General features: G+C 38.4%; 46 protein-coding genes and 2 tRNA genes (1 of these 48 only partly in view). 35 read left to right on the top strand and 13 right to left on the bottom strand.

Going from position 1 to position 54,853, the window contains the following annotated elements; all coding sequences use genetic code 11:
• Nucleotides 1-115: 115 nt before the first annotated feature.
• Nucleotides 116-191: transfer RNA gene (locus KO529_RS22660), tRNA-His, on the bottom strand.
• 237 nt (nucleotides 192-428) lie between these two features.
• On the opposite strand from KO529_RS22660, the gene KO529_RS22655 reads away from it, so the two are divergent.
• Nucleotides 429-2,513, top strand: coding sequence for a tetratricopeptide repeat-containing sensor histidine kinase (locus KO529_RS22655; RefSeq protein ID WP_215950132.1), 2,085 nt, complete (start codon nucleotides 429-431; stop codon nucleotides 2,511-2,513).
• Here KO529_RS22655 and bshB1 read toward each other — a convergent pair.
• The 4 genes from bshB1 to ccsA form a co-directional block, all read right to left on the bottom strand.
• Nucleotides 2,510-3,232, bottom strand: coding sequence for a bacillithiol biosynthesis deacetylase BshB1 (bshB1, locus tag KO529_RS22650; RefSeq protein ID WP_215950131.1), 723 nt, complete (start codon nucleotides 3,230-3,232; stop codon nucleotides 2,510-2,512). The two genes, KO529_RS22655 and bshB1, sit on opposite strands and share 4 nt — an antisense overlap.
• 104 nt (nucleotides 3,233-3,336) lie before the next feature.
• A complete protein-coding gene (locus tag KO529_RS22645; RefSeq protein WP_215950130.1) occupies nucleotides 3,337-4,509 on the bottom strand; it encodes a trans-sulfuration enzyme family protein in 1,173 nt (390 codons plus the stop codon).
• Between the two features lie 53 nt (nucleotides 4,510-4,562).
• Complete coding sequence (locus tag KO529_RS22640; protein WP_215950129.1) at nucleotides 4,563-5,972, bottom strand: MATE family efflux transporter; 1,410 nt, start codon at nucleotides 5,970-5,972, stop codon at nucleotides 4,563-4,565.
• A gap of 157 nt (nucleotides 5,973-6,129) precedes the next feature.
• Nucleotides 6,130-9,306, bottom strand: a complete 3,177-nt coding sequence (gene ccsA / locus KO529_RS22635; RefSeq protein WP_215950139.1) for a cytochrome c biogenesis protein CcsA — start codon at nucleotides 9,304-9,306, stop codon at nucleotides 6,130-6,132.
• 485 nt (nucleotides 9,307-9,791) lie between these two features.
• Between ccsA and KO529_RS22630 the strand changes: the two genes are divergently transcribed.
• From KO529_RS22630 to KO529_RS22575, 12 genes are all read left to right on the top strand, one after another.
• The gene (locus KO529_RS22630; protein WP_215950128.1) at nucleotides 9,792-10,556 is read left to right on the top strand and encodes a Rossmann-like and DUF2520 domain-containing protein; all 765 of its coding nucleotides are present in this window, start codon (nucleotides 9,792-9,794) and stop codon (nucleotides 10,554-10,556) included.
• Complete coding sequence (locus KO529_RS22625) at nucleotides 10,540-11,067, top strand: KdsC family phosphatase (protein ID WP_215950127.1); 528 nt, start codon at nucleotides 10,540-10,542, stop codon at nucleotides 11,065-11,067. The genes KO529_RS22630 and KO529_RS22625 overlap by 17 nt, the downstream gene beginning before the upstream one ends.
• A gap of 4 nt (nucleotides 11,068-11,071) precedes the next feature.
• On the top strand, nucleotides 11,072-11,659 hold the full coding sequence (locus tag KO529_RS22620; protein WP_215950126.1) for a Maf family protein: 588 nt from the start codon (nucleotides 11,072-11,074) through the stop codon (nucleotides 11,657-11,659).
• Nucleotides 11,660-11,694: 35 nt separating this feature from the next.
• Complete coding sequence (locus tag KO529_RS22615; RefSeq protein WP_215950125.1) at nucleotides 11,695-12,645, top strand: septum formation inhibitor Maf; 951 nt, start codon at nucleotides 11,695-11,697, stop codon at nucleotides 12,643-12,645.
• A 4-nt stretch (nucleotides 12,646-12,649) separates the two neighbouring features.
• Nucleotides 12,650-13,198 carry a mechanosensitive ion channel domain-containing protein gene (locus KO529_RS22610; protein ID WP_215950124.1) on the top strand — a complete coding sequence of 183 codons (549 nt, stop codon included), beginning with the start codon at nucleotides 12,650-12,652 and terminating at the stop codon, nucleotides 13,196-13,198.
• 78 nt (nucleotides 13,199-13,276) lie between these two features.
• The gene (locus tag KO529_RS22605; protein ID WP_215950123.1) at nucleotides 13,277-15,787 is read left to right on the top strand and encodes a PIG-L family deacetylase; all 2,511 of its coding nucleotides are present in this window, start codon (nucleotides 13,277-13,279) and stop codon (nucleotides 15,785-15,787) included.
• A 125-nt stretch (nucleotides 15,788-15,912) separates the two neighbouring features.
• Nucleotides 15,913-17,619: a sodium:solute symporter gene (locus KO529_RS22600; RefSeq protein ID WP_215950122.1), complete on the top strand. Its 1,707-nt coding sequence runs from the start codon at nucleotides 15,913-15,915 to the stop codon at nucleotides 17,617-17,619.
• A gap of 237 nt (nucleotides 17,620-17,856) precedes the next feature.
• Nucleotides 17,857-18,897, top strand: coding sequence for a LacI family DNA-binding transcriptional regulator (locus KO529_RS22595; protein WP_215950121.1), 1,041 nt, complete (start codon nucleotides 17,857-17,859; stop codon nucleotides 18,895-18,897).
• Nucleotides 18,898-19,072: 175 nt separating this feature from the next.
• Nucleotides 19,073-22,090, top strand: coding sequence for a SusC/RagA family TonB-linked outer membrane protein (locus tag KO529_RS22590; RefSeq protein ID WP_215950120.1), 3,018 nt, complete (start codon nucleotides 19,073-19,075; stop codon nucleotides 22,088-22,090).
• Between the two features lie 10 nt (nucleotides 22,091-22,100).
• Nucleotides 22,101-23,678: a SusD/RagB family nutrient-binding outer membrane lipoprotein gene (locus tag KO529_RS22585; protein ID WP_215950119.1), complete on the top strand. Its 1,578-nt coding sequence runs from the start codon at nucleotides 22,101-22,103 to the stop codon at nucleotides 23,676-23,678.
• 358 nt (nucleotides 23,679-24,036) lie between these two features.
• Nucleotides 24,037-27,267 (top strand): VCBS repeat-containing protein, encoded by a 3,231-nt coding sequence (locus tag KO529_RS22580; RefSeq protein ID WP_215950118.1) that lies wholly within the window; start codon nucleotides 24,037-24,039, stop codon nucleotides 27,265-27,267.
• A 4-nt stretch (nucleotides 27,268-27,271) separates the two neighbouring features.
• Entirely contained in the window at nucleotides 27,272-30,406 is a 3,135-nt protein-coding gene (locus KO529_RS22575; protein WP_215950117.1) for a DUF5107 domain-containing protein, read from the top strand.
• Nucleotides 30,407-30,551: 145 nt separating this feature from the next.
• Here KO529_RS22575 and KO529_RS22570 read toward each other — a convergent pair whose 3' ends face one another.
• Nucleotides 30,552-31,397: a DUF2911 domain-containing protein gene (locus KO529_RS22570; RefSeq protein ID WP_215950116.1), complete on the bottom strand. Its 846-nt coding sequence runs from the start codon at nucleotides 31,395-31,397 to the stop codon at nucleotides 30,552-30,554.
• Nucleotides 31,398-31,571: 174 nt separating this feature from the next.
• On the opposite strand from KO529_RS22570, the gene KO529_RS22565 reads away from it, so the two are divergent.
• From KO529_RS22565 to KO529_RS22515, 11 genes are all read left to right on the top strand, one after another.
• Nucleotides 31,572-31,991: a DUF1801 domain-containing protein gene (locus tag KO529_RS22565; protein WP_215950115.1), complete on the top strand. Its 420-nt coding sequence runs from the start codon at nucleotides 31,572-31,574 to the stop codon at nucleotides 31,989-31,991.
• 8 nt (nucleotides 31,992-31,999) lie between these two features.
• Nucleotides 32,000-32,590, top strand: coding sequence for a Crp/Fnr family transcriptional regulator (locus KO529_RS22560; protein WP_215950114.1), 591 nt, complete (start codon nucleotides 32,000-32,002; stop codon nucleotides 32,588-32,590).
• Between the two features lie 81 nt (nucleotides 32,591-32,671).
• Nucleotides 32,672-33,550, top strand: coding sequence for a pirin family protein (locus tag KO529_RS22555; RefSeq protein ID WP_215950113.1), 879 nt, complete (start codon nucleotides 32,672-32,674; stop codon nucleotides 33,548-33,550).
• 48 nt (nucleotides 33,551-33,598) lie between these two features.
• The gene (locus tag KO529_RS22550; protein ID WP_247095265.1) at nucleotides 33,599-33,892 is read left to right on the top strand and encodes a GNAT family N-acetyltransferase; all 294 of its coding nucleotides are present in this window, start codon (nucleotides 33,599-33,601) and stop codon (nucleotides 33,890-33,892) included.
• Nucleotides 33,893-33,894: 2 nt separating this feature from the next.
• Complete coding sequence (locus KO529_RS22545) at nucleotides 33,895-34,125, top strand: (4Fe-4S)-binding protein (protein WP_215950112.1); 231 nt, start codon at nucleotides 33,895-33,897, stop codon at nucleotides 34,123-34,125.
• Nucleotides 34,126-34,260: 135 nt separating this feature from the next.
• Nucleotides 34,261-34,803, top strand: a complete 543-nt coding sequence (locus KO529_RS22540) for a DUF3124 domain-containing protein (RefSeq protein WP_215950111.1) — start codon at nucleotides 34,261-34,263, stop codon at nucleotides 34,801-34,803.
• A 145-nt stretch (nucleotides 34,804-34,948) separates the two neighbouring features.
• Entirely contained in the window at nucleotides 34,949-35,608 is a 660-nt protein-coding gene (locus KO529_RS22535) for a hydrolase (RefSeq protein ID WP_215950110.1), read from the top strand.
• Nucleotides 35,609-35,656: 48 nt separating this feature from the next.
• Nucleotides 35,657-35,947: a hypothetical protein gene (locus KO529_RS22530; RefSeq protein WP_215950109.1), complete on the top strand. Its 291-nt coding sequence runs from the start codon at nucleotides 35,657-35,659 to the stop codon at nucleotides 35,945-35,947.
• 33 nt (nucleotides 35,948-35,980) lie between these two features.
• Nucleotides 35,981-36,652, top strand: a complete 672-nt coding sequence (locus KO529_RS22525) for a lysoplasmalogenase (protein ID WP_215950108.1) — start codon at nucleotides 35,981-35,983, stop codon at nucleotides 36,650-36,652.
• A gap of 179 nt (nucleotides 36,653-36,831) precedes the next feature.
• Nucleotides 36,832-37,278 carry a VOC family protein gene (locus KO529_RS22520; protein WP_215950107.1) on the top strand — a complete coding sequence of 149 codons (447 nt, stop codon included), beginning with the start codon at nucleotides 36,832-36,834 and terminating at the stop codon, nucleotides 37,276-37,278.
• A 69-nt stretch (nucleotides 37,279-37,347) separates the two neighbouring features.
• The gene (locus tag KO529_RS22515) at nucleotides 37,348-37,824 is read left to right on the top strand and encodes a GAF domain-containing protein (protein WP_215950106.1); all 477 of its coding nucleotides are present in this window, start codon (nucleotides 37,348-37,350) and stop codon (nucleotides 37,822-37,824) included.
• Between the two features lie 120 nt (nucleotides 37,825-37,944).
• On the opposite strand, the gene murA is transcribed toward KO529_RS22515, so the two are convergent.
• From murA to KO529_RS22500, 3 genes are all read right to left on the bottom strand, one after another.
• Entirely contained in the window at nucleotides 37,945-39,252 is a 1,308-nt protein-coding gene (gene murA / locus KO529_RS22510; RefSeq protein WP_215950105.1) for a UDP-N-acetylglucosamine 1-carboxyvinyltransferase, read from the bottom strand.
• A gap of 15 nt (nucleotides 39,253-39,267) precedes the next feature.
• The gene (locus KO529_RS22505) at nucleotides 39,268-39,921 is read right to left on the bottom strand and encodes a DUF4290 domain-containing protein (RefSeq protein ID WP_215950104.1); all 654 of its coding nucleotides are present in this window, start codon (nucleotides 39,919-39,921) and stop codon (nucleotides 39,268-39,270) included.
• Between the two features lie 87 nt (nucleotides 39,922-40,008).
• On the bottom strand, nucleotides 40,009-40,296 hold the full coding sequence (locus KO529_RS22500) for a DUF493 family protein (protein ID WP_215950103.1): 288 nt from the start codon (nucleotides 40,294-40,296) through the stop codon (nucleotides 40,009-40,011).
• 115 nt (nucleotides 40,297-40,411) lie between these two features.
• Here KO529_RS22500 and KO529_RS22495 point away from each other — a divergent pair, with 115 nt between their 5' ends.
• The 5 genes from KO529_RS22495 (at nucleotide 40,412) to KO529_RS22475 (ending at nucleotide 44,928) form a co-directional block, all read left to right on the top strand.
• Nucleotides 40,412-40,954 carry an AAA family ATPase gene (locus KO529_RS22495; RefSeq protein WP_215950102.1) on the top strand — a complete coding sequence of 181 codons (543 nt, stop codon included), beginning with the start codon at nucleotides 40,412-40,414 and terminating at the stop codon, nucleotides 40,952-40,954.
• A complete protein-coding gene (locus KO529_RS22490) occupies nucleotides 40,954-42,858 on the top strand; it encodes a RecQ family ATP-dependent DNA helicase (RefSeq protein ID WP_215950101.1) in 1,905 nt (634 codons plus the stop codon). The genes KO529_RS22495 and KO529_RS22490 overlap by 1 nt, the downstream gene beginning before the upstream one ends.
• Nucleotides 42,855-43,802, top strand: coding sequence for a methionyl-tRNA formyltransferase (gene fmt, locus KO529_RS22485; RefSeq protein WP_215950100.1), 948 nt, complete (start codon nucleotides 42,855-42,857; stop codon nucleotides 43,800-43,802). Before KO529_RS22490 ends, fmt begins: the two co-directional genes overlap by 4 nt.
• Nucleotides 43,803-43,980: 178 nt before the next feature.
• A complete protein-coding gene (locus tag KO529_RS22480; protein WP_031443811.1) occupies nucleotides 43,981-44,253 on the top strand; it encodes an HU family DNA-binding protein in 273 nt (90 codons plus the stop codon).
• A 114-nt stretch (nucleotides 44,254-44,367) separates the two neighbouring features.
• Nucleotides 44,368-44,928: a YqgE/AlgH family protein gene (locus KO529_RS22475; RefSeq protein ID WP_215950099.1), complete on the top strand. Its 561-nt coding sequence runs from the start codon at nucleotides 44,368-44,370 to the stop codon at nucleotides 44,926-44,928.
• A 10-nt stretch (nucleotides 44,929-44,938) separates the two neighbouring features.
• On the opposite strand, the gene KO529_RS22470 is transcribed toward KO529_RS22475, so the two are convergent.
• Both KO529_RS22470 and KO529_RS22465 read right to left on the bottom strand, forming a co-directional pair.
• The gene (locus KO529_RS22470) at nucleotides 44,939-45,784 is read right to left on the bottom strand and encodes an aminotransferase class IV (protein ID WP_215950098.1); all 846 of its coding nucleotides are present in this window, start codon (nucleotides 45,782-45,784) and stop codon (nucleotides 44,939-44,941) included.
• A 54-nt stretch (nucleotides 45,785-45,838) separates the two neighbouring features.
• On the bottom strand, nucleotides 45,839-46,222 hold the full coding sequence (locus KO529_RS22465) for an START-like domain-containing protein (protein ID WP_215950097.1): 384 nt from the start codon (nucleotides 46,220-46,222) through the stop codon (nucleotides 45,839-45,841).
• A gap of 135 nt (nucleotides 46,223-46,357) precedes the next feature.
• Here KO529_RS22465 and KO529_RS22460 point away from each other — a divergent pair.
• Nucleotides 46,358-46,434: transfer RNA gene (locus KO529_RS22460), tRNA-Met, on the top strand.
• Nucleotides 46,435-46,985: 551 nt separating this feature from the next.
• On the opposite strand, the gene KO529_RS22455 is transcribed toward KO529_RS22460, so the two are convergent.
• Entirely contained in the window at nucleotides 46,986-47,825 is an 840-nt protein-coding gene (locus KO529_RS22455) for a M23 family metallopeptidase (protein ID WP_215950096.1), read from the bottom strand.
• Nucleotides 47,826-47,886: 61 nt separating this feature from the next.
• Between KO529_RS22455 and KO529_RS22450 the strand changes: the two genes are divergently transcribed.
• The 5 genes from KO529_RS22450 (at nucleotide 47,887) to KO529_RS22430 (ending at nucleotide 54,713) form a co-directional block, all read left to right on the top strand.
• Nucleotides 47,887-49,110, top strand: a complete 1,224-nt coding sequence (locus KO529_RS22450; RefSeq protein ID WP_215950095.1) for a hypothetical protein — start codon at nucleotides 47,887-47,889, stop codon at nucleotides 49,108-49,110.
• 123 nt (nucleotides 49,111-49,233) lie between these two features.
• Nucleotides 49,234-50,076: a hypothetical protein gene (locus KO529_RS22445; RefSeq protein WP_215950094.1), complete on the top strand. Its 843-nt coding sequence runs from the start codon at nucleotides 49,234-49,236 to the stop codon at nucleotides 50,074-50,076.
• Between the two features lie 67 nt (nucleotides 50,077-50,143).
• A complete protein-coding gene (locus KO529_RS22440; RefSeq protein ID WP_215950093.1) occupies nucleotides 50,144-51,700 on the top strand; it encodes a toprim domain-containing protein in 1,557 nt (518 codons plus the stop codon).
• Between the two features lie 76 nt (nucleotides 51,701-51,776).
• Nucleotides 51,777-54,293 carry a type IV secretory system conjugative DNA transfer family protein gene (locus KO529_RS22435; RefSeq protein WP_215950092.1) on the top strand — a complete coding sequence of 839 codons (2,517 nt, stop codon included), beginning with the start codon at nucleotides 51,777-51,779 and terminating at the stop codon, nucleotides 54,291-54,293.
• Nucleotides 54,294-54,314: 21 nt separating this feature from the next.
• On the top strand, nucleotides 54,315-54,713 hold the full coding sequence (locus tag KO529_RS22430) for a hypothetical protein (protein WP_215950091.1): 399 nt from the start codon (nucleotides 54,315-54,317) through the stop codon (nucleotides 54,711-54,713).
• Between the two features lie 87 nt (nucleotides 54,714-54,800).
• On the opposite strand, the gene gapS4b is transcribed toward KO529_RS22430, so the two are convergent.
• Nucleotides 54,801-54,853, bottom strand: the final stretch of a protein-coding gene (gene gapS4b, locus KO529_RS22425) for a GapS4b family protein (protein WP_215950090.1). The gene runs 1,069 nt beyond the window's last position; only the last 53 of its 1,122 coding nucleotides appear in the window; its start codon lies off the right edge, out of view; the stop codon is at nucleotides 54,801-54,803.

Below are 54,853 nucleotides of genomic sequence, written 5' to 3'. Positions count from 1 at the left end.
ACAATAATTGTTCTTGATCCATAATTGTTCTTGATCCTTGTTATTAAGGGTTCCCATAAAAATGAAACTGTATGCCACAAAAAAACCCTGTCATTTCTGACAGGGTTATATTTCTGGGTGGAAGACCGGGTTCGAACCGGCGACCCTCGGTACCACAAACCGATGCTCTAACCAGCTGAGCTACAACCACCATTTGTAAGCGGTGGCAAAGATAAATCTTTAGTGCTATCGTTCAAAATAAATTTCAGATTATTTTATATCATTTTATAAAATGCTCATACCCCGAATTATACCATATTTTTCTACGCTATATATCGACCAAATACTCAAAATACTGGACGAAACACACAAAAAACCGCACTTTCACAACATAAATTAGCCTATTTTTTAAAGGAAAGATATTTTTATCAACAGATAAATTAGGATAAATGTCTTTTAAAGCATTAAATATAAGCTCACGGGAGATTAAATTAAAAATAACCGTGTTCTGGATTTTCCTTTTCTTTTGTGGGGTCAACACCGCCCAGGAACCCTCTGTTGGAGAATTGAGGCAAAAAATCACCACTTTACGAAGTCAGAAGAAACGGGTTAATAAGGATACCATATACATCGGATTATTAATGGATCTTGGCGCCAAGCTTAGATACTTGAATCCGGATAGTCTCTTATTGCTTTCAAGCGAAGCCCAGAAATTAAGTAGCAACATAGATTATAAAAAAGGAGTAAGTGAGGCTTTATTCCACCTTGGGACTTATTATTCCGATATAGGTGAACACAGCATTGCAATAGATAATTATGAAATGGCATTGATCAATGCCAAAAAGGATAATAATTATGATTTAACCTTACGAATTGGCAATGAATTAGCGAATGAAAACGTCTATAGTGGCAATTATTCCACTGCCCTACTCGGTTATTTGGAGAATATTAAACTGGCACAGTCCTCTGGCAACAAAAAAATGGAGTCGATCCTATATGAAAATGTAGCCGATTTATACGCTGCCCAAAAAGATTATGATCAGGCCCTATATTTTTATAACAAGGTTGAAAAAATAAATATCAAGATAGGAAATGATATAAACTCAGCACAGACCATGAGCAATGTGGCTTCCATCTATGCTGAAACAGGGGATTTTCAAAATGCCCTGTTTAAGATAAACCGCAGTATCAAAATTTTCGAAGAAGGTAAGGCATGGGATTGGTTGGCCTATGCTTATGAAGTTAAGGGCAAAGTATACCTAAAACAAAAGCAATATACCAGGGCATTATATTGGTATGACAAAAGTGTGGAACTACATGAAAGCCTTCAGGATGACCGAGGGATAATAGATTTGTACAACGGGATGGCCGAAGCTAATTTTGGACTGGAAAAAGACAGTATTTCACATAATTATGCCATGATGGCCTATGAAATCTCCTCCACTATTAAATCTATGGAGGGAATGAAAAAATGCTCCAATACCCTTTACAAAGTTTATAAAAATCAGGAAAACTACGCTGCAGCCCTTAAATATCATGAAATTTTTAGGCAAATATCCGATACCCTGTCCAGGGATGAGAACAAGATGAGTATGACGATGCTGAAAACAGAAATCAGTCATAAGAATCAGCAAGAAGCATTGGTACTAAAAAACGAAAAAGCCTTGGCTAAACAGCGCCTCTATATTTATGTAGCCATACTATTTATTATAATTATGGGCGCAATAGCATTTTTAGTGGTAAGGGGTCAAAAAATCCTGAAAAAACTGAACAGGGAACTCGAAAGCCAAAAGGAGGACCTAGAACAGAGAGAGGCCGAATTATGGGAAACCAATAACACCAAAAACAAACTTTTTTCTATTATTGCCCATGATCTTCGCGGTCCTATTGGAGCTCTGGAGGGATTATTAAAATTACTGAACAGCGGTGATATTAAAGAATCAGAGTTCAAAGAGTTTATTCCCAAATTAAAGAACGACGTAAATAGTATTTCCTTTACCTTGAACAACCTTCTTACTTGGGGTCAATCGCAAATGCGGGAAGCTACCACCGACCCTGCCAATGTAGATCTAAACGCCCTAGTGGAGAACAATATTAATTTACTAAGTGAATTGGCATTTACCAAAATGATTACAATGGACAATTTAATAGTCAATAAGGCCATAATTTGGTCCGATGAAAATCAAATGGATATCGTGATTAGAAACCTTTTGAGCAATGCCTTAAAATTTACCCCCAATAACGGACATATTACGATTGGCTATGTGGATAGGCCGGATTATTTGGAAGTATTTGTAAAGGATAACGGGATTGGTATGGACGAGTACGTTCAGGAGCAAATATTAGCAAAAAACACCAATATTACCACCTATGGTACCAATAACGAAAAAGGAACAGGGCTTGGCCTATCCCTTTGTAGTGAAATGGTGATAAAAAATGGTGGCACCTTATGGGTCAAGAGTGAAATCAATGAAGGATCTACCTTCTATTTCACCGTTCCCAAAGGCAAAAAACAATTCCAAAAATCGGCCTAAATAAGGCTGTCAAGGCTTTTAACAGCAACGAATCTTTCGGTAGTAAAACCTTCCCCATAGCTTATGCCAACCATTCTGCCTAGGTCTCTTGACCTGTAAACAACACTATCTATAAAGTTTTTGCTACTGATGGGCGTTTCCGGCTCCTTACTTTTTGGGTCGTAAAATTGGGAACTATAGGCCATTATGGCTTTAACCTTTAGATCTATAAATTCCGATACATCCACTACAAAATCCGGTTCAAGGTTTTTCCATTGAATGTAATGATGTACAAGTTTAGGTCTCCAAGCCTCCTGCCACTTTTCCTCCCCATCAATTTTAGTATCGATCTTTATTAGTCCACTCAAAAAACATGCATCACTTACCAATTTGCTGCCTTTGGCATGATCTATATGCCTATCGTCTATAGCATTGCACAAAACGGTTTCTGGCCTATATTTCCGGATCATTTTTATTATTTCCAATTGATGTTGTCTGTCATTTGTGAAAAAACCATCGGCAAATTCCAGATTCTTACGCACAGTAACCCCCAAAATTTCAGCAGCGGCTGCAGCTTCCTTATCCCTAATTTCGGCAGAGCCACGGGTACCTAATTCCCCACGGGTCAAATCTACAATACCTACTTTTTTACCATTGGCCACTTCTTTTGCTATTGTTGCTCCTGCTCCCAGTTCGGCATCATCTGGATGCGCGCCAAATACTAATATGTCTAATTTCATTTAATCTATGTCTACTTTGTTCTTGAAAGCTTTCAAATTAACTCTCGTAAAACTTCAATTTTATTAATTGTATGTTTTCTCCAATTGTAAGGGCGTACGTGAATCTAAATAGCCAATTCCCTTTCCTTCCTTACCTTTTCCAAGGCCTGTTCAATATCTGCAATTAAATCCTCTGTTTCTTCTATTCCAACGGAAAAGCGTATTAACCCATCAGCAATTCCTTGTCGCTTTCGCTCTTCAGCACTCAAAAGGGAATGTGAAGTTAAGGTTGGGGAAAGTACTGTACTTTCCACTCCCGCCAAACTCATGGCAGGTTTTATCAACTTTAGGGACTTTTGAAATTTGGAAGCATTAAAATCAGCATTCAGCTCAAATGACAACATGCCTCCGAAGCCCTTCATCTGCTTTTTTGCGATGTTGTGGTCCGGATGTGAAGGCAGGCCAGGATAATATACCGCAGATATATCTTTATGGGCATAAAGGTATTCCGCCATGTTTTGGGCATTTGCATTCTGGGCCCTTACCCTGATACCCATGGTTTTAATACTCCTCTCCAATAACCAAACGGTGTAATCGCTAAGACTACCTCCAAAATTTTTAGCCAAACTGAATATCCTTTTTATATTCGCTTCCGTTGAAGCTACAGCTCCCGCACAAATATCGGAATGCCCGCCCATATATTTTGTAGCACTATGTATTACCACATCGATACCAAAATCAATAGGATTTTGATTTACCGGGCTGGCAAAAGTATTGTCGATCATGGATACAAGACCATGTTTTTTTGAAATATCGGCAACAGCCTTTAAATCGGTTATATTCAATAAAGGATTTGATGGAGTCTCAATGTAGATAACTTTGGTATTGTCCTTAATTTTTGCTTCAAAATCTTCAGCACCAAAACCATCCGTAAAAGAGTACGATATCCCATATTTTTCAAATTCTTCCACGACTAGGTTATAGGTGCCACCATAAATAATCTTTTGTATTACTATATGGTCCCCCGCCTTTAAAAATGCCAATAGGGACGTGCTGATGGCGGCCATACCGCTACCAAAAATCAATGCAGCCTCGGCATGTTCCAGGGCCGCTATTTTTTTGGCCAAGGCCACCTGGTTGGGAGTGTTGAAATATCTTGGGTAGCGCTTAACATCGATGTCTTCAAAGGCATAGGCGGTTCCCATATACAATGGGGAAATGGCTCCTTTAAATTCCTTGTCCTCCAGCTGTCCAAAATGGGTACAGATGGTATTAAGGCCTTTTTTTTGCTGTTTCATTCTATCTATTTAAATTGATAAAAAATAATGGTGTATAAAGTTACAAAATTAGCTTATACCTTAATTTTTTTCCATTTACCCTTTTTAAAAAGTATGTAGCTGATAACGGTAAGCAAAACCTCGGCTATTGAAATTGCCGCAAATACTCCAACTGCCCCATAATTAAAAGTGATAGCCATAACATACGCGAAGGGAAGTTGAAATGCCCAAAATATTAAAAAATTAATTTTGGTAGGGGTTCCTGTATCCCCAGCTCCGTTAAATGCTTGTGTTAGCACCATGCCATAGGCATAAAATACATATCCTGCCGCAATAATCTGTAAGCATAAGGTTCCATATTCAACCACTTGTGGAGTGGTATTGAAGAGCATAATAATTTTTTCTGCAAAGCATAGATATATTAATGAAATTGAAAACATAAATATGGCATTATACTTACCGGTTTTCCATACAGATTCTTCTGCCCTTTCAGGTTGATTGGCACCCAAATTTTGCCCCACTAGTGTTGCCGCAGCATTGCTCATCCCCCAAGAAGGCATTAAGGAAAACATTATAACCCTAATGGCTATGGTATAACCGGCTAGGACTTCACTGCCAAATTCGGACATAATTCTCATTAAAAAAATCCAACTGGACGTTCCAATCAAGAATTGAGCAATACCTCCAGCAGAAACTTTAATGATGTTTAGCATCACTTTAATTCGGATTACAATATCCGATATACGAATCTTGATTTTGCTCCATCCATAGAACAAAATTATCAATTGAAACAAAACCGCAGTTCCTCTGCCAATGTTGGTTGCAATTGCAGCGCCCATAACTCCATATTCAGGAATTGGTCCCCATCCAAAAATAAAAATTGGATCAAGAATAATGTTAAGACCGTTGGACAGCACTAATATCCACATGGCAACCGAGGCATCCCCCGCTCCTCTGAAAATGGCATTTATAAGAAACAGAAGCAAAATAGTGATATTACCTCCCAGCATCAGCCGGGTGTATCCTTGGCCCTCTTGTATAAGTTCAGGGCTCCCCCCCATTAGACCCAAGATTTCCTTGGAGTACATAGCGCCAAAGATTCCGGTGATAATGGCCACAGTGATCCCTAAAAGGATTACCTGTACCGCCGATTCCCTAGCTTCTTGTAATTTTTTTTCACCAACCCTTCTAGCTACTATTGCCGTTGCAGCCATACTTAAACCAATGGCAATGGCATAAATCAATGTAATCACGGATTCCGTAAGGCCTATTGTAGCTACCGCATTGACACTGACCCTAGATACAAAGGCAATATCAACCAATGCAAAAATAGATTCCATCAACATTTCCAATACCATAGGAATGGAAAGCATAAAGATGGCCTTTCTAATGCTCCCAGTAGTAAACTCAGAGTCCTTGCCCGTCAAGGCAATAATAAAATACTTATATAGAATACTTGGAGTAAGTTTTTTTGTATCCGGCATGTGTGTGAAATTATGTTAAACGAAGAAAATAAACATCATGAATAATTAAAAGTTCACCAAATGAACTCTTAACATTCCTGTTATGACATCTATAAAAAACATAATTCCTTTACTTCATAATGAAGCAAAATTGCACTAATTCAAGAACATTTCAAAATTACTTGGCATAGAATTTTTTATGTCTCCAATAACTTACAGCTCCCAATACCACTACCCCAAAAACGGTGTAATAAATAAAAGTAGGGGTAATAACCTGTGCCCCACTGGCATAACTATGAAGTCCTACCAAATAGAAATTTACCCCAAAATAGGTCATCATAATACTTCCAAAGGCAACTACACTTAGGAAATTGAACATCCATTTACCACGTAAACCAGGAATCAATCTTGTATGGATCACAAATGCATAGATCATTATGGAAATCAATGCCCAAGTTTCCTTGGGATCCCATCCCCAATATCGACCCCAACTTTCATTGGCCCATTGCCCTCCCAAGAAATTGCCAATGGTCAGCATAACCAGACCTACCGTTAAGGACAGTTCATTTATAATGGTAAGTTCCTTGATGTTCAGGTCCATTTTTTCCTTGTTCTTGTCGTTCGTCATTATAATCAACAACAGGCTCACCACTCCTAGGATCATACCCACGGTGAGGGGACCATAACTACCAACAATAACCGCCACGTGAATCATTAACCAGTAACTGTCCAATACGGGCACTAGATTGGCTATTGAGGGGTCTACCCAACTCTGGTGGGCGATCCACAACAACATAGAAGTTACAAAAGTGGCCGCAGCGACTGTCATATCACTCTTTTTACTGAACAGCAGCCCCATACCCAGTGTTGCCCAGGAAACATATAGGATACTTTCATAAGCATCACTCCATGGTGCATGTCCGGAAATATACCACCGCATTGCCAATCCAAGGGTGTGCAAAATAAAAAACAAATAAATTAGGACTTTTATACCGGCTATGCCAAAACGGTGTGCCTTTCTATCCTTAATAATCTGGAATATCAGAAGAACAAACATTAACAGACCAAACAGGGCATAATACTTATAAAGCTTATTATATATATCGGCCTTGTTGTAAAATACTTCCGCATTAATCTTATTTTCCGATGGCAATACTTCACTACCGTGGTTTTCCTGGTTCTTTTTGAACGCGGCCAACAATTTATCGGCCTCGGAGTAGTCGCCCGTTTTCACTGCTTTCTCCAAGCTCATTAGGTAGAAGGGAACGGCATTTTTAATAAAATTGGCGTAAAGGGAATCCGATACTTGAAATTGGCCTCCCCTATATTCCACTGCCGAGATCCATTTATTATTGTCGTCATTAAGCAATGGAAATATCTTGACTATTTCACCTCCCAACGCTCTATTCAATAGCACCAAACGTTCATCCAAACTCTTGAAATCTTTTTGGAATTGGTTTGGGGTGTTGGTTGCATAGGCTTCCTGAAGGTAAGAACTTAATTTGTATTGCCCTTTTTCATCAAAGAAATCTGTAGCCTTTGCAAACTCTTTACCATGCTCCAATCCAATGATCTTGCGAATACTGTCATTTTGCCCCTTTTTGTCCAAAGCAATAAATTCTGCATAATACCAAATCCTTGGATTGAGCATCATAGATAGAAATACTTGATCGGAATTAAAGTCGGTATACTTGTCCTTTAGGCTTAGTTTTCTCAGTAATTCGGAGGAAAATGTATTTATGGGTTTCATTCGCCCACCGGCATCCTGAATTACCAATTTACCAAAAGATGCAGCATGCTCCTTGGATGGTGTCATAGCGTGCAACAAGGAATCTACCTGCTGGGCAGTAGGAGTGTTATCATGTGCATGTGAATCTACCTCCACATTTTCCTGCGCCAACATATTTAGACTGCTTCCTAGAATAAAAAGTACAGCCAATTTGGATCTTTTGTTTTTTAGTTTCTCCAAGGAAGCACCCAGACTTTTAAACCTGGTCTTACCAAAGAACATAATGCCCATAAGCCCGGCATACAATAAAAAATATCCAATATAAGTTATCCAAGTACCCCAAAAATCGTGATTAACCGATAATACGGTACCCTTTTCATCTGGGTGAAAACTAGCTTGAAAAAAACGATACCCCTTGTGGTCCAAAATATGGTTCATATAAATATCGTAATCAAATGGACGGTCGTCCTCAATGGTAACCTTGCTCATAAATGAAGCATAGCTATTCTCTGTTCCTGGATGTTTTTCGGCAATAAAATCGTTTAATTTAATTCCAAAAGGCAGGGTATACACCTTGGATCCATAAGAAAGATTAAAGTCCAAACCTCCTACTTCAAATTCCCCGGAAAAATTGGCCACACCTTTTGCTCCCAACAATTTTTTGCGGACAGTTTCACCGTTACTGCTAATATCCACGATCAAGGCATCTAGGTCATTTTCCGTTTTTTCGTTCTCTGGAATGGAAATTACCCCATAAGATCCCTTGATAATTGGCTCAGGAATTACAAATTGCATGCCTGCAGTGGTATATAAAGACCTTAACTGCAGTGTTTGAAGACTATCTTTCAACAATTCTCCCTGCAATTGATCGGCCATTCTCATAAATTGTCCTTCGAAGGGCGATTTAATCTGATATTCACCATCAGACTCAATAATATTGATGGCACCTTCGGTCATCTTGTTCAGGGAAAATAACACATTATGAATGTTGCTAACCTCCCCACTTTCCAAATAATGTTCATGACGCTGTCCATCACCCGCTTCAACAATTTTTAAATATTCTTTTCCATTGGAATCTTCGATCAAGCCTTCCTTGGCACCATCAATAAATCCCGCATAGGATATGGTAAATGGTTGTCCGTTAAAATCGGAATTCCAGGGTAAATTGGATTTAAGGGCCTCTGCGGTCACCAAAATATCACCTTCTAAAATTCTACGACTTGGCTCATTTTCAATTTCCCCATCCACATATACCGTAAGGAAGGTTTTGTCCGAATAAAAAACATTTTCCGTATTTCCTTCCCTAATGGGCATCATTCCTTCGAAGCTTATGTACCTAGTAACAAATGCCCCAAGAATAATTAAAATCCAAGAGAGATGTAATAAAAGTACTGCCCATTTTTCCTTCCTTAATAGATTGTAACGAGCAATATTCCCAATAAAATTAATAACAAAAAATACCATGATGGCCTCGAACCATGTGGTATTGTATATCCAAATTCTTGCAGTTTCCGTACTGTACCAGCTTTCAATAAAAGTTCCAAAGGCCATGGCTGTAGCAAAAGCAATAAATAAAACAGCCATTAAACGTGTGGAAAAGAAGATTTTTTTAAGGAGTTCAATCATTTTGGCAAGAAGGTTTGATTTAAACATGCAAAAATACATTTTTATAGGAGTTTAATTATTAAATGTTTTGTTAATTGAGTATTTACTTTTTTAAAACATGTTGCAATTTTTGATGGATAAAATCAGACCCCTTTCCCAATGCAATTGTAAATTGAAAAAAAGTGCTTTTGCATTTTCAAGGTATGTTTGGTTCCCTTAGGGTTCAAGGTGCAAATCTACCAGTAACTAAATCAATTTGTATTTGGATACATATGAAGAGGTTTAGGTTACATAATATTTTATATAAATACGAAGAAGTGTTTTACTGTATAAAGTGAAGAATTAAAACATAGTCAAGACAGTTTTAGTTTGCTGCCACTCATTTCATCAGAACTTACCATCCAATAATACCTCGTTGGTCGCCCTTGGAACTTATTGGAATAATAACATTCAAAAAACTTATCGCCCATAATCCTATAATTTTGATTTAATATTTACTTTTGAATATGATATCTATTGTTTTATTGGGAACTGGCAATGTTGCCAAGCATTTGTTCAATGCCTTTTTGAGGGTAGATGAAATAAATGTTTTACAGGTTATTGGTCGGAACGAAGGTCACCTCGCCTATTTTAAGGATAAGGTTGAAACAGGGACGGATTTCACCAAAATTACCGATGCAGATATATATATAATTGCCGTAAGTGATGATGCCATTGCCCAGGTAGCACCTTTCCTAAAGAAGAAAAAAGGTTTAGTGGCCCATACCTCAGGAAGTGTTGCCTTAAAATCTCTTGGAGATTTAAATCATAGAGGGGTCTTTTATCCGCTGCAAACTTTTAGCGAGGGCAAATCAATCGATTTTAAAAAGGTGCCGATCTGTATTGAGGGCGAAGATAAGAGCGACATGAACCTGTTGAAGATATTGGCGGGACTCATTAGTTTGGAAGTGCACGAGATTACGAGCGAGCAACGGAAATCGCTTCACCTAGCAGCAGTTTTCGTAAATAATTTCACCAATTATCTGTTTACGATCGGCCATGACATTTGCACGGAACATAATTTGCCATTTTCCATGTTAAAGCCTTTGATTAAAGAAACCGTGAATAAGTTAGATTATCTAGCTCCCTTGGATGCCCAAACCGGACCAGCCAAAAGAAACGATGTTAAGACTATAGAAAGCCATTTAAATCAGTTAAAAAATAAAAATTATCAGGATATTTACAGCTTGTTAAGCAAATTGATAGGAGAGAAATATGGACAAAAGTTATAAGGAACTGCTTCAGGATATAACCACTTTTGTATTTGATGTGGATGGTGTATTTACAGATGGCAAAATTATGATCACCTCGGACGGGGAAATGTTAAGGACTATGAATGTACAGGATGGCTATGCTGTAAAAGTGGCCATTCAACAAGGGTATAATATCTGCATCATTTCCGGTGGTACCAACGAAGGCGTGAGATTGCGTTTAAGGGGGTTGGGAGTTACCGATATACACATGGGGGCACATCATAAAATAGACCCTTTTGATGAATATTTGGATATTTATAATATTAATCCACAGCATGTTCTTTATATGGGTGATGACATCCCCGATATTCCACCAATGAGATTGGCGGGTATTCCATGCTGCCCACAAAATGCTGTGCCAGAAGTAAAGGCGATGTCCAAATACATCTCCCATAAACACGGGGGGGATGGCTGTGTAAGGGATGTTATTGAACAAGTATTGAAAGTGAGGGGGCATTGGGCCGAGAATTTCAGCGCCAAGAACGATTAACCATATGTCCAACAACAAACTAAAGGAATATCGGGTTATACTAGCGTCGGCATCCCCTAGAAGACAACAGTTCTTTAGGGAAATGGAAATAGATTTTACGGTACATCCAATACATGTAAACGAAATATATCCAGATCATTTAAAGGGTGCGGAAATTTCGGATTATCTGGCAAAATTAAAGGCCGCTGGATATGAAAATAAGCTGGAGACCAAAGATATCCTCATAACTTCCGATACCGTGGTTTGGCACAACAATGTCTCTTTGGCAAAACCTGCCGATCTTAAGGAAGCCTTTTCCATGCTTAAGACACTTTCCAACGATTGGCACGAAGTAATTACCTCGGTTTGTTTTACAACCAAGGACCGGCAAAAAATTGTAAATCAATGCACAAGGGTTAAATTCAAAGAATTGACCTACAGTGAAATAGAAAACTATATTCAGAACTATAATCCGTTTGACAAGGCTGGTGGCTATGGCATTCAGGATTGGATAGGACTTATTGGAATTGAAGAAATTCAGGGTTCCTATACCAATGTGGTAGGCCTGCCGACCCAATTGGTTTACAAAACGTTAATGGCCATGGCGGATTAGGTTATTTTGAATAATTTTAGAAAAATTTAATTACTATGCAACGGCTTTTTACTTTCATCTTTGTACACATAATAATATTATTGGTTCTTTTTAGTGCTTGTAAGGAAAATACCAAAGAATCTGAAAACCTTTCCCTGATAGGCAATGATATGAAGATGTCCGAAGCTAAACCGGCAAAAAAACAGTTATCCGATGAGTTCAAGGATTATTGGTATGCAGGGAAAGCAGAAATAACTTCATATAAATTGGAACAGGCCCGTTACGGTGAGCTAAGAGATGGTAGTGCGGTTTTAATATATGTTACCGAACCTTTTTTGGGGGACAAGCAGGTGAAGGCAGATCAATCAAGTCCCAATAACGTTTCTGTACTTAAACTTAATAGCACCAAAAAATTCTTAACCGGCATCTACCCCTACTCTATAATGAATAGTAGTTTTTATCCCGTATCGGATAATCAACATGCCATCAAACTCACAACATCCGTGCAGGAGTGGTGCGGCCAGGTATTTACCCAATTGAACAATAGGGATAAATTTGAGGTAAAATCCTTTTCTTATTTTGAGAGTGAAGGGGATCAAACCATAACATTGGATAAAACGGATTTAGAAAACGAAATTTGGAATAAAATAAGGATCAACCCCACCAAGCTTCCTATTGGTATTATAAAAATGGTTCCCTCTATGGAATATTTGCGCCTGGCTCACAAACCACTAAAAGCTTATGAAGCCAATGCTGAATTGAGTACTGAAGCAAATGTGAATACCTACAAAATTACCTATCCAGAATTGGAAAGAACCTTGGCGATCAGCTTTTCGAAATCCTTCCCGCATACCATTGAAAACTGGTCCGAAAGTTATAAGAGTGGGTTTGGACCCAATTCCCAAACACTTACTACCAAGGCAACGAAAATAAAAACATTAAAAAGGGCTTATTGGCAGGAAAACAAAAATAGTGATGTATTTTTGCGCGATAGTTTAGGATTATAATTTTATGGAAACATTATTTTTGGAGTACAAAAATGAACTATTAGGCACGGGTATATGCTTATTGGTCCTTTTAATATTAAAGTATTTAGGTACTAAAGCAATACAAAAAGTTGGTAAAATAAGCGATATTAATGAGGTTCGTACGCGCTTGATCGTTAAATATTCCACTGTTGGCCTTACGACTTTTGGAATAGTTGCTTTGATTCTGATTTGGGGGGTAGAAATGAAGGATATCGGCCTGGTATTTTCCTCGGTTTTTGCTGTTATAGGAGTGGCCCTTTTTGCCCAATGGTCCATATTGAGCAATGTTACTGCCGGGGTTATTCTATTTTTCTCATTTCCATTTAAAATAGGTGATAAGATTAAAATAATGGATAAGGAAATTGAATTGCCCAATGAAGTATATCTAATTGAGGATATAAGGGCCTTTCATATTCATCTTAGAAGGCAAAATGGAGAATTATTTACCTACCCCAATAACATGATGCTTCAGAAGGCAATAGCCTTGGCACAAACCTATGAAGATTCCTTGGAAAGCAGCGAGGTTCTTTAAGGTGTTAAAGTAGTTGTAAATATTACGGCTTCGGATTTTATATTTTTATATTTGGGAACCAACTAAAACATATATTATATGCGCCTTCCTTGGGTATTCTTTTTTGGGATACTACTCTCATGTCAACTTATTGACGCTCAAGCACCTAAAAAAAATACTTCTTCGGACATATTTCATTCCATTCAAAAATTAAATTTTTTGGGTTCGGCCCTTTACATTGCTGCACATCCCGATGATGAAAATACACGGCTAATTTCCTACCTTTCCAATGAAGTAAAGGCTAAAACTGCTTACTTATCGCTAACCCGAGGGGATGGTGGACAAAATTTAATTGGTTCCGAACTAAGGGAGTTGTTGGGGGTTTTAAGAACACAAGAATTGTTGGCTGCTAGGCGTATTGATGGCGGAGAACAATTTTTTACTCGGGCGAATGATTTTGGTTACTCCAAGCACCCGAATGAAACACTTAAAATCTGGAACAAGGAGGCTGTGTTAAGTGATGTCATCTGGATTATACGCAATTTTAAACCGGATGTTGTGATCAATAGATTTGACCATAGATCTCCGGGTTCTACCCATGGCCATCACACCTCTTCGGCCATGCTTAGCTTTGAGGCTTTCGATTTGGCCAACAATCCAAATATGTATCCGGAACAATTAAAAAGCACAGACGTTTGGCAACCAAAACGACTTTTTTTTAATACCTCCTGGTGGTTTTATGGCAGCGAGGACAAATTTCAAAAAGCGGACAAATCCAAAATGATCGATCTGGATGTTGGGGTCTACTATCCGTTAAGGGGGGTATCCAACAACGAAATAGCATCACTTGCCAGTAGCCAGCATTTGTGCCAAGGTTTTGGAAGATTGGCAACGCGAGGTAGTGAGAATGAGTATATAGAACTTTTGAAGGGCGTCCTCCCAAATAATAAATCCGATATTTTCGACGGAATAAATACGACATGGTCGCGCGTTGAAGGTGGGGAAGCTGTTGGGAAGATTTTATATGAAATTGAAAGTAATTTTGATTTTGCCCAACCGTCAAAACATCTGCCACAGCTTATTGAAGGATATAAGGCTATCTTACAAATAAAGGACGAGCATTGGAAAAAAATCAAGAAACAGGAGTTGGAAGACATTATCCAATCTGTTTGTGGACTGTATTTGGAAGCAACTGCAGCAGAATCCAACACATATCCCGGAAGTAATATCGCCATTGATATTGAAGCATTGAATAGAAGCAATGCCGATATTAATCTTATATCTGTTTCCACTAGCACAGATAATCTTATAAATAAAAAATTAGCCCTTAAAGAAAATAAGAAAGAGTTGTTCCAAATAAATATAAATGTTCCGAACAATAAGGACTACACAAGTCCCTATTGGTTGAACAATAAAGGAACTACTGGAATGTATACGGTAAAGGACCAAAATCTAATTGGAAAACCGGAAACTCCCAATGCCTTTGAGTTAAATTTTGAAATGGAATTCAACGGATTTACCATAAATATTAAAAAGCCAATTGTATACAGATACTCCAAACCGGAAAAAGGGGAAATATATCAACCCTTTGAAATATTACCGGAGGCAACGGCAAGTTTTAAGGATAAGGTAATCATTTTTGCCAATTCCGAACCTAAGGAAATTCCTGTTACCATAAAAGCACTTAAGGACAATGTAAAGGGGGAATTACAGCTGTGCTTTGGAAAAGGTTGGAAAGTTGATCAAGAAATAAAACCTTTTGAAATAGCAAAAAAGGGAGACCAACGAATATTGAATTTTCTTCTTACTCCACCCTCCACAGAGGATGAAAATTATATTTCTCCTATAATTAAAGTGGATGGCAAGGAAATATCCAAAGAATTGATAGAAATATCCTATGACCATATTCCCAAGCAATCTGTGTTGATGCCTTCCGAAACCAAAGTGGTTCGATTGAACATTAATAAGAATGGAGAAAATATAGGATATATAAACGGGGCTGGCGATGAAATACCCGAAAGTCTTAAACAAATTGGGTATAAGGTAGACAAAATAGACCCTACTACCATACAGGCCGGATCCTTGGCCAAATTTGATGCAATTGTTGTTGGTATAAGGGCATACAATGTGGTGGATGAATTAAAATTTAAACAACGTTATTTATTGGATTATGTAAAGGAAGGTGGCAACCTAATTGTTCAGTATAACACAGCTGGCAGAAATGGATTGGACATGGATAACCTTGCCCCCTACCCCTTATCCATTTCCCGTGATAGGGTTACGGATGAAACCTCCAAGGTAAACATACTGGCCAAAACACATGCCCTTGTCAACTATCCAAATAAAATAACCCAAAACGATTTTAATGGCTGGGTACAGGAACGTGGTCTGTATTTCCCAGATGAATGGTCCAAGGAGTTTACTCCTATACTTTCAATGAACGATGAAGGGGAACCAGCTTTATCTGGTAGTCTATTAGTTGCACCTTACGGTAAGGGGAACTATATTTATACGGGTTTAAGTTTTTTCAGGGAGTTGCCAGCGGGTGTAACCGGGGCTTATAGGCTGTTCGCCAACCTACTTTCCTTGAAACAAGAGACCCAAAAATAAGCAGTATCTAACAAGAATCATTATGTTCGAAAAATTTGATTGGAAAAAAGAGTATACCTTGGTATTGGTGCTCAATATCCTCTATATTATTGTTTTTTATTTAATAATGACTGGAAACCGATAAAATGGCTGCAATAGATTGGATCATACTTGTCGGAACCCTTATTTTTATTGTTGGATATGGTGTCTGGAAAACAAAAGGAAGCCAGAATGTAACGGATTATGTACTTGGCGGTCACGATGCCAAATGGTGGACCATAGGTCTTTCCGTAATGGCGACACAGGCCAGTGCCATAACATTTTTGTCTACTCCAGGGCAGGCCTTTCATGATGGAATGGGGTTTGTTCAGTTTTATTTTGGTCTGCCGTTGGCCATGATTATCATATGTATTGTTTTTGTTCCTATTTATCATCGGCTCAATGTATATACCGCCTATGAATTTTTGGAAAACCGCTTTGATTTAAAAACAAGGACCTTGGCGGCATTATTATTTTTAATTCAACGTGGCCTTGCTGCCGGTATTACCATTTTTGCACCTTCAATTATTCTTTCCGCCGTCCTTGGCTGGGACTTAAGAACCCTAAATATTTTAATAGGTATTCTTGTTATAATTTATACCGTTTCGGGCGGAACCAGAGCTGTAAGTGTTACACATAAACAACAAATGTTCATTATAATGACAGGGATGTTTATCGCATTCTTTTTTATACTTGGTTATTTACCGGAGGACATTACATTTAGTAAGGCTTTGAAGATTGCGGGGGCCAGCGATAAATTGAATATTTTGGACTTTAGTGTCAATACCACAAGTAGGTACACGTTTTGGAGTGGAATTACAGGTGGTCTTTTTCTTGCCTTGGCCTATTTTGGAACGGACCAAAGTCAGGTGCAAAGGTATCTTTCAGGTAAAACAGTACGGGAAAGTCAACTTGGACTAATTTTCAATGGATTGCTAAAAATACCTATGCAATTCTTTATCCTATTGGTAGGTGTAATGGTATTTATATTTTTTCAATTCAACCATTCTCCTTTAAACTTCAATCCAGCTGCTACCAATGCCATAATGGAATCTTCCTATTCGGAGGACTATAAAATATTGGAAGAAGAACATTTGTTATTGGAGAGCGAAAAAAGAATGGCCCAAAATAAATTCTCAGGAGCCCTTGATCTTAAGGAGTACGATGCCATTGAAGTTGCCAAACAAAACATTGTGAGTATAAACAATAAGGACAAGGAAAATAGAAAGGCAGCCCAAGCATTAATCTCTATGGCCGATGATAGTGTAGAGACCAATGACAAGGATTATGTGTTTATTCATTTTATTTTAAATTTTCTTCCTAAAGGACTTATAGGACTTTTATTGGCCGTGATTCTTTCGGCTGCAATGTCCTCAACCGCCTCTGAATTAAATGCTTTGGGAACCGTTACATCTTTGGATTTATATAAAAGAAATAAGAAAGGTGAATTTACACAGGCCCATTATGTGAAGGTTTCAAAGTTATTTACCCTTATGTGGGGAGTTATAGCTATTGCAATTGCTTGTGTGGCCAACTTGTTTGATAACCTCATTCAATTAGTCAATATTATAGGGTCCATATTCTATGGAAACGTTCTAGGTATTTTTCTGATCGCCTTCTTTCTTAAATTCATTAAGGGCAATGCCGTTTTTGTGGCGGCCTTAATAACACAATGTATCGTAATAATTGGCTGGAGTTACGATTGGATGTCCTATTTATGGTTAAATGCCTTCGGATGCTGCTTAATAATAGTATTGGCGACCATATTGGAAGGTTTTGATCGTCTTCTTAAAAATCCACCAATAGAAGCGTAATATTTCCCATCATTTTAATGGTATTCGTATTGGACGTATACCCACAATTAAACTATTAAAGATCCATTTTTACTTGGATACAAGTAGGTTTGATAGCATAGATATACTGAAAATTGATCAAGTCCTCGAAAATTTTAAGTAATTTCTTGGGATTATTTCTATATTTAATGTTAGCAAACTGTTAAGAGTTTCTTTATATGCCAAAAATAAAACCCTGTTCCCGCATCAACTACTATAATGATTAAGGAGAAATATACTATAAAGGACATTGCCCAAATGGCAGGTGTTTCCAAGGGAACAGTAGATAGGGTATTACATAAACGTGGCAAGGTTTCCAAAGATGCTTTCGAGAAGGTGGACAAAGTACTTAAGGAAATAGACTACAGGCCCAATCCCATTGCCAGGAACCTTAAAAAAAATAAGACCTATAGTATACATGTTTTGCTTCCAGACCCGGAAAAGGATCCCTATTGGATTCCTGCGTATGAAGGAGTTGTAGAGGCCGCAGATCAATTTACCCCTTTTGGAATACTAATAAGTAAATATTTTTACGACCCTACAGATAGAACCTCCTTTATGGACCAATCAAGGGAAGCTATTCTATCCCAGCCCGATGTTCTTTTAATGGCTCCCATTTTTGAAAATGAGTCCCAAGTGGTTTTGGGACAATGCTGTGGAGCCAAGATTCCGGTTGTGTTGTTCAACAACCATATGAACACTTTTAAGGAGCAAATTTTTATAGGTCAGGATCTTAAACAAAGTGGCAGGGTTGCTGCAAGTTTAATGGAGAAAATAATTGAAAAGAATGATGGTATAGCTATCATTCATATAAACAAAGAACCCCATATGCAATCAAAGGAAAATGGGTTTATAGAGTTTTTTACAGAAAAGCAGGGCAGCAATCACGTTATTGTATCCAAAACGTTTAATTCTGCCGATAGAACCAGTTTTAATCTGGAGGTATCCCAATTTATAAAAAGCAATCCCAATATAAGTGCCTTTTTTGTAACCAATTCAAAAGCATATATGTTGGTAGAAGCTTTTGAAAGTCTAGGAAAAAAGGATGGGAAAATTATAGGGTATGATTTATTAAAGCCTAATATAAAGTATCTTAAACAAGGGGCCATAAAATTCTTAATTCACCAGAAACCAAAAAGACAGGCTTTTCTGAGTGTTAATTACTTAGCTGAACATTTCCTTTTCGGAAAGCCCTTACCCCCACGGGAATTATTACCTATAGATATTATTACCACAGAAAACGCACATTATTATATTTAATTAGCTTGTTTAAACCGATTATTATTCGGCACTAGCCTTAGAAAAAATAAGGTTTTATTTAATGTGCTCGAACACATTAACACCTTTACTATTTGTTTTATAAAAAAAAAAGATTAATTTCACTCTTAACTTAATATTAACAAACAACTAAATTATTAACTCAAACAATTTTATTATGGTCAAAAAATTGCTATTATTTTTTGTACTAGTGTTCGGAACCTATCCGTTACTGGCGCAAAGCAAAACGGTGACTGGTACGGTCACCGATGCTACGGATGGTTCTCCACTACCAGGTGTAAACGTACTTGTTCAAGGAACCACAACTGGATCACAGACGGATTTTGATGGAAATTATTCCATTGAGTCAGAAAGCGGAAACGTATTGGTATTTTCATTTCTTGGAATGAAATCCCAATCGATAACCGTAGGTGCATCTAATACTTACAATGTATCTATGCAAGAAGATGCAGAACAACTCGGGGAAGTTGTTGTTACTGCATTGGGTATTAAGAGGGAAGAAAAAACTCTAACCTATGCACAGCAGACCGTGCGGGCAGATGAGTTGACGGCGACTAGGGATCCTAATTTCATGAACAGTATATCCGGTAAGGCTGCTGGTGTTGAAATTAAGAAAAGTAGTTCTGGTGCCGGTGGATCTACCAAGATCGTTCTTAGGGGTAACAAATCCTTGAGTGGTGATAGCTCACCATTATTTGTAATTGATGGTATTCCTATGGCCAACAACAAAGGTGGCCAACCAGGAATGTGGGGAGGAGTTGATGCCGGTGACGGTCTTTCAGCTATTAACCCGGACGATATTGAGAGTATCAGTATTCTTAAAGGTTCCAACGCTGCCGTGCTTTATGGTAGTCAAGGTGCCAACGGGGTGGTTGTAATTACCACCAAGGCAGGTAAGTCTGGTAAAACTACCGTTAGCTTAAATTCTGGTTATACTTTTGAACACTATCTTGAACTGCCTGATTTACAGTTTAAATACGGAGCAAATGGCAATGCCAAAGAAAGCTGGTCTACAACCCCAGGTGATTATCAAAACAGTTATGTAGAAGAATTCTTCCAAACTGGTCATAACTTCAACAACACAGTTACCGTTAGTGGAGGAAATGATAAGACTACAGCCTATTTCTCCTATGGTAATATATCTGCCTCTGGTATAACACCGGAGAATAAATACCAGAAGAACAACTTTACCTTTAAGCAATCTACCAAGATGTTCGATGACAAGGTAACTGTTACTTCCAGTGTTATTATGGCTTTGGAAGAAACTAAAAACAGGTTGCCTGCTGGTTACTACCTAAACCCATTAACAGGGTTATATATGTTTCCAAGACAGCGAAATTTTTATAGCTTTAAAGACAATTACGAGGTTTTCGACGCTGACAGAAACTTATATACACAGAACTGGTTTGTTGTGGATCACCATCAATCCAATCCTTATTGGATAATTAACAAAGAGCCTAAAACCGATGAAAATAAAAGGGTTATAGGAAGTTTAAGTCTTGAATATGATATTACCGAAAAGCTTAAATTACAGGTTAGGGGTAACTATGATTATGCTGTAAAAGAGTTTGAACAACAGCACGCTGCTACCTCCAACTCTACTAACGTACACCCAAAAGGTGCTTGGGATTACAGAAAGTATGATGACCAATTGGTCTATACCGATGCTATTCTTAGCTACGATACGGATTTAAGTGAAAACTTCAGTTTAAACGGTGTATTGGGAGCAAGTTATCAGAAAACGGTTTACGGAGACGGTGTAAGCGTAAATACTGGTACCATAGGATTACTTTATCCTAATGAGTTCACTTTTCAAAACCTTCCGACTAACGTTCAGGTAAGTTCAACCTATGACGGATCTGTTATTAAGCAAGGTGCGTTTGCCAACATACAGTTGGGTTATAAGGAAATGTTATTCTTGGATCTTTCTGGAAGAAATGACTGGGCTTCCACTTTGGCCCTAACAGGAAATGACTCCTATTTTTATCCTTCTGTTGGTGTAACCGGTATTATTAGTGAAATGTTCACTATGCCAGAGGCTGTTAGTTTCGGTAAATTAAGGGCTTCCTATACCCAAGTAGGTAACGAAGTACCTTTTAACAGAATCAATCCACAAAATACAATTAGTAGTAACGGTGGTGTGGACAGAAATACGGTAAAACCATTTTTGGATGCGAAACCTGAAATCATTACCAGTTTGGAATTTGGTGCTGATTGGAGATTTTTTCAAAACAGATTGGGATTGGACATTACCTATTATAGTCTAACCAGTAAAGATCAATTTATTCAAGTACCTTTATTACAGTCCGAATCTGAGGGGGGTTATACTACCAAATTCATCAACGCTGGGGAGATCACCAATAAAGGTTGGGAAATTACGCTTAGCGCTACTCCAATACAGACTGATGATTTTCAGTGGGTTTCAGCTTTTAACTTTACCAATAACACCAATAAAATTGTCGATATAGGACCTGATGATGACAAAGTAATCAATCTTGGATCTTCAGAAGGTTATCAATCCAAATTGGTAGAAGGTGGAGCCTTCAATGACCTATATGTATTGAAATTCCTAAGGAACGATCAAGGACAAATCTTGTTTGATGGTGGAAAACCTTTAAGGACACCAACTACTGAGCTAGTTGGCAATTTGGATCCAGACTGGACCCTAGGCTGGAACAACAACTTTAGTTACAAGAGATTTACCCTTGGCATGCAAATAAATGGTAAATTTGGAGGTAATGTGTTTAGTCAAACCGAATCCATGTTGGACGGTGCCGGAGTTTCCCAAAGAACTGCAGATGCAAGGGATGCTGGTGGTGTTACTGTTAATGGTGTAGACCAGACCTCTGGAGCAGCCATAACAACTGTGGATTCCGAAACTTGGTTTAGGGCCATAGGTGATAGAAACGGTGTTGGGGAGGCCTATGTTTATGACCGTACCAATATTAGGGTTAACCAACTTTCTTTGGGTTACAATATTGATGTGTCAAAATTAGGATTACCGATATCTGCGGCATCATTGTCATTCATTGGAAACAATTTGTTCTATATCTACAAAGACGCTCCTTTCGACCCAGAATTGGCAATGAGTACCAATCAAAATGCTCAGGGATTGGATAACTTTAATCTTCCTTCAACAGGAACTTATGGATTTAATCTAAAAGTAACATTCTAATTTATAAAAGATGAAAAAGTTAATATATCTAATTACAATGGTCATTGCCTTTAGCGGCTGTACCAACGATTTTGAAGAAACGAATACAAATCCATATCAAATATCCGGTGAATCATTAAAGCAGGATTTTAATCATGTGGGAGCGTTTTATTCCTCTATGCTTAGCCAAATATTTGGTAACCAGGTAGATCACAACTTGACCAATGTTACCTTTGCGCAGCATTTGGCCACTCCTACTCCATTTGTTGGCGGTGTAAACAACACTACCTACTATATACGTTGGAATGGTTACTGGGCTAGGGAATATAACAATGTTATGGCTCCTGCCAAACAAGTTATCGATATTGCCGCAGCTGATGGTTATGACGTGTTCGTAGAATGGGCCAATTTGATTAGAATTGTATCCATGTCCAGGGTTACTACCTATTATGGACCAATTCTTTATACCAATTATGGTTCTACAGGAAGTGCCCTTTATGATAGCGAGGAAACATTATATAATGCTTTCTTTAGTGATCTGGACAGAATTATCTCTGTATTCAGTGCCAATACGGACTATGTAGGTCTAAATAATTTTGATGCCAGTTATGGTGGTGATGTTAGTAAATGGGCTAGATATGCCAATTCATTGAGATTACAATTGGCCATGCGTATCTCCAAGGTAGCTCCTGATGTAGCCAAAACTCAAGGGGAAAAAGCTATGGCAGATCCAGTAGGTCTAATTGAGACCAATGCGGACAATTTTAATATTTCTTTATATGGCGCAAAATTTCACCCTGCACAAATTTGCTTTGAATGGGGAGATACCAGAATGAGTGCTACTATGGAATCTATTTTAATAGGTTATAAAGACAACCGTATAGCACCGTTCTTTGATCCTGTAACCGATATGTCTTTAGTTACCGATCATCCAGATTGGCCTTATAAAGGTATCCGTAACGGTGCTGAATTGGTTGCCAAGGATGACCGATTGAGCTTCTCTACTATCGATGTATCCTTTAACGATCCAGCAAAGGTTACCAAACGTAAGGTAATGAGTGCCGACGAAGTATTCTTTATTAAGGCAGAAGCTGCTTTAAGAGGATGGGCCGGTGCTGGAGATGCACAAGCCAACTATGAGGCGGGTGTTAGAGCTTCCTTTGAATTATGGGGCGCAGGTGGTGTTGATGCCTATTTAGCGGACAATACAAGTCTGCCTATAGACTATAACGACCCTGTGGCAACTGGTTCTGTAAATGATTTTGTTAACCAGATCACTACAACAGTTGCTTGGGATGAGGCCGCGAGCAATGAGGTCAAATTGGAGAAAATTATAACCCAAAAATGGATCGCTGCCTATACCAACGAAATGGAGGCTTGGGTAGACTACAGGAGAACGGGTTATCCTAAATTACCTCCAGTGTACCAGAATAGTAGTAATTCCGATTGGGGTATAATTCCTGATGGAGAGGCTATAAAAAGAATGCCGTTCGTAAATACAGAACGCGAAGGTAATGCCGCGGGTGTTGCAGATGCAACAGCCAAATTAGGCGGACCGGATGAAATTGGAACAAGACTTTGGTGGGATACTGGCGGACCAAACTTTTGATATTCAAACATCTAATTTAATAGTAAACAAAATGAAAACCTGTGATTTTATAATCACAGGTTTTTTTTATTTGATTATGCTATTGACCAATTATAAAAAATAATATAAATGTCCAAGAAATTCTTTTATATCCCAATCATTTATAGTGGTGAGTCCATAGAATTAATTAACTTACCTTTTGTAATTATTACCATTATATCATAAGCTTTTGGTTTTATAATATAATTCATGAAATCGAGCCTGTGCGGATAAATTCTTTATATATATGATTCAAAATGTCACCAAAATATGCCTGCTTGTCACAACACTATTTATTTTTTCTTGCCAAGGTGTAGATCAAAGCAAAATGTTCTCCCTAATGCCGGGCAACAAAACTGGAATTACATTTAAACCTATTTTACAGGAAACCGAGGAATTTAATATTTTAACCTATGGATATATCTACAATGGAGGTGGGGTAAGTGCTGGTGATGTCAATAATGATGGTCTTACGGATCTTTATTTCACGGCCAGCATGGTAGGAAGCAGGTTATATATCAATAAAGGGAATTTTAAATTTGAAGAAGTTGCGCAAAAAGCAGGGGTATTTGCTGAAGGCTTGTGGAATACCGGAACTACTATGGCCGATGTTAATGGGGATGGCTTATTGGATATTTATGTCTGTAGATCAGCTGCCAAAGACGATTATAAAAGAAAGAACCTACTATTCATTAATAACGGAGATTTAACTTTTACTGAAAAAGCTGCAGAATACGGTGTTGATGATAGTGGTTATTCCACCCAAGGTGCTTTTTTTGATTATGACAGGGACGGAGATCTTGATTTATATGTGGTGAACCATTCCTCACAGGAATATTCCAGTTTTAGACAAATATCCAATAGCCTAAAGCAGCAAAGAAATCCTGCCTATGAAGACCGACTTTATAGAAACGATGATGGAAAGTTTGTTGATGTAAGTGATTCTGCCGGACTTGTTTCAAATGTGTTGGGTTTCGGACTTGGTATAGCCGTATCGGATATGAATAATGACAACTGGCCAGATATTTATATTTCAAATGATTTTAAGGAACAGGACTATTTGTATATCAATAATCAAGATGGCACGTTTACTGAAAGTCTCGAAGAATATATTGGACACACCTCCCATTTCTCTATGGGTTCGGATGTAGCTGATATCAATAATGATGGCTTTCCGGAAATTATGACTTTGGACATGCTTCCAGAAAATAATTACCGTTTAAAGATGGTGTCCGGTCCGGATAATTATGATAAAAACAGTTTTTTGGAGAAATCCGGATTCTATTACCAGACCATGAGGAATATGATGCATTTGAACAATCAGGGGAAATCTTTTTCCGAAATTGGCCAATTCGCAGGAGTTTCCAATACCGACTGGAGTTGGGCCTCACTTTTTACTGATTTGGACAATGATGGCTTTAAGGATTTATTTATTACCAATGGAGTAAAACGCGATTACACCAATATGGACTTTTTGAATTTTGCGGTTCAGGATAGGATCAATCAAAATAAAACCGGTGTAGAGACGGCCATTACAGATTTATTGGAGAATATGCCTGCTACCATTGAAGAGAATTATACCTACCACAATAACGGAGACCTTACTTTTTCTAAAGTTAATGAAGAATGGGGCTTAAATCAGAAATCGCTCTCCAATGGAGCCGTGTATGCCGACCTGGACAATGATGGGGATCTAGATCTTGTTGTCAATAATATAGATGAATACCCCTTTGTTTACAGAAACAATAGTGAACTACATACTACCAACCACCACCTAAAAATCAATTTTAAGGGTGAAGGAAAAAACACCTCGGGCATTGGCTCCAAAGTCACTTTAACTGTTGGAAACAAATTACTAATGCAAGAATTTATGCCTACTAGAGGGTTTCAATCTTCCGTAGATTTTAATCTGATTTTTGGACTTGGGGATGCCGTGTCCGTAGATCAACTTAAGGTTATTTGGCCTGATGGCAGGGTTCAGGTTATGACCGATGTAAAGGCCGATCAAACAATTACCCTAAATCAAAAGGATGCGGCTTTAGTGGAGAATAATTCCGAAGCAATAGTTGGCAAAACCTTTTTTACGGACATAACTTTAGACAGTCTTATCCCCTACCGGCATTTGGAGAATGATTATAACGATTTTAAACGGGAACAGTTACTCCCCCATAAATTATCTACCCAAGGACCAACAATTACCAAAGCGGACGTAAATAATGATGGCTTGGAAGATATATATGTAGGCGGTGCCAAAGGAAGTGAAGGCCGAATGTTTAAGCAAATGTCTTCAGGCAAGTTCCTGGCCATAAATGAAAAAACATTCCTTACTGATAAGGAATCGGAAGATATTGGCTCTCTTTTCTTCGATGCGGATAACGATGGGGATATGGATCTCTATGTGGTAAGCGGAGGAAACGATTTTGAGGAAGATTCCAGTGAACTACAAGATAGACTGTACATTAACGACGGCAGGGGCAACTTTGCAAAAAGCACCACAGGATTGCCTAAAATGATTACTAGTGGTTCCTGTGTAAAAGCCAATGATATTGACGGGGATGGGGATTTGGACCTTTTTGTTGGTGGTAGATTGGTTCCTGGCAAATATCCCACAGCACCAAGAAGTTATATTTTGCAGAACAATGGTAAAGGCGTTTTTACGGATATCACATTTACTATAAACCCAGATCTTGAATACCCCGGAATGGTTACAGATGCTATATGGACCGATTTTGATAACGATACTATTAATGATCTAATTTTAGTAGGTGAATGGATGAAAATCAGAACATTCAAAAATGCAGGTGGTAAACTTGTGGAAGTATATGAGAACAATGGGCTGAAAGATTCTGAAGGATGGTGGAACAGCATTGAACAAGGGGATTTTGACAAGGATGGTGATATGGATTATATTATTGGAAACTTCGGTAGAAATTCTCAATTAAAAACGTCCATAGCTGAGCCGGTTAGTTTATATACCAAAGACTTTGATAACAATGGTTCCTTGGATCCCATAATGACTTCTTATAATCTGGGAGAAGAATTTCCTGTTTTTTCAAAAGATGATTTGGTGGGGCAATTAAGTGGTCTCAAAGGAAAATATTTAAATTATTCAGATTATGCCTCAGCGAAAATTACCGATGTTTTTAGCCCAGATGAATTAAAAGGGGCCATGGTCTTAAAAGCTAAAAATTTCAATACCAGTTATATGGAAAACCTAGGTGATGGAAAATTTAAACTCGTTCCCTTGCCAGTAGAAACACAATTTTCGCCAATATATGGGATATTAAAGGGTGATTTTAATAATGATGGCAACGAAGACTTGGTTGTTGGTGGTAATTTTTTTGGAACCAGGGTGAAATTTGGAAGGTATGATGCCAATAAGGGCTTGGTCCTATTTGGTGACGGAAAAGGCAATTTTAAGCCTTCAACTGTACTGGAAAGTGGTTTAAATATTGACGGCGAAATAAGGGACATCACCAAAATTACCTTGGCCGATAAAACTCAGGTAGTGTTGTTTGTAAGAAACAATGATGCTATAGCAATGTATAAAATAGAATCAACTAAAAAATAGCAAAGTGAAAGTAAAGAGTATCAGCGTAATAATTGCATTGGGATTATGTCTCGGAACCATGGCACAATCGCCATCTGTGACCATAAAGGAGGAAATGATGTCCTTGGAAACGTATGACTATAGTAAACCTAACCCTGTCCCTATCCTGACGGACAATGCCAAAATCTTTCCGTATTTCAAGTATGAAGGTTATGAAAATATAGCAAAGAAGAAAAATTGGAAGGTAGTTACCTTAGAAAATGAATTCATTAAAGTCTTTGTCCTGCCTGAAATAGGTGGTAAAGTCTGGGGAGCTATAGAGAAAAGTACCGGTGAGGAATTCCTTTATAAAAATGAAGTAATCAAATTCCGGAATATTTCAATGCGCGGACCTTGGACCTCTGGAGGTATTGAATTTAATTTTGGCATTATAGGGCATCATCCCTCTACTGCTACTCCGGTAGATTATGTGGTAAAAACTAATGAAGATGGCAGTGTAAGCTGTGTCGTGGGCAGTGCTGACCTCCCATCAAGTACAGATTGGAGGGTAGAAATTAGGCTCGAGAAAGACAAGGCCTACTTTGAGACCAATGCCTCTTGGTACAACGGTTCCCTTATAGATCAATCCTATTACAATTGGATGACCGCTGCCGCAGTGGTTTCGGACGATTTGGAGTTCATCTATCCAGGGAATCAATTTTTGGAACACGGGGGAACAGCCAAACCATGGCCCATAGATGCAGAAGGCCGAGATCTTTCCCTCTATAAAAACAATAATTTTGACAAGGATATTTCCGAGCATGTTGTAGGCGATTATAAGGACTTTTTTGGCGGATACTACCACAATAGAAAATTTGGTTTTGGCCATTGGGCACCCTATGAAGAGATGCCGGGACAGAAACTCTGGTTATGGTCCATGGCAAGGTCGGGAGCTATTTGGGAGGATTTACTAACGGACACCGATGGACAGTATATGGAATTCCAGGCGGGTCGACTTCTTAATCAATATTTTCCTGGAGAAACCAATCCTATTTCCCAAGCCAATTTTGAACCCTATGTCATGGACCGCTGGAGAGAAATCTGGTTTCCTTTCAAGGAAATTGGTGGCATGGTAGATGCCACGGAATTCGGCGTCCTTAACGTTAAGGAATCGGATAAAGGCCTCTATATCGGTATCAATGCCCTTCAAAGTTTAAGAGACAATTTGCGGGTATCCATTAATGGGAAAGAAGTTTTTTCTGAGGAAATTAGCCTAAAGCCTATGGGAGTATTTTCCAAAGAGCTTCCATTGGAGGACTCCGGGGAAATAGTGGTGCAATTAGGCGATAAAAAATTATTTTATACCTCCAATGGTGAAAGCACCCTCATAAAGCGTCCGTTTATTGATGATGAAGCAGTAAAGGTTTCCATGAGCCAACAATTGTACCATGAAGGTTGGGAGGCCCTAAAGTTTAGGGACTATGAACTTGCCGCCAAAAAATTAAATGAATTGGTAGATATTGACCCCTCACATCAGGATGGACTCTTGAAAATGGCGGGTTTGGAATATCGGAAAACGAATTATGACAAAGCCCTGAAATATGTTAATAGGGTTTTAAAATTGGATACCTATAATACTGAAGCCAATTACTTGGCCGGAATTATATATCGCTCCCTAAATGACACTATAAATGCTTTGGAATCTTTAGGCTGGGCGGCTAGAAGCATTAACTACAGATCTGTCTCCTATGCCCAAATGGCCGAAATTTATTTCTTTGTTCAAAATTTTGAAAAAGCGAATCTATATGCCAATAAGGCATTGGATTACAATACCTACAACCTAAATGCACGAAAAATTAAATTATTGTTGCATAGGAAAAACAATAACTCCAATGCATTTAATCAAGAATATGACGAACTAATTAGAATAGATCCATTGAATCACTTTGCCCTGTTAGAATCCCAATTTCAATCTGGGCGCGCCTCTATTAGTATGCCGAAGGAGATCAGCAATGAATTTCCCGATGAATCCATACTGGAACTGGCCATTTATTACAAGGGCATAGGATTGGTACAGGAAGCAATGGAGATTCTAAAATTGTCCAAAACAGCGAATGCCAAAATACATCTTTGGACAGCTTATTTGGCCCAGGATATGGCCGGTGGGCCTAGTAATGAATACTTGGATAGGGCCATAGCAGCCCCGATCGATTTTGTTTTCCCTTACAGGCCTGAAACCATTGATGTTTTACAGTGGGCCATCTCCCAAAATGCAAATTGGAAATTTAAATACTACTTGGCGCAGAACTATATCGCCGTTAGACAAAAGGATTTGGGGTTACAGCTTCTACAGGATTCTGGAAATGAACCTGATTCCGATATTTTTTATCGTTTCAGGGCAAGAATGTTCCAAAATAAAGATTACGAAGCCAATGAAAAGGATTATTTAAAAGCATTGCAGCTAAACAGTTCTGATTGGAAACTTAGGGAGGAAGTAGTTCAATTCTATTTAGATAATGATAAAATTGCACCTGCATATAGATTGGCTAAAAAGTCGTACGCCAAATATCCCAAAAATGCCAATATCGGGTTGATTTATGCGAAATCCTCCCTATTGAACGATCAGTATGGAAAAACCATTGAAGTCCTAAAGGATATATTGATATTACCTTTTGAACATGCTTCAGAAAGTAAAAAAATATATACCGAGGCTCATATTTTAATGGCGTTGAACAATATGAAATCCGGGAAATACAATAAAGCCATATCCCTTTTGGAATCGTCAAAAGAATGGCCAGAAAACCTGGGAGTTGGAAAACCTTTCCATGCAGATGAAAGGCTACAGGATTATTTGCTTGCAGTGAATTATGAAATGCTCCAAGATTCAAATAAAAGTGCACAGTTGTTGAACGGTATATTGTCTTTTCAAAATAAGAACAAACAGAAAGTGGTAACCCCCAATGACCTGTTTGAACTTTTGTCCCTTAAAAAATTGGCGAAGAACTCGGAATTGGAATCTTCCATAAATAGAATTTCTAATATCAACACCAATGACAATGTAATGGGTAAGTTGGTTTTGGCATTGTACCGTGATGATACTGCCTCACTTCGGGATACTAAAAGCCAGAACGTTTTAAGTAATCCGTCGCTGAAGATAATGGAAGCGGCCAGCAAATATTGATTGCACCTGCCACAGAGATAATAGTTTAACGGTCAGTACTATAATCCTTGGAATTACGAACCATTTGTCAAGGGATTTTTAGATACAAATCTTCCAAAAAAAAAGCTCACTGAAAAGTGAGCTTTTTATATTCGGTACAAAGATATTACTTAGCCCCCCACTCTTTCAGGGAGTCTTTGTTCATCTTAACGTAGTCGGCATTACCAGCGGCTTCGGCCGCGGCCAGTGATTTTTTTGCAGTTTCAATAGCCTGCTTTTTATCGCCTGCTTTGGCATAAATTAGCGACTGTTGTCTTAATTGCCAAAATGCGGGTTTCTCCGTCATGCTCATGGCTTTATCCATCCATTCCTTGGCCTTATTGATATCCTTACCGGAATTCATGTAATATACGGCAGCGGCATAATAATCATTGGCGTCCGGACCTTTCATTACTTTTTCTATGGAACTAGTGACCGCTTTGTCCGTAGGAACATCAAACTTAACACCTACATATACATCGGACCAATACATGCCTAAAGTGGCAGCGTTATCAGAAAGGCCGTCGATAGAAATCGTAAAAGTTTCAACCTGAAATGGCAGATTTTGTACTTGAGCGGTTGTTTTAGCAGCAACTTTGCTTTCGTCCCAGGTTGCCGGTGTTCCTCCGCCATCGGCTTCGGTATAAAAGATTACCTCCCAGGCTGCAGCTCCCGGTTTAGTATAAATGGCATAAGAACCAGCTTTAAGTTCTTGATTTCCTATCATTACGTTTTCACTGAAGGTTATCTTTGTCCTCGCGTTGGCCCCTGTTCTCCATAATTTATCATAAGGTACCAAATCCCCAAAAATGGTTCTTCCACGCATGGATGGCCTTGAATATTCCACCGTTACATCGGTCAATCCAACCTTCTGAACAAGTGTCGAGGACGGACTCGGTTGCGGCGTGTTGATCTGTGCCTGTACTCCAAAGGATACAGCAATCATTAGTACTAAAAGTGTTATTTTTTTCATGTTAATAAGTGTTTAGAATGTTTATGCTAAATTACATATTAAAAGCCTAATCTGGAAGTGGGTCAGTCGTATTATACCCAACTAATTATAATATCTTCCAAAGCGATAATGAAATATACCCTATGCTGCTTTACTCCTTTTTTAGTAAATTTATAGTACACCAATTTGCAAGGGATGACGGAGAACAAAACTAAACCGAACAATAAATCTGTTATGGCTTTTTTAAACTCCGTTGTGGGTATAGAAAAACGTAAGGATGCCCATGCATTATTGGAATTGTTTAAAAACATTACCCTAGAACCGGCAGTAATGTGGGGTGAAAGTATAATCGGTTTTGGCAGTTACCATTATAAATACGATTCTGGTCGGGAAGGAGATATGTGCATCACAGGATTTTCCCCTAGAAAATCTAATTTTTCAATCTATATCATGTCAGGATTTTCCAATAATCAGAAGCTTTTGGATCAATTGGGTCCCCACAAAACAGGCAAAGCCTGTCTTTATATAAAACGATTATCAGATATTAATATGGATGTACTATCCAAAATGATAGAATCATCCTACCTTTATTATAAACACAAACATTCCCAATAAATATTTACATGCAAAATTTCACTAAGTATTTAAAGACCAAGGCGAACATAGCGGAACCTGAATTTCAGCTGCTTATCAAAAAAGTAGAATTCAGAAATATTGAAAAAGGCGAGGTGCTCTTGCGTCCGGGTGAAGTTTGTAGACATTTCTTCTTTGTTGAAAACGGCCTCTTACGCTCCTATACGGTTGACGACGGCGGCAAGGAGCATATTATTCAGTTTGGTTCCGAAAATTGGATCGTCTCCGATCGGAGTTCTGCTTTTTTTAATGAACCTTCAGACCTGTTTATCGATGCCATAGAGGATACCAAGGTAGTTTTAATAAATTCGGACTTTATAAATGAAGCTAGTGCAATAAGCTCTTCCTTTAGGAACTATAATCAAATAGCCCTTCAGAACCACATTCGACACCAACAAAAACGAATTAATCTTTTGTTGAGTGCAAGTGCAGAGAGGAGATATATGAATTTTATTAAATTATACCCAGATCTAACATTAAGGGTGCCACAATGGATGATTGCTTCCTATTTGGGCATTACCCCGGAGAGTCTTAGCAGGGTACGCAAAGAATTGGCCCATAAAAACTTTAAACCCAACTAGGGAATATATTACTTATCATACATCAATGCACAGGACCCTATATCCTTGTATTATTGCTATATAATTATTAAATAGATATTGATGAATACAAAGAATATAGAAATAGTAGTGGCGCCAAGGGAGCCACACTATGTGGGAGACGGGTTTAGAGTTCATAATTTTATCCCCAGTGGCTATAGGTTGGATATGGAAAGAATGGACCCCTTTATCCTTCTGGATTACAATAGCCCGTTTTACTTCCCCCCTACCGATAAGCCTAGAGGGGTAAGTGTACATCCTCACAGGGGTTTTGAAACGGTTACCATAGCCTATCAGGGGAAAGTGGCCCATCATGATAGTTCTGGCAACAGTGGCGTTATTAGCGAGGGAGATGTACAATGGATGACCGCAGCCTCTGGGATACTTCATAAAGAATATCACGAAGAGAAATTTAGCAAGGAAGGAGGCTATTTTCAAATGGCACAACTTTGGGTAAACCTTCCAGCCAAGTACAAAATGTCTACCCCGAAATATCAGGGAATAACCAATGCCCAGATAAATAAATATCAGTTGGAAAATAATAAAGGGGTAATTGAAGTCATAGCCGGGAACTATAAAAATATTGAAGGTGCGGCATCTACATTTTCCCCTGTCAATATGTTCAATGCGAGACTAAAAGTTGGTGGTAAAGCGGATTTTAGCTTTCCAGCTGCCTATAATACCGCCTTGCTGGTAGTTGCTGGGGAAATAAATGTGAATGGAACGCAGACCGTAGCCGAAAATCATTTTGTGCTCTTCGAAAATGAAGGTGAAGATTTTAGTATGGAGGCTACGAAGAAATCAATTGTTCTAATTTTAAGTGGTGAACCCCTTAACGAACCTATAGCCGCCCAAGGGCCCTTTGTAATGAATACCCGTGAGGAAATAGCCCAGGCCATAAAAGATTATAATTTGGGCAAATTTGGCTATTTGGAGGAATAAAGTGTAAATTAGAAATAGGAATATACAGGACGAATAATAACGATAAGTATGAACTACAAATTAATAGACAATACGGAAAGAAAGCAATATGAGTATCATATTGATGGCGTTATTGCCAAAATTGAATATATAAAGGCAAAAGATAAAATTTATCTTACCCACACAGAGGTTCCAAAGGAATTGGAAGGGCAAGGGGTGGCCTCCGCTCTGGTGAAAGATGTTCTTATAGATATAGAAAGGAAGGAATTGACCTTGGTTCCGATGTGTCCATTTGTAGCTTCCTACATAAAAAGACACCCTGATTGGAAAAAGTTGGTTTTAAAAGGAATTAATATCGCTTAATTATGGAACAGAAAGAAAATTTTAAGGAATACACCAATGGTGAAATTACTGTAGTTTGGAAACCTTCAAAATGCATTCACGCCGGAGTATGTGTCAAAACCTTGCCAGAGGTTTACGATCCAAAAGGGAAACCATGGATAAAGCCTGAGATGGCTACGACCGAACAATTGAAATCCCAGATCATGAAATGTCCGTCCGGTGCCCTCTCGTTTTACATGAACGGAAAAAGTTGAACACTTATATCTATCCTTAATTTGAAATGCACGATTCTCCAATTAAAGAGTATCTTTATGCAGGACTAAGCGCTCCTAAAGGGAGCATTAGTTTCAAGTTTTAATGATGTAATGTTTAAAACGAAGTCTAAAAGAATGATTACTATATTTCTCAGAAGTTTCCATTTTATAGGAAAAAAAATATGTCTAGCCCTCTGCACTTTGTTACTGATCCTTAGTTGTTCCGAGGAAAAGAAGGTCAGTCATATAGATCCTATTAATTGGGAAAAGAGATATATGGCCTTACCCGTTCAGGACTCACTTATAAAAGGTAGTTCCTATTTGTCCATATACTCATCCATATATGATGGAACAGAAAGAACACTGCATCATTTAACGGCTACCGCAAGTATGAGGAATGTAAGCAATACAGATTCCATTTATATTTTAAAAGCTGAATATTACAATACCCAGGGAGAACTTATCCGCACCTATTTTAACAAACCAATATTTCTTAAGCCTTTGGAAACCATTGAAATTGTTATTGATCAAGATGATGAATACGGGGGAACAGGCGCAAATTTTGTTTTTGATTGGGCTGTAGAATCGAATAATCACGAGCCTATTTTCGAAGCCGTGATGATTTCTACCACAGGACAACAGGGAATCTCCTTTACTACGCGGGGAATAAAATTGTAGGCTTTAAATTCAGGCACTTAATTGACTTGGCATTAAAACTCCCTGTCTGTACCAATTAAAAAAAAGACTATATTTAATAAGCTCTAGTCAAAGGCCAATTTACCATCCTTATTGTTATTTCTTTTAACCTAATTCATGCTGCATTATGATCAAGGTACCTTCTTTTGGTAGTAAGCTAAGAAAAAATATCGTGGAGGTGCCGGAGGTAATCAACTCTTGTTCCGGAATACGGGTTTTTGGGCAATTGCTAAAATCGTTCCTGTTCAGTACAGATGTTGCCATTATTAGAAACACCAATGCCAATGCCATTATTGCCGTCTATCCCTTTACACCACAGCCCTTAATTAGTCATGCCTTAATTTTGGCAGCGGACAAGCCTATCTTTTGTGGGGTTGGAGGCGGAATTACCACAGGTAAAAGATCGGTGGAACTGGCTTTGCATGCAGAGTTTCAAGGTGCCTTGGGCGTTGTCCTGAACAAACCCACTCCCAATGAACTTATAGCGAGATTAAAACTTAAAATTGATATTCCAGTGACCATCACCATTGTCTCTGAAAAGGATGATATAAAAGGTAGAATAGCCGCCGGGGTGGATATTTTTAACGTATCAGGAGCCGGTAAAACTGCCGACATTGTTAAGCGTATTAGGGATATTGACAACGACATAGCCATATTGGCCACAGGAGGACATTTAGAGGAGGACATCCTAAGAACTATAGAAGCGGGTGCCAATGCCATTAGCTATACCCCTCCTTCCACCAGTGAGTTGTTCAAGGACATCATGTTAAAATATAGAAGCGAATAATTAAATGGCGATAATCAATCCAAACATAAAACAATTAGCCCTTATTGCATGAATATCATACACAGTATCCCAGAGAACATTTTTGAAAGCATAGGAATTGTAGCAGGTCTAAGTGCCTGTCTGGTGATTGCTATACAGGTCTATAAAGAATACCGTTATAAGGGCCCCAGTAGCCTTTCTAACGGTTTTATTTTTGGCTGGGTATTTATTTATCTGTTTTGGTGCTTTTACGGAATTCGTTTTAATACCGTAGCCCTTTGGCTTACCAACGCCATCGCCGTAGTCCTCCAGTTGGGCCTCTGCTTTATTGTGGTCCGAAAAAGAAAATTATATACTTAACAAACCTAGCCATTGGAACATTAATTTTTTAGCATGAAAACAAGGCACAATGCCTTTATTGGCGTATTTATTCTTTTGGTGCTGTTGGACCTGGTAACAGGATACTTGCACTTTCAAGGCCTCAGGCAATTGACCAAGCCACTTATACTGCTTTCGCTGATATTGTTTTTTGGGATATACGGAAGGCAACTAGCCAAAAAGACCTATCGCTACATCTTATTGGCTCTTTTCTTTTCATTATTGGGAGACATATTCTTGCTCTATGATCATCTCTCACCTATGTATTTTATGCTTGGACTAATAGCTTTTCTCCTTGCCCATATAACTTATGCCTTGGTATTTCTTATCCAGGGCAAAAGCATATTAAAGAAGAAAATGCCTTTGGTTGCAATATTGCTGCTGGTCTACGGCACTACCCTTTTCATAATTCTACAGGATAATTTAGGCACGTTAAAAATTCCTGTAATTATTTATATCCTGGGTATTTTAGCAATGGCCATTACGGCCTATAGTAGAAAGGAGCAGGTAGGTCCAACAAGTTTCAAATTGGTATTTATTGGAGCATTATTCTTTATCTTGTCCGATAGCATCCTGGCCATCAATAAGTTTCTTATAACAGTACCGGGATCACATATTCTGGTCATGGGCACTTATGCCACGGCACAATATTTAATAGTCCGTGGATTATTGGCTGGTAAAGACTGAATTGAACATGGAATAAATAACAATTTCCTAAAAATTACCACAAAAGTAGATTAGCTTCAATAAATTGATTCATTTTTATTTACCTTTCTTTCCTGCTAAAGTTGACGTTGCCTTATAAACCAGATAACCTAAAGAAAATAACACCTTATAATTACTTTTAAAATTAAAACCTAATATACATGCACAAGCCATTATTTCTGCTTCTCAGTTTTTTTATATTGCAAGTCAATGCCCAAGGCTTTGATTTCCAGATAGACCATTCTTCCTTGATCGTCAATAAACTGGACACTACTGCTGATTTCTATTCCAATATTCTTAAGCTGAAGGAAATTCCACACCCTGACAAGGCACCGGGATTCCGTTGGTTTGCAGTCCAGGGCAATTCACAGCTGCACCTGATTTATAAGGATACGGTGGTCATGAAAAAGCATAAGTCCATGCACCTCTGTTTATCGACACCCAACTTGGATACCTTTATTAAACATTTGGTAGATAACAACATTGAATATGAAGATTGGCCAGGGACAAAAGGGGCGGTTACCTTACGTTCAGATGGGGTACGACAGATTTACCTCACAGATCCCGAAGGTTACTGGATTGAAGTTAATAACGCCAAACACGATTAAAAAACCTAAGCAATATTTTATCTAGATTTAGTAAATTTGGGTAATAATGAAAAAAATAAATTAAAGCATATGAACAAGGACAATGCGCAACGGAACACTGTAATAGATACCCTCCTTAATAATGAAACCACTAATTGGCAGGAAGTCCTTTCCACTGTAATTTCCGCTTTTGACTGTACCACTGGTACCATTCATTTTCTGGATGAAAAATCGGGATTGTTAAAGGTTCAGGCACATCAAGGCATTCCTCCCTTTTTAATCCCCAAACTTTCTGAGATTCCCATAGGTAAAGGTATGGCAGGGATTGCGGCGGAGCGGCGTGAACCGGTAGAAATGTGTAATCTACAAACCGATGATTCAGGGGTAGCACGTCCTGCTGCCAAAGAAACAAAGGTAGAAGGTTCTATAGCAGCCCCAATGATGCTCAATGGAAAACTGTATGGAACCTTGGGAATAGCCAAACCTGTTCCTTATGATTTTACGGAGGAAGAAGTTAGTGACTTATTAAGTATAGGTGAGAAAATAAGTCGCCATATAAGTGCATAGACTCATTAACACAATTGTGTTATTTATATTTAGATATTTGAACGCTTGTTAATCCTCAAAATAAAAAAGGACTATCTAATTGATAGTCCTTTTTTATTTCATATTAAGTTATAACCGTGGTTAAACCCTGGTGATCTTGGCACCAATAGCTCGCAAACGCGTATCAATATTTTCGTAACCCCTATCGATCTGTTCTATATTGTGTATGGTAGAGGTGCCCTTGGCAGACAAGGCTGCTATCAGCAAAGAGACACCGGCCCTAATGTCCGGAGACACCATGGTGGTGGCTTTTAGACTGGATTCAAAGTTATGTCCAATAACGGTAGCCCTATGTGGATCGCAAAGAATAATCTTGGCCCCCATGTCTATTAATTTATCTACAAAGAACAAACGGCTTTCAAACATCTTTTGGTGGATCAATACCTCCCCTTTTGCTTGTGTAGCCATCACTAAAATAATGCTCAACAAATCTGGCGTAAGTCCAGGCCATGGCGCATCGGCCACTGTTAAAATGGAGCCATCAATATAGTTCTGGATCTCATAACCATCTTTATGCTCGGGAATAACAATATCGTCCCCTTTTCGCTCCAGCTGTATCCCCAATTTTCTAAAAACAGTAGGAATTTGACCCAGATCGTCCCAACTAACATCTTTAATAGTCAGGTTACTCCTTGTCATGGCTGCCAAGCCTATCCAACTACCGATCTCGATCATATCCGGGAGCATTCTGTGATCTGTTCCTCCCAGGCTATCAACCCCCTCTATTTCCAACAGATTGGAGCCGATTCCTGTAATTTTGGCTCCCATCCTATTCAGCATTTTGCACAATTGCTGTAAATAAGGTTCACAGGCTGCATTGTAAATGGTGGTTTTGCCATCTGCCAAAACAGCCGCCATAACTATGTTGGCCGTTCCTGTAACCGAAGCTTCATCCAAAAGCATGTAGGTACCCTTCAATTTTTCGGCTTCAACACCGTAAAAGTGCTCTTCCTTATTGTATCTGAATTTTGCCCCTAATTTTATAAAACCTTCAAAGTGTGTGTCCAATCGCCTGCGTCCTATTTTATCACCGCCGGGTTTGGGAATATATCCCTTGCCAAAACGCGCCAATAATGGGCCTACGAGCATAATAGATCCCCTAAGGCCCCTACCGTCCTCTTTAAATTGGGCAGATTGCAGGTATTCCAAATTAATGTCATCTGCCATAAAGGTATAGGACCCTTGCCCTTTCTTTTGGATCTTAACCCCCAAATCCTCCAATAAGGATATCAGTTTGTTTACGTCTACAATATCAGGGATATTGGTAATCGACACTTTTTCCGAAGTAAGTAGTACGGCACAGAGTATTTGTAAAGCTTCATTCTTTGCCCCTTGCGGTGTAATCTCACCATGTAATTGATGACCGCCTTCTATTTTAAATGTTCCCATTAAAGTTTGAGAAGATTAGTACCGCTTTTTACCGCGGTTTTGATTTCTTTGCGTTTTTTTACCAGAACTGGTCCTAGGCGTTTTAGCCACACGATTTTTAAGGAATTGTCCACTTTCTGTCAAGTTTTCCCCTTCCTTGGCAAGATCTATTTGTCCATCGCTTAACTCGTAAAGATGCTTAAATATGGCCTTGTCGTCCACAGTGTCCTTATTCCAGTTTAGGTAACACTTTTTCATGTGGTTGGCTATGGCATACTCCAACCCGTCTCGCATATCGCCTTTTTCCCACTTAACGGCCACATCGATCATACGTTTTATGTTATTTCCATAAAACCTATATTTTGGAAAATTTTGAGGATACTCCAATGGATCCGGACGTTTTTGCAAGGTCTCCTTGGAGGTAATTGGGAATGGCGAGTCCACGTTCAATTTAAAATCGGACATGATAAACAATTGATCCCATAGTTTATGTTGAAAATCGGGAACGTCCCTCAAATGTGGTTGAATATTGCCCATAACACTTATTATGGCCTGGGCCACACGGTTACGTTCCTCATCGTCCTCGATGGAGATGGCATGGTCCACCATTTTCTGGAAATGGCGCCCATACTCGGGTATAATGAGCTTTGGTCGCTCAGTATTGTATTCTAAGTTTTCTACTAAATTCAAATTGAAATATTTATTGCTATTTATTTATGATAAGGAAGTGCTCTTATAACGTCTGCAAATTAACAAAATTATGCTAGAAATACTATTTTAGAGTGATATTACCCCTTTTACCTTCCCTACTTCCTTATATTTTTTTATTACTTCATCAGGATTTTTAAGGTTAACGGTAATGCTCAAACTGGTATATTTTGCATTTTTGGATTGCTTGGATTCGATTACTGCCCCCGTATTATCAAAAATATCCTGAATCTGTTTTATTTTTTCCGTGTCGGTTGGGACTATAAACTTATATAGGTAATTGGAAGGCCATTTGCTACTTTCCGCCAATTGGTCCCTTAATCTACCATAAAATTCCTCTGATTTATCCTGATCCATGCCAATGTTTTTGCAAATATATAAAGTATCGTTGTCAATTTTTTAATCTTAAGGCTATTTCATTACTTTGCAACACCATTTTACGCATGTAAATACCGAATTTTAAACGCGCTATTTGAATTTAGAAAGAATTGTCATTACAGGTGGACCCAGTACAGGAAAGACATCTGTCATAGAAAAAATTGAAAAGGAAGGCTTCTTTTGTTTTAGTGAGATATCCCGCGAGATTACGCTGGAAGCCAGGCAGCAAGGTATACCACAGTTATTCGTTTCGGACCCTTTGCTATTTAGTGAAAGAATTATCGAAGGCAGGATCCGGCAATTCCAGGCTGCAAACGAGGTAGGTAAACCCATTGTTTTTTATGATCGGGGTATTCCGGACGTAGTGGCCTATATGGATTGTTTTGGTCAGTCTTATGGAGATCATTTTGTTGAGAGCTGCATTAATTACCAATACGACCACGTTTTTTTATTACCACCTTGGAAGGAAATACACGAGTCCGACAATGAGCGCTATGAAAATTTTGAAGAGGCAGTGCGTATCCATACCTTTTTGGAAAAAGCCTACACCAGATACGGCTACAATATTATAAATGTACCCAAGGAAACCGTAGCCGGAAGAGTTACCTTTATTCATAATAAACTAAAAAGTCTATAGTGCATCAGCACCCTAAGGATATATTGGAGAAGTTTTGGGGGTTTTCGGATTTTAAGAATTCCCAGGAAGACATCATAGGCGCCGTATTGGATGGACAGGATGTTTTGGCGCTTCTCCCTACAGGAGGTGGCAAATCTTTGTGCTATCAGGTACCGGCATTGGCTCGTGAAGGTATTTGTATTGTGGTATCGCCACTAATAGCCTTGATCCGCAACCAGGTTGATACCCTAAAAAAATTGGGTATAAAAGCCATTGCCCTTACCGGGGGCATTTCTTTTGATGAAGTGAACAACCTGTTGGACAATTGCCTATATGGCAACTATAAATTCCTGTACCTGTCTCCTGAAAGACTACAGCAGGAATTGGTGCAGGAGCGTATCAGGCAAATGAATGTTAACCTTATTGCCATTGATGAAGCGCATTGCATTAGTCAATGGGGCAACGATTTTAGACCTGCCTACTTGGAATGCCATATTTTAAAGGAATTGGCGCCAAATGTTCCTATGATAGCGTTGACCGCCACGGCAACGGACATGGTGGTAAATGATATTTGCCAAAATTTACATTTGGAAGAACCGTTGATAGTGAAGGATTCCTTTTCCAGGAACAATATTACCTTTAGCGTTTGTTGGGAAGAGGACAAAAAATACCGTCTTAAGGAATTATGTGCCCAGACCAATACGAGTACCATAATATATGTGCGCAGTAGAAAAATGACCATGGAATTGGCCTATTACCTATCCCAGCAAGGACACACGGCTACCTTTTTTCATGGTGGTATTTCCAAAAAGGACAAGGATACCAGGTTAAACCAGTGGTTGGAAAACAAAGTGAAGATCATGGTGGCCACCAACGCTTTTGGAATGGGGATAGACAAGCCCGATGTTGGCCTTGTTGTACATTACCAAATTCCGGACAGTATGGAAAACTACTTTCAGGAAGCAGGAAGGGCCGGAAGGGACGGAAAGCCGGCAAATGCCGTTTTAATCACCAACCCTATGGATGAGGCCCAGGTGCGCAAACAATTTTTAGGGGTCCTACCAGATGTTGACTTCCTTAAAATATTATATCGAAAATTGGCCAACTATTTTCAGATCCCCTTTGGGGAAGGTAGTGGCGAAACTTTTCAATTGCCCTTTAATTCCTTTTGCGAAATCTATAGGCTAAATACTACATTAACGTATAATGGTTTAAGGCTGTTGGACCAAAACTCCGTGATATCCCTAACCGAAGCTTTTTCGCAAAGAACGACTATACGTATGATAGCTTCCAAGCATCAAATATTTGATTACCTGGAAAAAAATCGGCCATCGGCGGCTATCGTTCAAACCATTCTGAGAACCTACGGGGGAATATTCGATTTTGAGACCAAGATAAATCCCCTATTGATTTCGCGAAAGGCCAATACAAGCGAAAAGGAGGTAATAAGTGTATTGGAACAAATGGAAAAGGATGAAATTATTGAATATCATGCCCAACATAGCGATCTGGAAATTACATTTTTGGTTCCCAGGGAGGATGAGCGCACGATCAATATCTTCGCCAAAAAAATAAAACAGATACAGCAGGTTAAAAAGGACAATGTAGAAAGTATGTTGACCTATATAAAGGATACCAAGCTTTGCAGAAGTCGGCATATTCTAAACTACTTTGGCGAAACTACCAAGGACAACTGTGGCAAATGTGATGTATGCCTTCAAAAAAATCCTGTAAACAATGACATTATTAAAATCATAGAACAGGATATTTTACAAATTTTAATGGTCAAAAAAGAAAGTTCCAGAGGGCTGATAAAATTATTGACCTATAAGGAAAGTTCCGTTATTTTGGCTTTACAAAGATTATTGGAAGAGCAGAGAATAAGCGTGAATTCTATTAACCAGTACGAAATAATCAAAAGATGAGCAAACCACGAATAGTGTTTATGGGCACCCCGGATTTTGCCGTGGCCATTTTGGACAAGCTAGTAAAAAACGATTGTAATATTGTGGGGGTAATTACTGCGCCGGACAAGCCTGCAGGCAGAGGAAGAAAATTGCATGAATCTGCCGTAAAGGCATATGCCATGGAACATGGTCTAAAAATAATGCAGCCTACCAACCTAAAGGATCCCAATTTTATTACGGAATTGCAAGGATTGTCACCAGAACTTCAGATTGTGGTGGCTTTTAGAATGTTGCCCAAAGCAGTATGGAATATGCCAAAGCTGGGCACTTTTAACCTTCATGCTTCCCTCCTGCCCCAATATCGCGGAGCGGCCCCTATTAATTGGGCCATAATAAACGGAGAGAAGGAAACGGGGGTGACCACTTTCTTTATAGATGATAAAATTGATACCGGTGCCATATTACTTCAAAAGAAAACCAGCATCTCCGAAGAAGATACCGCAGGCAGCTTGCACGATAAGCTGATGCATCTGGGAGCGGACCTCGTATTGGAAACCATTCATAAATTGGAGAGCAAAGCCATAGCACCATCCAAGCAACAGGAAGATAAGCCTTTAAAGGAGGCATATAAGCTGCACAAAGAGACCTGTGAAATAGATTGGAACCAGGATATTGCTACCATATATAATTTTATTAGGGGATTAAGTCCCTACCCTACTGCCTGGACTACCATGTACAATGGGGAGGATGAACTTTTCCTAAAGATATACTCCGCCAAAAAGGATTTGGAACAACACCAATTAAAGGTCGGGACCATTGCTTTTACCAAAAATGAACTGAAAGTAGCTGTAAAGGGAGGTTACATCAATTTATTGGAAATTCAATTGCCCGGTAAAAGAAAAATGACCACCAAAGAGGTGTTAAACGGATTAAAATTGGCTAAAAACACCTATGTTGGGTAAACCCCCATGTTCATTGGGGGTGTGGGAAATCGTAAAAAAAACCCTACTTTATCAACAAACGTTTCAAGTTATCAACAAAATTGCGGATTTCCCCCCATTTTACTTGCGTTAATGGCAAATCCGTATAAATTTGTTGAAGTATTTAATTATAATTAATAACACTTAATTTATCGAAATTATGAACAAAACAGAATTAATCGATGCAATGGCAGCTGATGCTGGCATTACTAAAGCCGCAGCTAAAAAGGCATTGGAATCTTTCTTAGGAAACGTTGAAGGTTCTCTAAAAAAAGGTGGTAGAGTATCTCTAGTAGGTTTCGGATCTTGGTCTGTATCTAAAAGAAATGCAAGAGAAGGTAGAAATCCATCAACTGGAAAGACTATCCAAATTGCAGCTAAAAATGTAGTGAAGTTTAAGGCAGGTGCTGATTTGAGCGGTGCAGTAAACTAATCATAATATCATTATACATAGAAAGCACTTCTCTAACCGGAAGTGCTTTTTTTGTACAAAAGACTTTTCAGATTAACGGAATTGTTTTATTTTAGGGATACTAGAACTAAAAATATGGTCGCTGAAAAACCAAAAAAAGGCAAACTCCTTATTGCTGAGCCTACACTTTCGGGTGATGTTTCCTTTAACAGATCTATAGTTCTGTTGGCGGAGCATAACAATGAGGGGTCTGTTGGTTTTATTCTGAACAAGCCTTTGGACTATAGTATAAATGATCTGGTTACCGAAATAGATTTGCCTTTTCAGGTATACAATGGCGGTCCGGTAGAACAGGATAATCTTTATTTTATCCACAAGGTCCCGGATCTGATAGAAAATAGCATTGAAATTTCGGACGGAATTTATTGGGGCGGAGATTTTGGTTCTATTGTGGACCTGATCAATAATAAGGTCATTTCTGAAAACGATATCCGTTTCTTTTTGGGATATTCCGGTTGGTCCTCTTTACAGTTGGACCAGGAATTGCACTCAAAATCATGGGTCGTGGTAAAAAATGTCTACGAAAGTTCCATCATACAAAAATCTTCCAACGCTTTTTGGAAGGAAAAAATGATGGAATTGGGCGGAAATTACCTGATATGGTCCAATGCCCCTGAAAACCCTAACCTAAATTAACCAAGAATACTTAGTTTAGCCTCGCAGCCGCATTAAGTTTGCCCAATAAATCGGCAGCTACCTTAGTTTCGTACTCTTTCTTTCTATATTTTGTAATGGGTTGAATACCGGTGATTGCGTTGGTTATGAAAAGTTCATCCGCTTTCTGCAGCTCGAAGGGAGAAATAAAAGCTTCTTCAAATTGGTATTTATCCAGGGAACCTAAAATAGCGATCAGTTTCTTGCGCACAATTCCGTTCAAGCATCCGTCCTTTAAGGGTGGGGTTTTAATATGTTGATCTTTTACCAAAAAGAGATTGCCATTAAGGGCTTCCACCACCTTTTTTTCCTGGTTCAGCAAAAGACAGTTCTGATATCCGTTTTCGGAAGCAAAAATACTGCCCACCACATTAATTACCTTATTATTGCTCTTTAAGGTAGAAAGCATATCCGGGTTCACATAAAAATCCTTAAAAAGCTCTACTTCGTAGGCATCATTATTTAAGGTAAAGAATGGGGAATCCAAAACATTGGCCTCAATAATATAAGAGACGTCATTGGTTTGCGGCAGATATAGTCCGCCGTTATTTCTAAAAACGGTAAATCGTATCCTAGCCGGTTTCTCCAACAGGCCGTTGGCATCCACACAGGCCAATATTTGTTCTTCCAGAAATTCCATGGTAAAATTCATGGGGATTTCCATTCTCAGAATCCGCATGGAAGCCATAAGCCGAAGATAGTGGTCCTCCCAAAAGAATATTTTTCCGTTTACTACCCTAATGGACTCGAACAGGGCATCGCCATAGCGGAGTCCCCTATTATCGTGATTAAAGTAAGATGAGTTTTTAGAAAGTAGGTTTCCGTTAAAATTAACCATAAAAAAAGCCTTGAAAAAATCAAGGCCAAAGATACGTTATATTCCATTAATGTATTAGGCCGAACCCAATACCTGTTTTAAACTGGATACTTGGTTCTCCCATAGCATTTTAGATTCGTCCACTTCATCCTCCTCTGCAAAATCGGTAATAAAAAGAGACACATCTTTGGTTATTTCGTCTACGATAATGCGCATTTCAAAAAAGCTATCATCTTCTTCCGCTACCCAGGTAAATTTTACAAATTCATCGCTCTTGCGCTTTAATAATTTTGCCTGCTCTTCGGAGCCATCCCAAATAAAATTGAACATTTCACCTCTGGAATTTACGTTATCTGCGAACCATTCGGATAGTCCTGAGGGGGTAGATATATATTGATATAGTAGTTGTGGTGAGGATTGAATTACGAATTCAACTTCAAATTTAATTTTATCGCTCATTCTGAATAGTGTTTATGGCGGACAATATATATATTTATAAATGATTAAAAAATAAAACTGAGATAATATTTTTAGCAATCTAATTTGGATAGGACAGAAAATTAACTTTATATTTGCACCCGTTAAAAACGGCATGGCGAGGTAGCTCAGTTGGTTAGAGCGTCGGATTCATAACCCGGAGGTCGGGGGATCGTGCCCCCCTCTCGCTACCAGTAATAACAAGGCTTTTGAGAAATCGAGAGCCTTTTTTTATTTCTCTGTACAACATATGTACAACATTCTAAAATTTACTTACATAACATTGCTTTCGCTTCAAAAAGACCTATCACTAATTATTTGGCTCTCATTTTTGTAATGAATTGATTTTAGTCTTAGTTCTATCGGTGGGAAAATGCGTAATAACCTGCTAATTGAACTTACTTTAATCAAAATGATGTCGTTTTTACATTTTTATTTTATCCAGATTTTTTTATCCTAATCGAAGAATATAAGTGGTTTTGGTCAAGGTTGAATTTACTTTTGATGGTTATTAATCTACTTTTCAAATTAGAAAAATGGTATAATCAGGATATTTAAAATCATCTTTGGCATGCGCCCATACCTTTCATATTTACATGAAATTGCTTGGAGCGCTATTGTGTCTTTTTTTCCAATAAACAAAAAAAACACCCTTTTCTAGCGTCTGGTGATATGTGAAGGTATTAGCTATTATTTTTAGTGTAGTAATACTTAGATTTAGAATAGTGTACTTAACCCAATTTTCTCACTCTACCCCATTATCGGTCGTATTCGATTCAATTAAATGGGTATAAATATTTTTCTTAAGGTTGAATGAAAGTTTTGGGTCTATTTGTAGCATGTTCTTGAGTATCTCATAGTGTAGATGGTTTCCAGTGGAACTTCCAGTACTACCCACCGTACCAATGATTTCATGTTGTTTTACTTTTTGCCCTTTTCGGACAAGCACCTTGTTTAGATGTCCATATAATGTTTCAAAACCGAAGCGATGTTTAATGATAATATGTGTACCATAGCCTTTTTTGGAATATAAGATATCCTTAATGGTACCTGATGCCGATGCATAAACATATTTTCCACTCGCGGTGGCCAAATCGATTCCATAGTGTTTTTTCTTTTTTTCAGAAATTGGATGGATGCGAATGCCATAGTTGCTCGTAACAGAATAGTTGCCTTTCTCCAACGGAACTGCAGATGGAAATTGCTCTAGCAACTGAGGTCGGTATTTTAGGTATGTCTCTAAAGAACCGATATAGGAAAAATCAGGAATTTGGTATAAAAATGTAACTATTCGTTCTTCAATTGCCATTAGCAACTGATTACGTTCCCTTTCTACAAGGTGCGAATCCGTTAACGTAGATCCTAGATTAATTTTAAGTCGTTCTTCATAAAGGTCCATTGTGACCGTGGTATCCTCAAGTCGTTGAGTTGAAATACCAAAGCCGTACCAAATTATATAGAACAGGCTCATAATGATTAAAAAAAGAAAATAGGCGAATTCTTTTTTTCCAAAGGTTTTAGCTGACTTTGGTTTGGTGACACCTACTTTTTTCCTCCAAAAAATTGTAGATTCAAAAAAAATCATATATTTGTATTTATAAGCAAAATTACTATTTATATACAAATAAACAAATTATCAGAATAAGATGAACAACTGGCTTATAGAAGACCACCTAATACACCTTCCAAATCTCTTTGAACATTTGGGGTACCGAGTTGTGCAATCCGAAAATACCCACCTTATACTTAAGAACGGTGGTGAGCACTATGTGATCATAAATACCGAAAAAGGATATTTTTATTATAAGGTGCAACGGCCACAGGAAAAACTATCCGCCTCCGACCTAATTACTGAGCATGTATCAAAAGTTGAAGGAATCGGCAAGGAACTGATATGGGATAAGGTAGATAGCCTATATAACAAAGTATTGGAAACCATAACCCTTCTAATATCCAATAACCCGGAATCCACTCTAAAAATAGTACCAAAGGATTATAATCACTTTCTATCTTACAGGTCACCACTCCAAGATACTTCCAAAGACCTATATCATGGTGTGGAAAGCTCTATTCCCTTTTCGGGGCGTGTTTTCCAAAATCATGAAGGTGGTCCGCTATTTCCTTTGTTCAATCTGCAGAACGAGGTCTGCGGATATTTCCTAGATACGGACAAAGAAGTAGTCCCTTATAAAGAATCAGCTATAAAACACTCCCTTTGGTACTCCAATATTCCAAAGAGAATAGAGGGCCTTTTTCTTTTTAAAGATCCTAAGGAAGCTTTGGCATTCCATAAAAAATTCCAATTAAAAAATGTAGTATACATGGCATTGGGAGCGATAAATTCCCAGACGACCGATATACTTTTCCAGATACAAAGGCTTACGAAAGTGGACAAACTCTTTTTAAGCTTCACGGGAAATAAAAAAATAGAGGGCTATTTGCGGGACCTCCATTTTATATCATATACAAAGGATTCCGATTTTAATTTGACCTTGACCGATAGGGATATACTATTACGCTTCCCCATGGGAAAGGAAAAATCCTTCTCCCGCTTTTACGACCATACCAGACGCTTTAACCAAGACTTGGCCCAAAGCTTTTTGAATTTCAACAAAATCATAGACCAAAACAGGCTGAACAAATACAGTATTCTGGTTTCCAAGGATAATGAAGACATTAAAGTCCGTTTACCCATTGAATCCAACGCCATTAAATTATTGGTGTGGTCGTATTACAAAAACTACCTGAACAAGACGATAGATATTCTAAAGCCAAAGTCTGACAATTGGTATACTGAATGGGAAAATTCTCAAAATCAAGTTAATGAAAGGAAGGAGGTAGAATTGAAAGAATATAGGATTGCCCTATAAAATGGAAAAAGGGCGCTCCCGCCCTCTTTCCTTCAAATTCCGTAACTCACAAATCACTCCTGATTCGAAAGTTATTCAAAAGTAACAAATTCAAATTCCGTAACAATTAAAAATCACTCAAAAATGGAAAATCAAGTAGAAAACACGATTCAAAAAGTATTCGTTAATGTCAATCAAGTTTGGCAAAAGGCCGAAGCAATATCCATAGACGATAAAACCTTCAAAATAAAAGCCGGTAATAATCCATCTTTTGAAATGTTGAAGGACAGCAGAAATGTGGAAATTCTAAAAAACAAAGACCAACAATTTGCCGAGGCCGATGTAAAAAGACGTTTGGAAGGCGCTTACATAAGTTTTGAGAAGTTGGAACCCAACATTCAAGAGTCGATTCTAGAAGGTAGGGAGCAGTTGATCGAGACAACATACATCAATGATGGCAAATTAAAGGAAACGGTCAAGATGGTCCAAATGCTATACAACTCCACTTACGGTTCCAGACTGGATGTACAGATCAAACGTAAGGAACAGGTTAAACTTGAAGATGCCAACGCCTTTCAATATCAATTTACCAAGGATGAATACCATGACATGGTAAAGGAAGGCAAGACCATTCAGTTTACCGGAACTTCCTTGAGCGGAGATACCTTCCAAAAACTGGCCTATTACGAGCCAAAACTGAACGATATCCGTACAAAATCGGCTGTGTCTGCAAATATGTATGTTCTGGGCCAAATATTGACCAAACAACAGGCAGATATTTTGAACAAAGGGGAAGAAGTGAAGATCACCATTCGAAAGACACAAAAAGGACCTTTGACCTATATGGTTCGATGGAGTGCTAAAAACCAACGTTTTCTTTACAAAAATTTGGACAAAACCATTGTTTTGGATAAGGAGGCCAAGGAGAACAAAACCATTGACGGCGAAAAAAAAAAGAAACAGCCTAAAAACGCCATAAGCATGTAACTCAGTTTATACTAATTCAAGCAAATGGCCGACACGCCAAGCATGTCGGCCATTTTACATCCTTCCTATGCAAAGTCCTAACTACATAGATGACCCTGAATATTATAAAAGATTGATTTCAAAAATCAATTCCGAGGTCAATTTTCCGATGTACTTACATCAAAATGGGTACAAATTGATAAAAAAAAGTGCAGGTTCCATGGAATTTAAGAACGACAAAGATCGCATTGTACTACAAATGGCCAGGGAACCCGTAACCTATTTTAACCGAAATGATTCCCAGGACAAAGGGCTTTTCTTTATGTACTTGATGAAGCGTAACATTAATTTTTTTAAAGCCGTTCAGGCCGGTCTCGAAATAGTGAATGGGATTGGTTATATGGAAAATACCCCTATGAAAGTTCGAAGTTCCAAGTTAGTAAGGAAAACCTTGGAGGAAAATTTTAATATCGTTCCATTGCGAAACTCACATTATCTAAGGCAGCAACGTTGTATATCAAAGACCACAATTGACGATCCATTGTTTCAAGGCCGTTTGCTAAATGCCTATTCCATAAGGGATATAAGCAATAAAAACGCCAATATTGCCTTTCCAAAGTACGATTTGAACGACCATCCCCAAAATTATATCCTCTACAATAAAACATATAAGAGCAGTAGAGACAATAAAATTAAAAAGTTTCGCCTAGTCTTGAACCAAAAAGATCATTTCCTATTTTATTCCAACCCCATCAAGCATCCTTCAAAAATTATAGTAGCGGAAAGCGGGATAGACCTCCTCTCCTACCATGAACTATATGGTGGTCCAGATAATTTTTATGTATCCTTTAGTGGCAACGTGTATCAAAAAAAGTTAGAGTTCTTCGGTCAGTTAACCGAAGATTACCTAAAGTCAAACGGTGTATCCCTGGTATCCATAATGGACAATGATATCAAAGGTTTCGAGTTTGACCTAAAGTTATTTACCAACCTTATCAACCGTTTTAATCCAAATGTATATTTGGAAAGTTCATACAACCACGGAAATGTAAGCCTTAATATCAACTACACCACAAAAGTTCAGGCTCAATTGACCAATCATATCACCTTGCTGGAGGAAAAATTAACGTCCCAACTAGGATGGGATAAACTTATGTCGAATTCTATCGAATGGGTAAGATCTACGGACAGGATTATATTGGAATTTTCCTTAGCAGAAGTTTTTAATACCATTCATATTGACGGAGAAAAAAATCTCTTCAAAATCCTGTTAGAGACCATTAACGAACTTTATCTCCCGTTTAAGGCAACTATCCACAAATCCAAGGGAAAGGATTGGAACGATGACCTAAGGGATTCCAAGAAGGTGAAATATGTTAAAATGGAGACCCTCAACCCGAATGCTATGGTCATCGGTGATCAAATTGAATTGAAAACAACCAAAGGGCCTGAAGGCGCACCTAACCTTGGTATCATAAAATCAATAAATAGCAACAGCGTGGAATGCGATTTTGGATTGAAATTTAGCTATACCATTCCCTTTTCGGAAATCAGGGCGCATTTAAAGAAAAATGCTCCCCTTACTCCTGAAAAAAAGAAATGGGAAATAAAGAATAACAATAACTTACAAAACTTGATAGAATGATACTCATGGACCCCTTATCAGAAGAATTAAAGGACAATCTGTACTAGGTAAGTTTCTCTAACACTCTGATTACATTATGAACGACAAGAATCTGGCATTCTCGGCCATGCTACTTTCGGTAACCTTTTTTGCTATTATAGGCTTTATTTCCTATTACCCGATCGTGCAATATCTGGAATGTGATTCACAACTTTCACAAATCATACATGATTTCCTTATTCGATTTAAGCCTTTGCAAGAGCCCTTACCCGGAAGAACAATATTATTGATGTTCATTTTAGGTTCGGTTATGCTATATAATCCCAGAAAAAAAGAGGACAAATCATTTTTGACCGGCCTAACGTATTTTGGAATTGGCTGTGTACTGTTATTTATAACAGGATATTTTAAACCTTCCCAAATCAGTTTGCTCTGGTGCTCTTTGATTTTATATAATATCGGTTTCCTGTTTTCTGTTTCTGGTTCGGTACATATTTTCCAAGTGATGGACTTTGTCAATGATGCCGAGGATGACCCTTTTAACGATCGGAACGAAACATTTCAGCAGATGGAAGAATTCATAGATACAGAGTATTCCGTAAACATTCCCTATGAATACCATTACCAAGGGCAACTAAGGAAAGGGTGGATAAATTTTGTCAACTTGTTCCGGGCCTTATTGGTTATAGGTACACCAGGTAGTGGAAAATCCTTCGCGCTGATCGAAGAGATTATAGAGCAAATGATAGAAAAGAACTTTACGCTATTGATTTATGATTTTAAGTTCGATACGCTTAGTAAGGTGGCCTACAACTATTGGCGCAGAAAAAAGGAGCGCACAAACGATGTTCAAGAAAAATCCAAACTACCCGAGTTTTATACCTTGAGTTTTGACAATATAGAAAAATCGCATCGCTGTAACCCTATCGACCCATATTTAATGCGAAACCAGACCGATGCCGCAGATGCTGCTACAATTATCATGAAAAATCTGAACAAAGATTGGATAAAGCGCAGTGATTTCTTTTCAAAAAGTGCCATTAGTTTTGTTTCGGGGCTGATCTGGTACTTGAAGAAAAAATCCGAGGAGACAGGTGAGAATATCTGCACTTTGCCACATGTCATAACGTTATCTACAATAAACATTGAATACTTGTTGGAAATTATGATGAGGGAAGTAGAAGTCCGTAGTCTGATGATTCCTTTCAAGGATGCCATGGAGCGGCAAGCGGGCCAGCAGTTGGCCGGTCAGACCGCAAGCGCCCAAATATCACTTTCCATGTTGGCCAGCAAGGAAATCTATTTTATCATGACAGGCAACGATTTTCGTTTGGACATCAATAACCCGCAAAAACCTAAAATAGTCTGTATTCAAAATAATCCGGACCGTTCCGAAATCTATGCCGCTCCAATAGGACTCTATATTAATAAGGTTTTGCAAGTGGTAAATAAACCTGGCTGTAGGCCTTTGGGTCTTATCCTGGATGAACTCCCAACCGTTTTCATTATGGGACTTCGCAAGATAATCGATACCGGAAGGTCCCATTATGTTGCCACGGTACTGGGGATACAGAGCATTACACAATTGATAGCCGATTACGGCAGGGAACTGGCGGAGGTCATCTTTGACAACTGCTCCAATGTGTTCAGTGGAGCTGCAAAAGGGGAAACGGCCCGAAGGATCAGTGAGATATTCGGACGCATCCATCAAGGAAAAAAAAGCAAGGCAATATCCAATAACGATACCACAGTCAATTTCAGTACCATTCTTTCGGAATTGTTGCCAAAAAGCAAGATTACCAGTATGTCTACAGGTTATTTTGGGGGCATTGTAGCCGACACCTTTGAAAACCCTATTGAACAAAAACTGTGTTATGGGTTGTTAAAACCGAATATGGAATCCAAAAAGATACAAGGGAAATACGATATGCCCGTACATACCAAATTTAAAAGTGAAAACCATCAGGAATTGGTTGACGCCAAAATGAAGCTGATACACAGGCTTGACTTTTTTGATGTTGTGAGAAATCTTGATTTTGGTCAAACGAATTATTTGCACTTTTATACGATTTACATTAAGGAGTTTGCAGCAGATCAATACGATAATCATATAAAACAAATGCAGTTCGTTCCTTTAGCCCATGAGCTAAAATTGTTCGACCATCTACAAAAATTGGAGGAATTGACAAAGGATGATTCCGGTTCAACACAACATATAGAGCACTATATTACTGCGTTGGTAAATCGCATGTATATAGACAAGGAAATAGATAGGATTCTGGATGCTAATTTTTTAAAGGTGATCAAAGATATCAATGAGCTTGTTGAACGGGAATATGTTCATTGTACTGGAAATAAACCAAAGTTGGCTATTTTTGACGAACACAAAATTGGCGATAAAATAGCGGTATCCTTGGAAAAGGATGAGGTCATTGCAAAAGATTTTATGAAGAAATACCGCAGTAAATCCAGTAGGGAGTTGGCAGATGCCTTTCGCAGGCAATATGAAACACCTACTTTTGAAAGCGTTTCGGCGGTTACTCAAACAGACGTATTTACTGATTCTTTGGAAAGTTTATTGTCGAGCTATCCTATAGAAATGTATAAGGAATAATCTATATTTAAAATTAAAAACATGAAAGATATTGACGAGATGATGAGAGCCTCTACTGAGGATTTCGCATACATCAGCGAACGTTTAAGGATGATTCGCGAAGAGCTGATAGAAAAGGATACCGGCAATAAACGTTCAAGCGAGTTTTCCATTAAATCGATAACCGAACGTTTTGATATGGACTATAATACCTTGGTCAATGTAGAACGCGGGGCCATATCCCTGACTACTATAAAATTGGTTTTATATTATTACTCGCTAGGGTATAATCCAGCATGGATTCTTACAGAGGACAACGAGTTTATTCCTAAAGACAATATTGGGGAGAATGTGGTGTACCAGACCGATGTTCAAGAGGAATACAAGGATTTGGAATCCGCCATTGTAAACGCCTTAACAGAGTTTAAGAAGAAGATTTAAAAATAGATTGCGTAATAGCGTGGCGAAATTTTTCTGGAGTCAGCTGATATTATAAAAAATTATTTCTTTTTTTAAATTTTCATGGTCTCAAACCTTATATTTTTCATATAAAAATATCTTTTGCGTTTCTATTGCTGTAT

Origin of the sequence: Arenibacter algicola, from assembly GCF_018860365.1 — a bacterium.
Classification (GTDB): domain Bacteria; phylum Bacteroidota; class Bacteroidia; order Flavobacteriales; family Flavobacteriaceae; genus Arenibacter; species Arenibacter algicola_B.
This window is presented reverse-complemented; position numbering and strand designations above follow the sequence as displayed.

Bases quoted from the DNA above. Each gene is read 5' to 3' on its own strand.
- KO529_RS22520 (WP_215950107.1), top strand. From the start codon at position 36,832: ATGCACAAGCCATTATTTCTGCTTCTCAGTTTTTTTATATTGCAAGTC.
- KO529_RS22625 (WP_215950127.1), top strand. From the start codon at position 10,540: ATGGACAAAAGTTATAAGGAACTGCTTCAGGATATAACCACTTTTGTA.
- KO529_RS22585 (WP_215950119.1), top strand. From the start codon at position 22,101: ATGAAAAAGTTAATATATCTAATTACAATGGTCATTGCCTTTAGCGGC.
- KO529_RS22605 (WP_215950123.1), top strand. From the start codon at position 13,277: ATGCGCCTTCCTTGGGTATTCTTTTTTGGGATACTACTCTCATGTCAA.
- KO529_RS22620 (WP_215950126.1), top strand. From the start codon at position 11,072: ATGTCCAACAACAAACTAAAGGAATATCGGGTTATACTAGCGTCGGCA.
- KO529_RS22530 (WP_215950109.1), top strand. From the start codon at position 35,657: ATGAATATCATACACAGTATCCCAGAGAACATTTTTGAAAGCATAGGA.
- KO529_RS22610 (WP_215950124.1), top strand. From the start codon at position 12,650: ATGGAAACATTATTTTTGGAGTACAAAAATGAACTATTAGGCACGGGT.
- bshB1 (WP_215950131.1), bottom strand. From the start codon at position 3,232: ATGAAATTAGACATATTAGTATTTGGCGCGCATCCAGATGATGCCGAA.
- KO529_RS22615 (WP_215950125.1), top strand. From the start codon at position 11,695: ATGCAACGGCTTTTTACTTTCATCTTTGTACACATAATAATATTATTG.
- KO529_RS22445 (WP_215950094.1), top strand. From the start codon at position 49,234: ATGGAAAATCAAGTAGAAAACACGATTCAAAAAGTATTCGTTAATGTC.
- KO529_RS22640 (WP_215950129.1), bottom strand. From the start codon at position 5,972: ATGCCGGATACAAAAAAACTTACTCCAAGTATTCTATATAAGTATTTT.
- KO529_RS22655 (WP_215950132.1), top strand. From the start codon at position 429: ATGTCTTTTAAAGCATTAAATATAAGCTCACGGGAGATTAAATTAAAA.
- KO529_RS22440 (WP_215950093.1), top strand. From the start codon at position 50,144: ATGCAAAGTCCTAACTACATAGATGACCCTGAATATTATAAAAGATTG.
- KO529_RS22480 (WP_031443811.1), top strand. From the start codon at position 43,981: ATGAACAAAACAGAATTAATCGATGCAATGGCAGCTGATGCTGGCATT.
- fmt (WP_215950100.1), top strand. From the start codon at position 42,855: ATGAGCAAACCACGAATAGTGTTTATGGGCACCCCGGATTTTGCCGTG.
- KO529_RS22595 (WP_215950121.1), top strand. From the start codon at position 17,857: ATGATTAAGGAGAAATATACTATAAAGGACATTGCCCAAATGGCAGGT.
- KO529_RS22570 (WP_215950116.1), bottom strand. From the start codon at position 31,397: ATGAAAAAAATAACACTTTTAGTACTAATGATTGCTGTATCCTTTGGA.
- KO529_RS22630 (WP_215950128.1), top strand. From the start codon at position 9,792: ATGATATCTATTGTTTTATTGGGAACTGGCAATGTTGCCAAGCATTTG.
- KO529_RS22600 (WP_215950122.1), top strand. From the start codon at position 15,913: ATGGCTGCAATAGATTGGATCATACTTGTCGGAACCCTTATTTTTATT.
- KO529_RS22525 (WP_215950108.1), top strand. From the start codon at position 35,981: ATGAAAACAAGGCACAATGCCTTTATTGGCGTATTTATTCTTTTGGTG.
- KO529_RS22430 (WP_215950091.1), top strand. From the start codon at position 54,315: ATGAAAGATATTGACGAGATGATGAGAGCCTCTACTGAGGATTTCGCA.
- KO529_RS22450 (WP_215950095.1), top strand. From the start codon at position 47,887: ATGAACAACTGGCTTATAGAAGACCACCTAATACACCTTCCAAATCTC.
- KO529_RS22535 (WP_215950110.1), top strand. From the start codon at position 34,949: ATGATCAAGGTACCTTCTTTTGGTAGTAAGCTAAGAAAAAATATCGTG.
- KO529_RS22560 (WP_215950114.1), top strand. From the start codon at position 32,000: ATGCAAAATTTCACTAAGTATTTAAAGACCAAGGCGAACATAGCGGAA.
- ccsA (WP_215950139.1), bottom strand. From the start codon at position 9,306: ATGATTGAACTCCTTAAAAAAATCTTCTTTTCCACACGTTTAATGGCT.
- KO529_RS22500 (WP_215950103.1), bottom strand. From the start codon at position 40,296: ATGGATCAGGATAAATCAGAGGAATTTTATGGTAGATTAAGGGACCAA.
- KO529_RS22435 (WP_215950092.1), top strand. From the start codon at position 51,777: ATGAACGACAAGAATCTGGCATTCTCGGCCATGCTACTTTCGGTAACC.
- KO529_RS22465 (WP_215950097.1), bottom strand. From the start codon at position 46,222: ATGAGCGATAAAATTAAATTTGAAGTTGAATTCGTAATTCAATCCTCA.
- KO529_RS22645 (WP_215950130.1), bottom strand. From the start codon at position 4,509: ATGAAACAGCAAAAAAAAGGCCTTAATACCATCTGTACCCATTTTGGA.
- KO529_RS22555 (WP_215950113.1), top strand. From the start codon at position 32,672: ATGAATACAAAGAATATAGAAATAGTAGTGGCGCCAAGGGAGCCACAC.
- KO529_RS22550 (WP_247095265.1), top strand. From the start codon at position 33,599: ATGAACTACAAATTAATAGACAATACGGAAAGAAAGCAATATGAGTAT.
- KO529_RS22470 (WP_215950098.1), bottom strand. From the start codon at position 45,784: ATGGTTAATTTTAACGGAAACCTACTTTCTAAAAACTCATCTTACTTT.
- KO529_RS22545 (WP_215950112.1), top strand. From the start codon at position 33,895: ATGGAACAGAAAGAAAATTTTAAGGAATACACCAATGGTGAAATTACT.
- KO529_RS22455 (WP_215950096.1), bottom strand. From the start codon at position 47,825: ATGATTTTTTTTGAATCTACAATTTTTTGGAGGAAAAAAGTAGGTGTC.
- KO529_RS22580 (WP_215950118.1), top strand. From the start codon at position 24,037: ATGCCGGGCAACAAAACTGGAATTACATTTAAACCTATTTTACAGGAA.
- KO529_RS22565 (WP_215950115.1), top strand. From the start codon at position 31,572: ATGACGGAGAACAAAACTAAACCGAACAATAAATCTGTTATGGCTTTT.
- KO529_RS22515 (WP_215950106.1), top strand. From the start codon at position 37,348: ATGAACAAGGACAATGCGCAACGGAACACTGTAATAGATACCCTCCTT.
- KO529_RS22475 (WP_215950099.1), top strand. From the start codon at position 44,368: ATGGTCGCTGAAAAACCAAAAAAAGGCAAACTCCTTATTGCTGAGCCT.
- murA (WP_215950105.1), bottom strand. From the start codon at position 39,252: ATGGGAACATTTAAAATAGAAGGCGGTCATCAATTACATGGTGAGATT.
- KO529_RS22540 (WP_215950111.1), top strand. From the start codon at position 34,261: ATGATTACTATATTTCTCAGAAGTTTCCATTTTATAGGAAAAAAAATA.
- KO529_RS22590 (WP_215950120.1), top strand. From the start codon at position 19,073: ATGGTCAAAAAATTGCTATTATTTTTTGTACTAGTGTTCGGAACCTAT.